General features: G+C 72.2%; 60 protein-coding genes (1 of these 60 cut by a window edge). 36 read left to right on the top strand and 24 right to left on the bottom strand.

Annotated features, from left to right (window positions below):
• Positions 1 to 676, bottom strand: partial view of a KPN_02809 family neutral zinc metallopeptidase gene (ypfJ, locus tag ABTY59_RS35875; RefSeq protein WP_352023343.1) — the 5' portion only. It extends 215 nt beyond the left edge of the window; 676 of the gene's 891 nt are visible here — the first part of the coding sequence; it begins with the start codon at positions 674 to 676; its stop codon lies off the left edge, out of view.
• Positions 677 to 945: 269 nt separating this feature from the next.
• Between ypfJ and ABTY59_RS35870 the strand changes: the two genes are divergently transcribed.
• The 3 genes from ABTY59_RS35870 (at position 946) to ABTY59_RS35860 (ending at position 4074) form a co-directional block, all read left to right on the top strand.
• Entirely contained in the window at positions 946 to 2544 is a 1599-nt protein-coding gene (locus ABTY59_RS35870; protein ID WP_352023342.1) for an ABC-F family ATP-binding cassette domain-containing protein, read from the top strand.
• 374 nt (positions 2545 to 2918) lie between these two features.
• Positions 2919 to 3140, top strand: a complete 222-nt coding sequence (locus ABTY59_RS35865; RefSeq protein ID WP_006123601.1) for a helix-turn-helix domain-containing protein — start codon at positions 2919 to 2921, stop codon at positions 3138 to 3140.
• A 133-nt stretch (positions 3141 to 3273) separates the two neighbouring features.
• Positions 3274 to 4074 carry an enoyl-CoA hydratase/isomerase family protein gene (locus ABTY59_RS35860; protein WP_352023341.1) on the top strand — a complete coding sequence of 267 codons (801 nt, stop codon included), beginning with the start codon at positions 3274 to 3276 and terminating at the stop codon, positions 4072 to 4074.
• A 219-nt stretch (positions 4075 to 4293) separates the two neighbouring features.
• On the opposite strand, the gene ABTY59_RS35855 is transcribed toward ABTY59_RS35860, so the two are convergent.
• The gene (locus tag ABTY59_RS35855) at positions 4294 to 4983 is read right to left on the bottom strand and encodes a hypothetical protein (protein ID WP_352023340.1); all 690 of its coding nucleotides are present in this window, start codon (positions 4981 to 4983) and stop codon (positions 4294 to 4296) included.
• 91 nt (positions 4984 to 5074) lie between these two features.
• On the opposite strand from ABTY59_RS35855, the gene ABTY59_RS35850 reads away from it, so the two are divergent.
• Genes ABTY59_RS35850 through amaP form a run of 5 tightly spaced genes read left to right on the top strand, consistent with a single transcriptional unit; the run spans position 5075 to position 7410 of the window.
• Positions 5075 to 5548 carry an Asp23/Gls24 family envelope stress response protein gene (locus ABTY59_RS35850; protein ID WP_352023339.1) on the top strand — a complete coding sequence of 158 codons (474 nt, stop codon included), beginning with the start codon at positions 5075 to 5077 and terminating at the stop codon, positions 5546 to 5548.
• A gap of 42 nt (positions 5549 to 5590) precedes the next feature.
• Positions 5591 to 5782, top strand: a complete 192-nt coding sequence (locus tag ABTY59_RS35845) for a hypothetical protein (RefSeq protein WP_189505666.1) — start codon at positions 5591 to 5593, stop codon at positions 5780 to 5782.
• 6 nt (positions 5783 to 5788) lie between these two features.
• A complete protein-coding gene (locus ABTY59_RS35840; protein WP_352023338.1) occupies positions 5789 to 6157 on the top strand; it encodes an Asp23/Gls24 family envelope stress response protein in 369 nt (122 codons plus the stop codon).
• Positions 6154 to 6792, top strand: coding sequence for a DUF6286 domain-containing protein (locus ABTY59_RS35835; protein WP_352023337.1), 639 nt, complete (start codon positions 6154 to 6156; stop codon positions 6790 to 6792). The genes ABTY59_RS35840 and ABTY59_RS35835 overlap by 4 nt, the downstream gene beginning before the upstream one ends.
• Positions 6793 to 6822: 30 nt before the next feature.
• Entirely contained in the window at positions 6823 to 7410 is a 588-nt protein-coding gene (gene amaP, locus ABTY59_RS35830; protein ID WP_352023336.1) for an alkaline shock response membrane anchor protein AmaP, read from the top strand.
• A gap of 112 nt (positions 7411 to 7522) precedes the next feature.
• Here the strand turns inward: amaP and ABTY59_RS35825 are convergent, their stop codons facing one another.
• From ABTY59_RS35825 to ABTY59_RS35800, 6 genes are all read right to left on the bottom strand, one after another.
• Complete coding sequence (locus ABTY59_RS35825; RefSeq protein ID WP_352023335.1) at positions 7523 to 8278, bottom strand: SDR family oxidoreductase; 756 nt, start codon at positions 8276 to 8278, stop codon at positions 7523 to 7525.
• 4 nt (positions 8279 to 8282) lie between these two features.
• Positions 8283 to 10067 carry a glycoside hydrolase family 15 protein gene (locus ABTY59_RS35820; RefSeq protein WP_352023334.1) on the bottom strand — a complete coding sequence of 595 codons (1785 nt, stop codon included), beginning with the start codon at positions 10065 to 10067 and terminating at the stop codon, positions 8283 to 8285.
• Between the two features lie 34 nt (positions 10068 to 10101).
• A complete protein-coding gene (locus ABTY59_RS35815; RefSeq protein ID WP_352023333.1) occupies positions 10102 to 10917 on the bottom strand; it encodes an SURF1 family cytochrome oxidase biogenesis protein in 816 nt (271 codons plus the stop codon).
• A 71-nt stretch (positions 10918 to 10988) separates the two neighbouring features.
• Positions 10989 to 11222 carry a metallothionein gene (locus tag ABTY59_RS35810; protein WP_041128576.1) on the bottom strand — a complete coding sequence of 78 codons (234 nt, stop codon included), beginning with the start codon at positions 11220 to 11222 and terminating at the stop codon, positions 10989 to 10991.
• Positions 11223 to 11285: 63 nt separating this feature from the next.
• The gene (locus tag ABTY59_RS35805) at positions 11286 to 12260 is read right to left on the bottom strand and encodes a DEDDh family exonuclease (RefSeq protein ID WP_352023332.1); all 975 of its coding nucleotides are present in this window, start codon (positions 12258 to 12260) and stop codon (positions 11286 to 11288) included.
• Positions 12257 to 12925 (bottom strand): TetR/AcrR family transcriptional regulator, encoded by a 669-nt coding sequence (locus ABTY59_RS35800; protein ID WP_352023331.1) that lies wholly within the window; start codon positions 12923 to 12925, stop codon positions 12257 to 12259. Before ABTY59_RS35800 ends, ABTY59_RS35805 begins: the two co-directional genes overlap by 4 nt.
• A 96-nt stretch (positions 12926 to 13021) precedes the next feature.
• Between ABTY59_RS35800 and ABTY59_RS35795 the strand changes: the two genes are divergently transcribed.
• From ABTY59_RS35795 to ABTY59_RS35760, 8 genes are all read left to right on the top strand, one after another.
• Positions 13022 to 13819, top strand: a complete 798-nt coding sequence (locus ABTY59_RS35795; protein ID WP_352023330.1) for an acetoacetate decarboxylase family protein — start codon at positions 13022 to 13024, stop codon at positions 13817 to 13819.
• On the top strand, positions 13819 to 14703 hold the full coding sequence (locus ABTY59_RS35790) for an SDR family NAD(P)-dependent oxidoreductase (RefSeq protein ID WP_352023329.1): 885 nt from the start codon (positions 13819 to 13821) through the stop codon (positions 14701 to 14703). Before ABTY59_RS35795 ends, ABTY59_RS35790 begins: the two co-directional genes overlap by 1 nt.
• A gap of 11 nt (positions 14704 to 14714) precedes the next feature.
• Complete coding sequence (locus ABTY59_RS35785; RefSeq protein WP_352023328.1) at positions 14715 to 15998, top strand: amidohydrolase family protein; 1284 nt, start codon at positions 14715 to 14717, stop codon at positions 15996 to 15998.
• Complete coding sequence (locus ABTY59_RS35780) at positions 15995 to 17221, top strand: amidohydrolase family protein (protein ID WP_352023327.1); 1227 nt, start codon at positions 15995 to 15997, stop codon at positions 17219 to 17221. The genes ABTY59_RS35785 and ABTY59_RS35780 overlap by 4 nt, the downstream gene beginning before the upstream one ends.
• A 24-nt stretch (positions 17222 to 17245) precedes the next feature.
• Positions 17246 to 17959: a VIT1/CCC1 transporter family protein gene (locus ABTY59_RS35775; protein WP_352023326.1), complete on the top strand. Its 714-nt coding sequence runs from the start codon at positions 17246 to 17248 to the stop codon at positions 17957 to 17959.
• A 163-nt stretch (positions 17960 to 18122) separates the two neighbouring features.
• Complete coding sequence (locus ABTY59_RS35770) at positions 18123 to 19103, top strand: sterol desaturase family protein (RefSeq protein ID WP_352023325.1); 981 nt, start codon at positions 18123 to 18125, stop codon at positions 19101 to 19103.
• Entirely contained in the window at positions 19100 to 19732 is a 633-nt protein-coding gene (locus ABTY59_RS35765) for a lysoplasmalogenase (RefSeq protein WP_352023324.1), read from the top strand. The genes ABTY59_RS35770 and ABTY59_RS35765 overlap by 4 nt, the downstream gene beginning before the upstream one ends.
• Positions 19733 to 19750: 18 nt before the next feature.
• Positions 19751 to 20794, top strand: coding sequence for a zinc-dependent alcohol dehydrogenase family protein (locus ABTY59_RS35760; RefSeq protein ID WP_352023323.1), 1044 nt, complete (start codon positions 19751 to 19753; stop codon positions 20792 to 20794).
• Between the two features lie 47 nt (positions 20795 to 20841).
• Here ABTY59_RS35760 and ABTY59_RS35755 read toward each other — a convergent pair whose 3' ends face one another.
• Positions 20842 to 22143: a CoA transferase gene (locus ABTY59_RS35755; RefSeq protein WP_352023322.1), complete on the bottom strand. Its 1302-nt coding sequence runs from the start codon at positions 22141 to 22143 to the stop codon at positions 20842 to 20844.
• Between the two features lie 83 nt (positions 22144 to 22226).
• Positions 22227 to 23762, bottom strand: coding sequence for a S8 family peptidase (locus tag ABTY59_RS35750; protein WP_352023321.1), 1536 nt, complete (start codon positions 23760 to 23762; stop codon positions 22227 to 22229).
• A gap of 272 nt (positions 23763 to 24034) precedes the next feature.
• Between ABTY59_RS35750 and ABTY59_RS35745 the strand changes: the two genes are divergently transcribed.
• The 3 genes from ABTY59_RS35745 (at position 24035) to moaA (ending at position 27171) form a co-directional block, all read left to right on the top strand.
• On the top strand, positions 24035 to 24409 hold the full coding sequence (locus tag ABTY59_RS35745; protein WP_352023320.1) for a DUF485 domain-containing protein: 375 nt from the start codon (positions 24035 to 24037) through the stop codon (positions 24407 to 24409).
• On the top strand, positions 24406 to 26031 hold the full coding sequence (locus tag ABTY59_RS35740) for a monocarboxylic acid transporter (protein WP_352023319.1): 1626 nt from the start codon (positions 24406 to 24408) through the stop codon (positions 26029 to 26031). Before ABTY59_RS35745 ends, ABTY59_RS35740 begins: the two co-directional genes overlap by 4 nt.
• A gap of 150 nt (positions 26032 to 26181) precedes the next feature.
• Positions 26182 to 27171 (top strand): GTP 3',8-cyclase MoaA, encoded by a 990-nt coding sequence (gene moaA / locus ABTY59_RS35735; RefSeq protein ID WP_352023318.1) that lies wholly within the window; start codon positions 26182 to 26184, stop codon positions 27169 to 27171.
• On the opposite strand, the gene ABTY59_RS35730 is transcribed toward moaA, so the two are convergent.
• Together ABTY59_RS35730 and ABTY59_RS35725 are read right to left on the bottom strand one after the other, a co-directional pair.
• The gene (locus ABTY59_RS35730) at positions 27154 to 27372 is read right to left on the bottom strand and encodes a hypothetical protein (protein ID WP_352023317.1); all 219 of its coding nucleotides are present in this window, start codon (positions 27370 to 27372) and stop codon (positions 27154 to 27156) included. The two genes, moaA and ABTY59_RS35730, sit on opposite strands and share 18 nt — an antisense overlap.
• Before the next feature lie 149 nt (positions 27373 to 27521).
• On the bottom strand, positions 27522 to 27848 hold the full coding sequence (locus ABTY59_RS35725; protein ID WP_352023316.1) for a DUF3099 domain-containing protein: 327 nt from the start codon (positions 27846 to 27848) through the stop codon (positions 27522 to 27524).
• Between the two features lie 169 nt (positions 27849 to 28017).
• On the opposite strand from ABTY59_RS35725, the gene ABTY59_RS35720 reads away from it, so the two are divergent.
• Complete coding sequence (locus tag ABTY59_RS35720) at positions 28018 to 28293, top strand: GlsB/YeaQ/YmgE family stress response membrane protein (RefSeq protein ID WP_352023315.1); 276 nt, start codon at positions 28018 to 28020, stop codon at positions 28291 to 28293.
• Between the two features lie 61 nt (positions 28294 to 28354).
• Here ABTY59_RS35720 and tyrS read toward each other — a convergent pair whose 3' ends face one another.
• From tyrS to ABTY59_RS35705, 3 genes are all read right to left on the bottom strand, one after another.
• Entirely contained in the window at positions 28355 to 29620 is a 1266-nt protein-coding gene (tyrS, locus tag ABTY59_RS35715; RefSeq protein WP_352023314.1) for a tyrosine--tRNA ligase, read from the bottom strand.
• Between the two features lie 55 nt (positions 29621 to 29675).
• On the bottom strand, positions 29676 to 31067 hold the full coding sequence (locus ABTY59_RS35710) for a metallopeptidase TldD-related protein (protein WP_352023313.1): 1392 nt from the start codon (positions 31065 to 31067) through the stop codon (positions 29676 to 29678).
• Positions 31068 to 31149: 82 nt separating this feature from the next.
• Positions 31150 to 32673, bottom strand: coding sequence for a TldD/PmbA family protein (locus ABTY59_RS35705; protein WP_352023312.1), 1524 nt, complete (start codon positions 32671 to 32673; stop codon positions 31150 to 31152).
• 264 nt (positions 32674 to 32937) lie between these two features.
• On the opposite strand from ABTY59_RS35705, the gene fabG reads away from it, so the two are divergent.
• The 3 genes from fabG to ABTY59_RS35690 all read left to right on the top strand — a co-directional run bounded on the left by fabG (position 32938) and on the right by ABTY59_RS35690 (position 35011).
• Entirely contained in the window at positions 32938 to 33654 is a 717-nt protein-coding gene (gene fabG, locus ABTY59_RS35700) for a 3-oxoacyl-[acyl-carrier-protein] reductase (protein ID WP_352023311.1), read from the top strand.
• 5 nt (positions 33655 to 33659) lie between these two features.
• Positions 33660 to 34436 (top strand): enoyl-ACP reductase FabI, encoded by a 777-nt coding sequence (gene fabI / locus ABTY59_RS35695; RefSeq protein ID WP_352023310.1) that lies wholly within the window; start codon positions 33660 to 33662, stop codon positions 34434 to 34436.
• 158 nt (positions 34437 to 34594) lie between these two features.
• A complete protein-coding gene (locus ABTY59_RS35690) occupies positions 34595 to 35011 on the top strand; it encodes a hypothetical protein (RefSeq protein WP_352023309.1) in 417 nt (138 codons plus the stop codon).
• On the opposite strand, the gene ABTY59_RS35685 is transcribed toward ABTY59_RS35690, so the two are convergent.
• Positions 34950 to 35669 (bottom strand): FadR/GntR family transcriptional regulator, encoded by a 720-nt coding sequence (locus ABTY59_RS35685; RefSeq protein WP_352023308.1) that lies wholly within the window; start codon positions 35667 to 35669, stop codon positions 34950 to 34952. The two genes, ABTY59_RS35690 and ABTY59_RS35685, sit on opposite strands and share 62 nt — an antisense overlap.
• Before the next feature lie 63 nt (positions 35670 to 35732).
• Here ABTY59_RS35685 and ABTY59_RS35680 point away from each other — a divergent pair, with 63 nt between their 5' ends.
• The 4 genes from ABTY59_RS35680 (at position 35733) to ABTY59_RS35665 (ending at position 38152) form a co-directional block, all read left to right on the top strand.
• Positions 35733 to 37067 carry a CynX/NimT family MFS transporter gene (locus ABTY59_RS35680; RefSeq protein ID WP_352023307.1) on the top strand — a complete coding sequence of 445 codons (1335 nt, stop codon included), beginning with the start codon at positions 35733 to 35735 and terminating at the stop codon, positions 37065 to 37067.
• Positions 37068 to 37084: 17 nt separating this feature from the next.
• A complete protein-coding gene (locus ABTY59_RS35675) occupies positions 37085 to 37201 on the top strand; it encodes an SGM_5486 family transporter-associated protein (protein WP_352023306.1) in 117 nt (38 codons plus the stop codon).
• A gap of 193 nt (positions 37202 to 37394) precedes the next feature.
• Positions 37395 to 37598: a hypothetical protein gene (locus ABTY59_RS35670; RefSeq protein ID WP_352023305.1), complete on the top strand. Its 204-nt coding sequence runs from the start codon at positions 37395 to 37397 to the stop codon at positions 37596 to 37598.
• 35 nt (positions 37599 to 37633) lie between these two features.
• Complete coding sequence (locus ABTY59_RS35665) at positions 37634 to 38152, top strand: SixA phosphatase family protein (RefSeq protein ID WP_352023304.1); 519 nt, start codon at positions 37634 to 37636, stop codon at positions 38150 to 38152.
• Positions 38153 to 38221: 69 nt separating this feature from the next.
• Here the strand turns inward: ABTY59_RS35665 and serB are convergent, their stop codons facing one another.
• The gene (gene serB / locus ABTY59_RS35660) at positions 38222 to 39439 is read right to left on the bottom strand and encodes a phosphoserine phosphatase SerB (protein ID WP_352023303.1); all 1218 of its coding nucleotides are present in this window, start codon (positions 39437 to 39439) and stop codon (positions 38222 to 38224) included.
• A 197-nt stretch (positions 39440 to 39636) separates the two neighbouring features.
• Between serB and ABTY59_RS35655 the strand changes: the two genes are divergently transcribed.
• The gene (locus tag ABTY59_RS35655) at positions 39637 to 42201 is read left to right on the top strand and encodes an ABC transporter ATP-binding protein/permease (RefSeq protein WP_352023302.1); all 2565 of its coding nucleotides are present in this window, start codon (positions 39637 to 39639) and stop codon (positions 42199 to 42201) included.
• Positions 42202 to 42262: 61 nt separating this feature from the next.
• Here the strand turns inward: ABTY59_RS35655 and ABTY59_RS35650 are convergent, their stop codons facing one another.
• The 3 genes from ABTY59_RS35650 to ABTY59_RS35640 all read right to left on the bottom strand — a co-directional run bounded on the left by ABTY59_RS35650 (position 42263) and on the right by ABTY59_RS35640 (position 45132).
• A complete protein-coding gene (locus ABTY59_RS35650; RefSeq protein WP_352023301.1) occupies positions 42263 to 43045 on the bottom strand; it encodes a transglycosylase SLT domain-containing protein in 783 nt (260 codons plus the stop codon).
• 288 nt (positions 43046 to 43333) lie between these two features.
• Entirely contained in the window at positions 43334 to 44431 is a 1098-nt protein-coding gene (locus ABTY59_RS35645) for an S-adenosylmethionine:tRNA ribosyltransferase-isomerase (RefSeq protein WP_403541947.1), read from the bottom strand.
• Positions 44428 to 45132, bottom strand: a complete 705-nt coding sequence (locus ABTY59_RS35640; protein ID WP_352023299.1) for an SDR family oxidoreductase — start codon at positions 45130 to 45132, stop codon at positions 44428 to 44430. Before ABTY59_RS35640 ends, ABTY59_RS35645 begins: the two co-directional genes overlap by 4 nt.
• A 172-nt stretch (positions 45133 to 45304) precedes the next feature.
• Here ABTY59_RS35640 and ABTY59_RS35635 point away from each other — a divergent pair, with 172 nt between their 5' ends.
• The 3 genes from ABTY59_RS35635 to ABTY59_RS35625 all read left to right on the top strand — a co-directional run bounded on the left by ABTY59_RS35635 (position 45305) and on the right by ABTY59_RS35625 (position 47492).
• Positions 45305 to 46450: a GAF domain-containing sensor histidine kinase gene (locus ABTY59_RS35635; RefSeq protein ID WP_352023298.1), complete on the top strand. Its 1146-nt coding sequence runs from the start codon at positions 45305 to 45307 to the stop codon at positions 46448 to 46450.
• Complete coding sequence (locus ABTY59_RS35630; RefSeq protein ID WP_352023297.1) at positions 46443 to 47087, top strand: response regulator; 645 nt, start codon at positions 46443 to 46445, stop codon at positions 47085 to 47087. The genes ABTY59_RS35635 and ABTY59_RS35630 overlap by 8 nt, the downstream gene beginning before the upstream one ends.
• A gap of 165 nt (positions 47088 to 47252) precedes the next feature.
• A complete protein-coding gene (locus tag ABTY59_RS35625) occupies positions 47253 to 47492 on the top strand; it encodes a chaplin (protein WP_352023296.1) in 240 nt (79 codons plus the stop codon).
• Positions 47493 to 47571: 79 nt separating this feature from the next.
• Here the strand turns inward: ABTY59_RS35625 and ABTY59_RS35620 are convergent, their stop codons facing one another.
• Entirely contained in the window at positions 47572 to 48363 is a 792-nt protein-coding gene (locus ABTY59_RS35620) for an Rv1486c family protein (protein WP_352023295.1), read from the bottom strand.
• Between the two features lie 135 nt (positions 48364 to 48498).
• On the opposite strand from ABTY59_RS35620, the gene ABTY59_RS35615 reads away from it, so the two are divergent.
• From ABTY59_RS35615 to ABTY59_RS35600, 4 genes are all read left to right on the top strand, one after another.
• Entirely contained in the window at positions 48499 to 49296 is a 798-nt protein-coding gene (locus ABTY59_RS35615; RefSeq protein WP_352023294.1) for an ABC transporter ATP-binding protein, read from the top strand.
• Between the two features lie 76 nt (positions 49297 to 49372).
• Complete coding sequence (locus ABTY59_RS35610; protein WP_352023293.1) at positions 49373 to 49801, top strand: NfeD family protein; 429 nt, start codon at positions 49373 to 49375, stop codon at positions 49799 to 49801.
• Between the two features lie 93 nt (positions 49802 to 49894).
• A complete protein-coding gene (locus tag ABTY59_RS35605; RefSeq protein WP_352023292.1) occupies positions 49895 to 50836 on the top strand; it encodes an SPFH domain-containing protein in 942 nt (313 codons plus the stop codon).
• Positions 50837 to 50928: 92 nt separating this feature from the next.
• The gene (locus tag ABTY59_RS35600) at positions 50929 to 51702 is read left to right on the top strand and encodes a sulfite exporter TauE/SafE family protein (protein ID WP_352023291.1); all 774 of its coding nucleotides are present in this window, start codon (positions 50929 to 50931) and stop codon (positions 51700 to 51702) included.
• A gap of 69 nt (positions 51703 to 51771) precedes the next feature.
• Here the strand turns inward: ABTY59_RS35600 and ABTY59_RS35595 are convergent, their stop codons facing one another.
• The 3 genes from ABTY59_RS35595 to ABTY59_RS35585 form a co-directional block, all read right to left on the bottom strand.
• On the bottom strand, positions 51772 to 52278 hold the full coding sequence (locus tag ABTY59_RS35595) for an HNH endonuclease (protein ID WP_352023290.1): 507 nt from the start codon (positions 52276 to 52278) through the stop codon (positions 51772 to 51774).
• Between the two features lie 164 nt (positions 52279 to 52442).
• Positions 52443 to 52979, bottom strand: coding sequence for a YbhB/YbcL family Raf kinase inhibitor-like protein (locus ABTY59_RS35590; protein ID WP_352023289.1), 537 nt, complete (start codon positions 52977 to 52979; stop codon positions 52443 to 52445).
• A gap of 44 nt (positions 52980 to 53023) precedes the next feature.
• On the bottom strand, positions 53024 to 53806 hold the full coding sequence (locus ABTY59_RS35585) for a sporulation protein (RefSeq protein ID WP_352023288.1): 783 nt from the start codon (positions 53804 to 53806) through the stop codon (positions 53024 to 53026).
• Between the two features lie 78 nt (positions 53807 to 53884).
• Between ABTY59_RS35585 and ABTY59_RS35580 the strand changes: the two genes are divergently transcribed.
• Complete coding sequence (locus tag ABTY59_RS35580; protein WP_352023287.1) at positions 53885 to 54547, top strand: DNA-3-methyladenine glycosylase; 663 nt, start codon at positions 53885 to 53887, stop codon at positions 54545 to 54547.
• The last annotated feature ends 285 nt before the right edge of the window (positions 54548 to 54832 follow it).

Below are 54832 nucleotides of genomic sequence, written 5' to 3'. Positions count from 1 at the left end.
TGTCGTCGGGGGTGGTCGTGGCGTGCCGCGCCCAGACCCCGGCGTAGCAGTCGGCCTGGAGCTCGACCCGCACGGCGTTGGAGTTCGCGCCGGTCCGTCCGTCCTGGGCGCGGCTCAGGGTCCCCATCAGGTTCTGGATGTGGTGCCCGTACTCGTGCGCCACGACGTACGCCTGGGCGAAGGGGCCGCCGCTCGACCCGAACCTGGTCCGGAGCTCGTCGTAGAAGCCCAGGTCCAGATAGACCTGCCGGTCGCCGGGGCAGTAGAAGGGCCCCACCGCGGAGGTGGCGGTGCCGCAGGCGGTGCCGACCCGCTGGGTGAACATCACGGTGGTGGCGGGCACGTAGGTGCCGCCCCGGCGCCGGTACTCGCTCCGCCAGTAGTCCTGGACGCTGTTGACGACGGCGACGATCCGGCAGTCCTGGCGCGTGTTGGCGTCCGCGCCCTTCTTGCAGCTCCGGTCGACCTGGGCGGCGCCCGAGGAGCTCGCGGCCGGCTCGTCGCCACCCGAGGAGAGCCCGAGCTGGTCGGGGCCCACCCCGAAGAGCACGCCGAGGACGAGGGCGATGAGGCCGATGATGCCGCCGCCGACGGTCGCCCTGCCGCCCGGGATGCGGCTGTTCCGGACGTCCCGTACCTCCGAGGTGTCCAGGTCGGCGTCGTCGTCGAACTGCACGGTCCACCACCCTCCGCGTCGCTGTCGCGGCAGTGGCCGCCACCCTGCGCCGAGTATCGAACGATCTCCCCTGGGTCGCCCCTTTTGGGAAGCATCGGCGGGAATGTGAGAAAGGACCGATTCCGCGTTCCGTCCCCCGCGCGGCCGAAAACCAGTTGCAGGCGCCCGTTAGACTGGCCGCATGGCCATTCTCCTTTGGGTGCATTAGCGGCGTCGAAGCCCGCCACCAGTCGTCCTTCCGCCGTTTCCCACCGCCCTGGAGTCTGTCCGTGATCACCGCTTCCGGCATCGAGCTGCGCGCCGGCGCCCGAGTCCTCATCGAATCCGCTTCCTTCCGCGTCGCCAAGGGCGACCGCATCGGCCTCGTCGGCCGCAACGGAGCGGGCAAGACCACCCTCACCAAGTGCCTCGCGGGCGAGGGCCAGCCGGCCGCCGGCTCCATCGCCCGCTCCGGCGAGGTCGGCTACCTCCCGCAGGACCCGCGCACCGGCGACCTCGACGTCCTGGCCCGTGACCGCATCCTGTCCGCCCGCGGTCTCGACGTCCTCATCAAGAAGATGCGGATGAACGAGGAGCGCATCGCCACCGGCGCCGGCGCCACCCGTGACAAGGCGCTGCGGCAGTACGAGCGCCAGGAGACCGAGTTCCTGACCAAGGGCGGGTACGCGGCCGAGGCGGAGGCCTCCACCATCGCCGCCGCCCTGGGCCTGCCCGACCGGGTCATGGGCCAGCCGCTGCACACCCTCTCCGGTGGTCAGCGCCGCCGCGTCGAGCTCGCCCGGATCCTCTTCTCGGACGCCGACACCCTGCTCCTCGACGAGCCCACGAACCACCTCGACGCGGACTCGATCATCTGGCTGCGCGACTACCTGAAGACCTACCGCGGCGGCTTCATCGTCATCTCCCACGACGTCGACCTGGTCGAGACCGTGGTGAACAAGGTCTTCTACCTGGACGCCAACCGCTCCACGATCGACGTCTACAACATGGGCTGGAAGCTCTACCAGCAGCAGCGCGAGGCCGACGAGAAGCGCCGCAAGCGCGAGCGCCAGAACGCCGAGAAGAAGGCCGCCGCGCTCAACTCGCAGGCCGACAAGATGCGCGCCAAGGCGACCAAGACCGTCGCCGCGCAGAACATGGCCAAGCGTGCCGAGCGGCTGCTCTCCGGCCTGGAGGCGGTGCGCGTCTCCGACAAGGTCGCCAAGCTCCGCTTCCCCGAGCCGGCGCCCTGCGGCAGGACCCCGCTGACGGCCGAGGGGCTCTCCAAGTCCTACGGCTCGCTGGAGATCTTCACCGATGTGAGCCTCGCGATCGACAAGGGCTCGCGCGTCGTCATCCTCGGCCTCAATGGCGCCGGCAAGACGACCCTGCTGCGGCTCCTCGGCGGGGTCGAGCAGCCCGACACCGGCGAGGTCACCCCGGGCCACGGCCTGAAGCTCGGCTACTACGCCCAGGAGCACGAGACGCTCGACCCGGAGCGGACCGTCCTGGAGAACATGCGCTCGGCCGCGCCCGACCTCGACCTCGTCGACGTGCGCAAGACGCTCGGTTCCTTCCTGTTCTCCGGTGACGACGTCGACAAGCCGGCGGGTGTGCTCTCCGGTGGTGAGAAGACCCGGCTCGCGCTCGCGACCCTCGTCGTCTCCTCCGCCAACGTGCTGCTCCTCGACGAGCCCACCAACAACCTGGACCCGGCCAGCCGCGAGGAGATCCTCGGCGCGCTGCGCACGTACAAGGGCGCCGTCGTCCTCGTCACCCACGACGAGGGTGCCGTGGAGGCGCTCGACCCGGAGCGGATCATCCTGCTTCCGGACGGCGTCGAGGACCTGTGGGGCGCGGACTACGCGGACCTGGTGGCCCTCGCCTGACCTTCCGGCCGGTTCTCCGGGGCCCGCGGTGCCCCGCGGAGCCCTGGGTGATCATCCCGGGCTGGATCATTCGGCTCATGGGTGATCCTTCATCTGAGTGAGGGTCTCTCGTACATCCCGGCGCGGTGCTCTGCCGAATCCTTCCGGCAGACCCGTGCCGTACGTGTGTTCCCACAGACGCGCTGACCTGGCACTTCCCGGATCGAACGGTCCTGAGGTGGCTTCTGTCTCGTGCGGAATACCTGCTTCCGTTCGTGATGACGGCGTACTCGTCCACAAACCCGGCGGCACGGACCTTGTCGAATGGGTGGCCAGGACGCACGGGAGGGGTGATCATGAGAAGTCCAGAGCGCACTTCCCATGAGGAGGCACGGGTGGCCGAGACTCTGAAGAAGGGCAGCCGGGTGACCGGCGCCGCGCGCGACAAGCTCGCGGCAGACCTGAAGAAGAAGTACGACTCCGGTGCGAGCATCCGGGCGCTGGCCGAGGAAACCGGCCGCTCCTACGGATTCGTCCACCGGATGCTGAGCGAGTCCGGAGTCACGCTGCGTGGACGCGGCGGAGCGACACGGGGCAAGAAGGCGGCCTCGGCCTGACATCGGGGCGGCTCGACCGGCCCGCCGGGACCTCCCGGTGGGCACCCGGTCGGTCCTGCGGTCGACCGGGTGGTTACTGTGCAGTCACTTAGCATGTCGCATGCCGTGCTGCACCGGAACCGGAGGCGCCCCCATGACTACGCTCGACGACTCTGAGCTCGTATTCGACAAGGACGGTGTACGGCTCACCGTCGAGGACGCCGTTGCCACGGTGACCCTGACCAACCCGGCGAAGCGCAACGCCCAGTCTCCCGCTCTGTGGCGGGCGTTGACGGAAGCCGGCCGGTCGTTGCCCGGCAGCGTGCGGGTCGTCGTTCTGCGCGGCGAGGGCAAGTCCTTCTCCGCCGGACTCGACCGGCAGGCGTTCACGCCCGAGGGCTTCGACGGCGAGCCGTCCTTCCTCGATCTCGCGCGCGGTTCCGACGCGGACCTCGACGCGGTCATCGCCGAGTACCAGGAGGCGTTCACCTGGTGGCGCCGCAGCGACCTCGTGTCGATCGCGGCCGTCCAGGGCCATGCCATCGGTGCGGGCTTCCAGCTCGCCCTCGCCTGCGACCTGCGGGTCGTCGCCGAGGACGTGCAGTTCGCCATGCGCGAGACCAGCCTGGGCCTCGTCCCGGACCTCACCGGGACGCACCCGCTCGTCTCGCTCGTCGGCTACGCCCGCGCGCTGGAGATCTGCGCCACCGGCCGCTTCGTGCACGCGGAGGAGGCCGAGCGCATCGGTCTCGCCAACCTGTCCGTGCCCGCCGAGGAGCTCGACGCGGCGGTACGGGACCTCAGCGCCGCCCTGCTCGCGGCGCCCCGCGACGCCGTCACCGAGACCAAGGCGCTGCTCCAGGGCGTCTCCGGCCGCTCCTACGAGGAGCAGCGCACCGCCGAGCGCGCCGCCCAGGCCCGCCGCCTGCGCGACCTGGCGGGCCTCGGCGACTGACGCCCCGGCCGCGCGCTTCCCGGGTCGCCCTCCGGTCCGGCGGGCGTCCCGGGCTTCCGTCCGGTCCGGCGCGCGTCCGGGGCCTCCCTCCGGTCCGGCGCCGTCCCGGGCCTCCCTCCGGTCCGGCGGGCGTCCCGGGCCTCCGTCCGGTCCGGCGCGCCCCCGCCTCGGCAGGTGCACGCGCGCCCACGGTCCGACGGGCGCGCCCGGCGCGTGCGTTCAGCGCAGTTCCGACACCAGCACCGTGACCGCGGTCGCCCCCTCGGCGGCCGCGGTCGCGGCGCTCCGGGCGGCGCGGGCCACGTCCAGCGGGCGGTGACCGGCCGTCACGGCGAGCTCCACCCGCACCTCGTCCCGGCCCCGGCGCACCGGCGGCCCCCAGACGTCGGTCACCCCCGCCACGCCCTCGACCCGCAGGACCGCCAGGGCCACCGGATCGTCCGTCGCCGGAGCGGGGCGCACCGGCGGGGGAGCGGCGGGTCCCGCCTCCGGCGGCTCCGCGTCGAGCAGCTCCGTCACCCGCAGGTCCACGGCCGCCACGCGCAGCCCGAGGCCCTCGCGCGCCGCCCCGAGCAGGACCGCCCGCAGCTCCTCGGCCAGCTCCGGCAGGGGCCGGCCCGCCACCGCCCCGAAGTCCGCGGTGATCCTCAGCGGCCCAGGACCGAGACCGCCCGCCGGCACCGGAAAGGGCGGCTCCCGCCCGTCCCGGTCCTCGCCGGCCAGCGGATCGGGCCCGATCCGCAGCTCGCCGGGCACCACGCCCCGCACCGCCGCGGCGGCCGGGTCGAGGACGCCCCGCGCCGCGCGCTCGGTGATCCACGCGCCGTCCCCCGCCGCCCCGAGCGGCAGCAGCCTGCCCGGCGCGAGGCGGTCCCGTACCGCCGCCGTCCAACTCTCAGCCGTCGTCATTCCCCCAGCCTGCCGCATCCCCGGGGCGGATCGGGGCAAGCGCCCTTAATGTGGGCGAAGAACCCCGAAACAGGGCAGAAGGGGCTGAACGATGACGGAAAGCATGCACTCCGGAGAAGCGCCGGACGAACCGCGCCGCACCTCGGTGACCAAGCGAGGCGGTGGCGCTCCGGCCGTGCGGGGCCGGACCACGATCGCCGACGGCGTCGTGGAGAAGATCGCCGGACTCGCCGCGCGCGACGTCGTCGGCGTCCACGCCATGGGCAGCGGCATCTCCCGCACCTTCGGAGCCGTCCGCGACCGGGTCCCCGGCGGAGGCGGCGGCAAGTCCAGCGTCACCCGGGGGGTGAAGGCCGAGGTCGGCGAGGTGCAGACCGCGCTCGACCTGGAGATCGTCGTCGACTACGGCGTCTCCATCGCCGATGTCGCCGGCGACGTCAGGGAGAACGTCATCTCCGCCGTGGAGCGGATGACGGGCCTGGAGGTCGTCGAGGTCAACATCGCGGTCAGCGACGTGAAGCTGCCCGAGGAAGAGGACGAGGAACCGGAGTCCCGGCTCCAGTAGGCGCCGGAACGCCGGAGACAGCGGCCAGGAAAGGGGCTCGGAATGAGCATGGCGGTGGTCGGCCTGGTGGCCGGCATGGCTCTCGGCTTCGCCGGATACTTCGGTGGCTTCGGGGCGTTCGTACTGGTCGCGGCGCTCGGAGCGATCGGCTTCGTGGCCGGACGCTTCCTCGACGGCGATCTCGAACCCGGAGATCTGTTCCGGGGGCGCGAGCGCGGCGACCGGCGGCGGTGACCGGGGGTGGCGACGGACCTGGCAGACGGCCCGGTACGGGACGGGACGCGTGACCGGGGGGCGACCACCATCGCCGACCGGGTCGTCGCGAAGATCGCCGCCCAGGCGGCCAGAGAGGCCCTGGACGCCGTCCCCGAGGGGGGCTCGAAGCCGCACGCCTCGGTCTCCGTCCACCGGGAGATCGCGCACGTCGCGGTGAGCCTCGACCTGGACTACCCCACCGACGTCGGCCGCCGGTGCGGCGCCGTCCGGAGCCGGGTACGCACGCGCGTGGAGGAGCTCGTCGGCCTGGAGGTCCACGAGGTGACCGTCCACGTCGAGCGCCTCCACTCGGCGCACACCCGCCACACCACGCCGAGGGGCCGCCTCGCATGACCACCACCGAGCCGAGGCCCCCGTCCGAGCCGAGGCCCCCGTCCGGCGCCGGCCACCCCGCGGAGACCCTCCCGGCGGATGCCCCGGCGCGCCGCGTCCGCCGCTTCTGGGCGGTCCGCCGGATCCCCGCCGCCCTGGTCGCCGCCGTCGTCCTCGGCGGCGCCGGACTGCTGCTCTACGACGTCGCGGCCGTACGGGCCGACCGTCCCGCGATGGACTGGCGGCGCCGGCTCGCGCACGCCCTCGCGACCCGCCCGCTGGACGACGTCGTGATCGTCGCCGGCGCGGCCGCCGCCGTCGTGCTCGGCGTCTGGCTGCTCGTCCTGGCCGCCACCCCCGGGCTGCGCGCCGTCCTGCCGATGCGCCGCGACCACACCGACGTACGGGCGGGCCTCGACCGCGAGGCCGCCGCCCTCACCCTGCGGGACCGCGTCATGGAGGTCTCCGGGGTGCAGTCCGTCCGGGTGCGCGTCCGCCGCTCCAAGGTCACCGTGCGGGCGGTCTCCCACTTCCGGGCCCTCGACGAGGTCCGGGCCGACGTGGCGTCGGTGCTCGCCCAGGGCGTCGACGAGCTCGGCCTCGCCCACCCGCCCGCGTCGACGGTACGGGTGGCCCGGCCGCCCCGGAAGGACTGAGACCGTGAACCAGCGGAGAGGGAACGCCGCATGACCGTCGTCCTCCGGCGCGTCAACCGCGTCCTGCTCGGGCTCGCCGGGCTGCTCCTCGTGCTCGGCGGCGGCGCCGTCCTCGCGGCCGCCGTCGACCTGCCCGTACCGTCCTGGTGGCCCTGGTCGGGCCCCTCCGACGTCCTGCTCTCCACGGCCCGGCGGCAGCGCTGGCGGGACGAGAGCTGGTGGTGGCCGGTGGTCATCGCCGTCCTCGGCGTCATCGTGCTGCTCGCCCTGTGGTGGCTCCTCGCCCAGTTCCGGCGCGCCCGGCTCGCCGAGGTCCTCGTCGACACCGGCGACGGCGAGGCCGCGGTGCTGCGGGGCCGGGCCCTGGAGGGCGTCCTGGAGGCGGACGCCACCGCGCAGGACGGCGTGTCCCGGGCCAAGGTCTCCCTCACCGGCCGCCGGGGCGCCCCCAGGACCCGCGTCGTGCTGTCCCTGGAGCCGTACGCCTCCCCGGGCGACGCCCTGACCGCGCTGAGCACCGAGGCCCTCGCCCACGCCCGTACGTCGGCGGGGCTGACCGCCCTGCCCACCGAGGCCCGCCTGCGCGCGGTGAAGCACCGCGCCCGCCGGGTCGCCTGACCGCCGCGACCCGGAGCGCGCCCCGCCGTCCGGCCGGGCGTCGGAACCCGGAGCGCGCCCCGCCGTCCGGCCGGGCGTCGGAACCCAGCGAGACCCGCCGTCCGGCCGGGCGTCAGAACCCGGAGCGCGCCCCGCCGTCCACCGGCAGCATCAGGCCCGTCAGGTACGAGGCTGCCGGCGAGAGCAGGAACGCCGCCGTGCGCCCGAACTCCTCCGGGGTGCCGTAGCGGCGCAGCGGGATCGTGAGCTCGTTCGCCGCGCGGGTCGCGTCCGCGTCGCCGGAGAGCGCGTCCAGGGAGCGGACCCGGTCCGTGTCGATGCGGCTCGGCAGCAGACCGATCACCCGGATCCCGCGCGGGCCCAGGTCGTCGGAGAGCGACTTGGCGAAGCCGGCGAGCCCCGGGCGCAGCCCGTTGGAGATGGTCAGGCCCGGAATCGGCTCGTGCACGGAGCCGGACAGCACGAAGCCGATGACCCCGCCCTCGCCGAGGGTCTCGGAGGCCGCGCGGGCCAGCCGTACCGCCCCCAGGAAGACCGTGTCGAAGGCGGCGGCCCACTCCTCGTCGGTGTTGTCCGCGGCGAAGCCGGGCGCCGGGCCGCCGACGCTGATGAGGATGCCGTCGAAGCCGCCGAACCGGGCCCGCGCCTCGGCGATCAGCCGGGTCGGGGTCCCCGGGTCGGTGTTGTCGGCCGCGATCCCCGCCGCGCCCTCGCCCAGCTCCGCCACCGCTTCGGCGACGGTCTTCTCCTCGCGCCCGGTGATCAGCACCTTCGCGCCCTCGGCGAGCAGCGCCTCGGCCGAGGCCCGGCCGAGCCCCCGCGTCGCACCGGTCACCACGTACACACGGTCCTTCAGTCCCAGATCCATGGGGCTATCCTGCCGTCTCCCCGCCGCCGAGCGCGATGGCGGTCCCCACGAGTCCGATGTGGCTGAACGCCTGCGGGAAGTTGCCCAGCTGACGTCGTGCCACCGGGTCGTACTCCTCCGCCAGGAGCCCCACGTCGTTGGTGAGGGCGACGAGCCGCTCGAAGAGCTCGCGGGCCTCCTCGGCGCGCCCGGTCAGCCGCAGCGCGTCCGCCAGCCAGAACGAGCAGACCAGGAAGGTCCCCTCCTCGCCCGGCAGCCCGTCCACGGCCGTCGAGTCGGCGCTGTACCGGCGCAGGTACCCGCCGTGCGTCAGCTCGTCCCGCACGGCGTCCACGGTCCCCACCACCCGGGGGTCGTCCGGCGGCAGGAAGCCGACCTGCGGGATGAGGAGGGTGGCGGCGTCCAGCTCGGACGAGCCGTACGCCTGGGTGAAGGTGTTCCGCACCGGGTCGTACGCCCGCGCGCACACCTGGGCGTGGATCTCGTCCCGCATCGCCCGCCAGCGCGCCGCGTCCCCGGGCAGCGAGGGGTCGGACTCCAGGGTGCGGACGGCGCGGTCGGCGGCGACCCAGGCCATCACCTTGGAGTGGGTGAAGTGGCGGCGGGGCCCGCGCACCTCCCAGAGGCCCTCGTCGGGCTCCCGCCAGGTGGACTCCAGGAAGCCGAGCAGGCTCAGCTGGAGGTTCCAGGCGTGCCGCTCCGCCGGGATCCCGGCCACGCGCGCGCGATGCAGGGAGTCCATGACCTCGCCGTACACGTCGAGCTGGAACTGGTCCACCGCCGCGTTCCCGGTGCGGACCGGCGCCGAGCCGGCGTAGCCGCGCAGCCAGGGCAGGCTCGTCTCCGGCAGCCGGCGCTCCCCGGCGGGGCCGTACATGATCTGCAGGTCGGCGGGGTCGCCGGCGACCGCACGCAGCAGCCAGTCCCGCCAGGCGGCGGCCTCCTCGTCGTATCCGGCCGCGAGCAGCGCCCCGAGGGTGAGCGAGGAGTCGCGCAGCCAGCAGGCGCGGTAGTCCCAGTTCCGTACGCCGCCGACCTCCTCCGGCAGGGAGGTGGTGGGGGCGGCCATGATCCCGCCGGTGGGGGCGTACGTGAGCGCCTTGAGGGTGATCAGGGAGCGCAGCACCGTCTCCCGGTAGGGGCCCCGGTACGTACAGCGGGCCGTCCACGCGCGCCAGTCCTCGAGGCACTGCTCCAGGGCCTCGAAGGGGTCGACGAGGTCGGGGCGCGGCTCGTGGGAGGCGTGCCAGGTCAGGACGAAGGCGACCTTCTCGCCGGGGCCGACGGTGAAGGCGGACTGGGTGGAGAACTGCTGCCCCCAGGTCTTCACCTCCGGCTCGCTGCGCAGCCAGACCGAGTCCGGCCCGGCGATCGCGACCCGGTGGCCGTCGGCCCTGCGCACCCAGGGCACGATGGAGCCGTAGTCGAAGCGGAGCCGCAGCACGGAGGTCATCTCGACGCTGCCGCTGATCCCCTCCACGATCCGCATCAGGTCGGGGCTCGTGTCCCGCTGGGGCATGAAGTCGGTGACCTTGACGGTGCCGGTCCTGGTCTCCCAGTAGGTCTCCAGGGCCAGGGAGTCCTCGGCGTAGCGGCGGGAGGCGCAGCTCGTGGCGCCCTTGGGCGCGAGCGTCCAGTGGCCGTTGTCCTCGTCGCCGAGGATGGCGGCGAAGCAGGCGGCGGAGTCGAAGCGGGGCAGACACAGCCAGTCGACCGATCCGTCGCGGCCGATGAGCGCGGCGGTCTGGAGATCGCCGATGAGGGCGTAGTCGTCGATACGTTGCGTCACGCTTTGGGCTGTTCCCGGAAGCGACGACGGTCAATCAGAGGGACGGAGTGGTCTGCGCCTCGGCGGGCTCGCGTTCGGGGGATCCGGGGACGTCGGAGGCGGTCCCGGCCTCCTGGTCGCGCTTCTCCCGGCGCACCAGGATCACCCAGCCGACGGGTACCCCGCCGGCGAAGAGCCACCACTGCACGGCGTACGCCATGTGGGCGCCGATCGAGTCGTGGTCCGGCTCGGGGATCTGCTCGGGCGTGCCGCCGGCCGGTTCGGGAGCGGACTGCTCCAGGTAGCCGCCGAGCACCTCGCGGCCGATGAGCTCGGCCTGCTGCCGGCTGCTGATGAGCATGACCTGGCGGTCCGGCAGACCCTTCAGGTCCTTGATGCCGCTGGCGCCGGTCGTCTCGTCCGCCTTGAGCCGGCCGGTGACGGTGACCTCGCCCTTGGGGGCGGGCGGCACCTGCGGGAAGGAGTGCTGGTCGGCGGCGGCCGGGATCCAGCCGCGGTTGACCAGGACGACCTTGCCGTCGCGCAGCACGAGCGGGGTCAGGACGTGCACGCCGACCCGGTCGTCGGAGGAGGTGCGACGGCGGACGACCACCTCGTGGGCGGTGTCGAAGGTTCCGGTGGCGGAGACCCGCCGCCAGTAGTCGGCGCGCGGGACGGTGTGTCCGGGGGAGGTGAGCTGCTCGACGGGGAGCGGCTTCGCCTTGAGGTTGTCCGCGATCAGGGTGTTCTGGGCGACCCGGTGTTCGTGCCGGTGGAACTGCCAGAAGCCCAGCTCGATCATCGTGGGGACGAGCGCGAGGGCGATGAGGGTGAGGATCACCCACTGCCGGGACAACAGGAAGCGGTACACGCCGTCGACGGTACATTGCGGTGAAAGGCCCCCTCGCGGCGGGTGCCGCGGGGGGCCCGAGCGGTCCGGCGTCACACCCTGTCGACGATGCCCACCTTTCCCTCCGCGCGGGCGCAGTGACCGCCGCAGTACCAGCTGCCCTCGACCTCGACGCCCTGTCCGATGATCTGGACCCGGCAGTGCTCGCAGATGGGCGCCATGCGGTGGATGGCGCAGGCGAAGCAGTCGAAGACGTGAATCGCGCCCTGTGCATGAACCTCGAAGGACATGCCGTAATCGTTTCCGCAGACCTCACAACGTGCCATGCGCCACAGGGTGGAGCGCCCGGCGGACCCGCGCAGCGCGGCGCGCCCGCCGGGGCGGGGGTGTCACCCGTCTGCCGGGGTCACGTCCCGCAGCAGCTGCGTGTAGGCGGCCTCGTCGACGACCGGGGTGCCGAAGGACCTGGCCTTGAGCGTCTTGGAGGTGGCGGAGTCCGGGTCGTTGGTGACGAGCAGGCTGGTCAGCCGCGAGACGCTGCCGGCGACGTGCAGGCCGGCCTCGACGGTGCGGTCCTCCAGGAGCTCGCGGTCGACGGAGGTGTCGCCGGAGAAGGCCACCCGCATGCCCTGCTTGAGCGGTTTGTCCGACTCGTACCGCCCGGGGTTGGGGTACGGGCACGGCGGGCGCTTCCGCGAGGGCCGCCAGCTGCCCGCCCGGTACGAGGACTGCTGCCCGATCCGCGGCTGCGCCGGCGTCGAGGCCCACTCCGTCAGCGGCCGGCACTCCAGGAGCGGCAGGCGCACGTTCCGCTCGGCCGCCGCGTGCAGGCTCGGCCGGAAGGCCTCGGCGAGCACCCGGGCGTCGTCGAGCGCGTTGTGCGCGCGCTGCTGCACGACACCGAAGTGCGCGGCGAGCGACTCCAGCTTGTGGTTGGGCAGCGGCAGCGACAGCTCCTTGGCGAGCGCGATCGTGCACAGCCGCTGGCGCACCGGCGCCGCGGACTCGGCGCGCGCGTACTCCCGGGCGATCATCTGCCAGTCGAACATGGCGTTGTGCGCGACGAGCACCCGTCCGTCGAGGCGCGCCGCGAACTCCGCGGCGATCTCCGGGAAGAGCGGCGCGCCCTCCAGGACGTCACTGGTCAGCCCGTGGATCCAGACCGGACCCGGATCGCGCTCGGGGTTGACGAGGGTGTACCAGTGGTCCTCGACGTTCCCCCGGGCGTCCAGCCGGTAGACGGCAGCCGACACTATCCGGTCGTCTCGGGCGAGTCCGGTGGTCTCCACGTCGACGACCGCGTACCCCTGCGGGTAGGCGGCCGGCCACATCGCTGCTGTCGTACGGTCGTCAAACACGGTCACTGAGAATACGGCCCGCAGCCGACACCTCCGTCCCCGGTGCCCCCGGACACGTCCGCGAGCAGGCCGTCCACCAGTGCCCGTACGGACTCGGCGAAGAGCCGTTCGGTGTCGATCGGCGCGGCCAGCGCGCGCGCGAGGGGCCCGTCCGCCTCGGCGTCCTCCCCGCGCCACAGCTCCTCCTCGGCGGGGGACTGGGCGGGGGCCCGCTCCCGGTTGCGCTCCACCAGGACGTAGCCCACCACCTGGAACTGCACGGCGCGGACCGCCCGGGCCGCGTGCGCCCCGCGCAGTCCCGCCGCGTGCGCCTCGTGGACCAGGGCGCGCTGGGCCGGCAGGAACATGCGCTCCGTCAGCCCCCGTTCGTGGACCATCGCCACCAGGTGGGGGCGCTCGCGCAGCGCGCGCCGCAGCGCGCGGGCGACCGACACCATCCGCTCCGCCGGCGTCGCGCCCCGCGGCCGGATCGCGCCCAGGTCGGCGACCGTGCGGGCCACGAGGGCGTCGAGGAGCGACTCGCGGTTTCCGACGTGCCAGTAGATCGAGGTGACCGCCGTGCCGAGCTCGGCGGCGAGCCGGCGCATCGTGAGCGCGTCCGGGCCGTGCTCCCTCACCAGGGCGGCCGCGGTGTCCAGGACCTCGTCGCGGGTCAGCGCGGAGCGTGCCATCCGTTCCCCCAACTCCTCTGCGTGCAGACCTCTTTACCCTTCGGCGGCAGCGGTGTAACTGTGTTACAGGCCGACGATCCCGAAGGGTGGTACGTCATGGCACGAGTACGGTACGGGGCGCGCAGCGACGCGGAGGCGGCGGCGGCCCGCGAGCGGTCCGCCAAGCTCCCCGACATCTGGTCCACCGGTGTGGTCGCCGTCTGGGAGACCGATCCGGACGTCGTGGCGGCGGTCCTGCCGCCCCCGCTGAAGCCCACCGCGCGCCCCCTCGTGCGCGCCAACATCAGCAAGGTCGACCTGCCCGGCTATCCGCTCGGCGCCGGCTCGGTGGCCGTGGCCGCCGCCCACGGCGACCGCGAGGGCTGGTACCCGCTGGTCATGCCGATGACCCACGAGCGGGCCCTGATCGGCGGGCGCGAGGTCTTCGGCGAGCCGAAGAAGCTCGGCGAGGTCACGGTCGAGCGCGACGGGCTCGTCGTGCACGCCTCCCTCGCCCGCCACGGCATCGCCTTCGTGGAGGTGCGCGGCGCGGTCTCCGGGCCGCTGCCGCTGCCCGAGCCCGTCGAGAAGACCGACTTCTACTTCAAGTTCCTCCCGGGCGTCGACGGCACCGGCTTCGACGCCGACCCCGTCCTCGTCCACTGCGTCCGCAACGAGAAGGTGCGCAAGCTGGAGCGGATCACCGGGGACGTGGTCCTGCGCGAGTCCATGTACGACCCGATCGCCGACCTGCCCGTGCGCCGGCTCGTCGAGATCACCGTCGGCGAGAAGACCACCGACCAGAAGGGCACGGTCGCCGAACGCGTCTCCGCCCGTGACCTGCTGCCCTTCATCCACCAGCGGTACGACGACCCGCTCCAGATCCTCGACGGACCCCCGGAAGGAAGTGCCTGATGGAGCTGCGCGAGGGACAGGTCGCCGTCGTCACGGGCGCGGCGAGCGGCATCGGGCTCGCGATGGCCCGCCGCTTCGCCGCGGAGGGACTCGCCGTCGTCCTCGGGGACGTCGAGCGGCCCGCCCTGGACGCGGCCGCCGAGGAGCTGGCGGCGGGCGGGGCGCAGGTCCTCGCCCGGACGGTCGACGTCTCCGACCCCGAGGACGTACGGGCGTTCGCCGACGCCGCGTACGAGGCCTTCGGCGCCGTCCACGTCCTCTGCAACAACGCGGGCGTCGGCTCCGGCGCCGAGGGCCGCATGTGGGAGCACGAGCCCAACGACTGGAAATGGGCCTTCTCCGTCAACGTCTGGGGCGTCTTCCACGGCATCCAGGCCTTCGTCCCCCGCATGCTCGCGGGCGGCGAACCCGGCCACGTCGTGAACACCTCCTCCGGCGACGGCGGCATCGCGCCGCTGCCCACCGCCTCCGTGTACGCGGTCACCAAGGCGGCCGTCGTCACCATGACCGAGTCGCTGTACGCGCACCTGAGGGCCGAGCACGCGCGCGTGGGCGCCTCCGTCCTCTTCCCGGGCCCGCACATGCTCCGCACCGGCCTGTGGGAGTCGCACCGCAACCGGCCCGAGCGGTACGCCAAGCAGAAGCCGCGCCGGTCTCCGTACCGCAGCCTCGACCAGTACGAGGCCGCGATGAAGGAAGCCGGCCACGAGGTGACCTTCACACCGGTGGAGGACGTCGCCGAGCACGTCGTCGACGGCATCCGCGCCGACCGCTTCTGGATGCTGCCGGAGAGCGAGCACAGCGACCGCCAGATCCGGGCGCGCTCGCGGTCCATGCTCGACCGCGCCAACCCGTCGTACCTGGAGAGCTTCATCCTCGACTGAGGGGCTTAGCCATGAGCTTTGAGGACCCGTATCTGATCATCTCCTCCGACTGCCACGCCGGTCTGCCGACCGAGGAGTACCGGCCCTATCTCGACCCCCGCTTCCACCGGGACTTCGACGACTTCCTCGCCGGACGCGAGGCCCGCCGGGAGGCCATGACCCGGCTCGGCGTGCGCAACGAGGCCTTCGCGAACAAGTGGTTCAGCGACAACGAGGAAGGCCTGCGCGGCGGCTGGGACCCCGCGCAGCGCATCAAGGAGCTCGACGGCGACGGCGTGGCCGGCGAGGTCGTCTTCCCCGACGCGGACGCCGTCGACAGCCAGACCGCCGCACCCTTCGGCGTCGGCCTCGGGCTCTCCGGCGACCAGGACCCGGAGCTCGGCATGGCGGGCGCGAAGGCGCACAACCGCTGGCTCGCCGAGTTCGTCTCCGCGAACCCGCACCGGCACCGCGGGGTCGCGCTCCTGCCCGTCACCGCCGACGTCCACGAGGTCGTCGCCGAGATCCACCGCGCCAAGGACTCCGGGCTCGGCGCGCTCATGATCCCCTCCATGTGGGTCGACAAGGCGCCCTACCACGACCGGCGCTACGACCCGGTGTGGGCCGCCGCCGCCGAGACCGGCATGCCCGTCGTCACCCACTCCGGGGCGGCACCGCGCGAGGAGTACGGCGACCACCTCGGGATCTACGTCTCCGAGGTCACCTGGTGGCCGGCCAGGCCGCTGTGGTTCCTCCTCTGGTCGGGCGTCTTCGAGCGCCACCCCGGCCTGCGGTTCGGGGTCGCCGAGTCCGGCTGCTGGTGGCTGCCGAACCTGCTCTGGTTCATGGACCGGCTCTACCTGGGCGCGCACGGCGGCAAGAAGCTGTCCCCGTTCGCGGAGCTGAAGCGCCCGCCCAGCGAGTACCTGGACCGCCAGGTCTTCGTCTGCGCCACCAACACCAAGCGGCGGGAACTCGCGCAGCGGTACGAGATCGGCGTCGACAACATCCTGTGGGGCTCGGACTTCCCGCATCCGGAGGGCACCTGGCCCGACACGCGCGCGTGGCTGCGGAAGACCTTCCACGACATCCCCGTCGAGGAGACCCGGCGGATGCTGGGCCTCGCCGCCGCCGAGGTCTTCGGATTCGACGTCGGCGCGCTGGACCCGGTCGCCCGCCGGATCGGCCCCACCCCCGCCGACCTCGGCCAGCCCGCCGACCAGGCGGCCGTCGAGGCCTCCTGGGCCCGCTCCCGCGAGGTCGGCCGGCACTGGCTCACCGAGCACGACTTCCCCGTCCTGGGGGTGAACCCGTGACGGACCGCTACACCGTCGTCTCCGCCGACTGCCACGCCGGCGCCGACCTCCTCGACTACAAGCCGTACCTGGAGAAGAGGCACCACGACGACTTCGACGCCTGGGCGGCGACCTACGTCAACCCCTACGAGGACCTCCTCGCCGACACCGCGGACCGCAACTGGAACTCGCAGCGCCGGCTGCGCGAACTGGAGGCGGACGGCATCGTCGCCGAGGTCGTCTTCCCCAACACCATCCCGCCGTTCTTCCCCAAGGCCTCCCTGATGGCCCAGCCGCCCACCCGCGCCGAGTACGAGCAGCGCTGGGCCGGGCTCCAGGCGCACAACCGCTGGCTGGCCGACTTCTGCGCCGACGCCCCGGGACGCAGGGCCGGCGTGGCGCAGATCCTGCTCAACGACGTGGACGCGGCGGTCGCGGAGATCCGCCGCGCCCGCGAGGCCGGTCTCACCGGCGGCATCCTGCTGCCCGGTGTCCCGCCGGGCTCGCCCGTCCCCGAGCTGTACTCCGAGGCGTACGACCCGATCTGGGCGGTCTGCGCCGAGCTCGACGTCCCGGTCAACCACCACGGCGGCTCCGCCTCGCCACCGCTCGGCGACGAACCGGCCGCCCGGGCCGTGTTCATGGTGGAGACCACCTGGTTCTCCCACCGCGCCCTGTGGCACCTGATCTTCGGCGGCGCGTTCCGGCGCCATCCGGGGCTCAAGCTGGTCCTGACCGAACAGGGCTCCGGCTGGATCCCGGGCGTCCTCGACATGCTGGAGTACTACCACCGGCGGCTGGTGTCGGCCGCGACACGGGCCGCCACCGCCGAGTCCAAGTTCGGGGCCGGCCTCGCCGAGTCCATGGGCAAGGGCCCCAAGGAGGTCTGGCGGGACAACTGCTTCGTCGGCGCGAGCTTCATGCGCCCCCACGAGGTGCCGCTGCGCGACCGGATCGGCCTCGACAAGATCATGTGGGGCAGCGACTACCCGCACGACGAGGGCACCACCCCGTACTCCCGCGAAGGCCTCCGCATCGCCTACGCGGGCCTGCCCCGGGAGGAGGTCGCCGCCATGGCCGGCGGGAACGCGGCCCGCGTCTACGGCTTCGACCTCGCCCTCCTCGACCGGCTCGCCGCCGTCCACGGCCCGACCGTCGAGGAGATCGCCGCGCCCCTGGAGAAGGTCCCCGAGGGCGCCACCAGCCCGGCCTTCGCCCCGGGCGGGTCGGTCCGCGTCTGGTGACGCGACGGGTGCGACCCTCCTGGGGTGACTGAAGCCCCCGCACACGACGAGGCCCACGGCGGCGGCCTCGGCTCCCGTCTCAACTGGCTCCGGGCGGCCGTGCTCGGAGCCAACGACGGCGTCGTCTCCACCGCCGGCCTCGTCGTCGGCGTCGCCGGGGCCACCGAGGACCGGGCGGCCCTGCTCACGGCCGGCCTCTCGGGGCTGCTCGCCGGCTCGATGTCGATGGCGGCGGGGGAGTACGTCTCCGTCTCCAGCCAGCGCGACTCCGAGAAGGCCGCGCTGGCCCAGGAGAAGCGGGAACTGCGGGAACGGCCCGAGGCCGAGCTCGCCGAGCTGGCCGGCCTGCTCGCCTCCCGCGGCCTCTCCCCGGACGTGGCCCGCGAGGCCGCCGAACAGCTCACCGCCCGCGACGCGCTCCGCGCCCACGCGCGCGTGGAGCTGGGAATCGACCCCGACGCCCTCACCGACCCCTGGCACGCGGCCGGCGCCAGCTTCCTCGCGTTCACCGTCGGCGCCCTGCTCCCGCTGCTCGCGATCGTCCTTCCGCCGCCCTCCGCCCGCCTCTGGGTCACGGTCCTCTCCGTCCTCGCCGCCCTCGCCTTCACCGGCTGGTGGAGCGCCCGCCTCGGCGCCGCCCCCGCGGGCCCGGCGATCCTCCGCAACGCGGCGGGCGGAGCACTCGCGATGGGCGTGACCTACGCGGCCGGCTCGCTGCTGGGGGCGGCGGGGGTCTAGGGGGTGTTTCGGAAGTCCCGCACAGCACCAGGACTTTCGAAACGCCCCCTAGGAGCCGCTCCCTCGTTGTCGGAAGGTGCCAAAGCTTGCTGACAAGTCGTCTCACTTACTTGTAAGTAATCACGTCTAGTCGCGTCCGCCCGCCGCCTCTACCGTCGTCGTCATGCCGCACCTGCCCGATGTCGTGCTCTGGTCCATACCGGCGTTCGTCCTGCTCACCGTCGTCGAGATGGTCAGCCACCGGATCCACCCCGACGAGGACGCCGCCGGGTACGAGGCCAAGGACGCCGCCACCAGCATCGGCATGGGCCTGGGCAGCCTCTTCTTCGACGCACTGTGGAAGATCCCCGTGGTCGCGCTCTACACCGCCGTCTACGAGCTGACCCCGCTCCGCGTCCCCGTCCTCTGGTGGACGATCCCGCTCATGCTGCTCGCGCAGGACTTCCTCTACTACTGGCAGCACCGCGGCCACCACGTCGTCCGCATCCTGTGGGCCTGCCACGTCGTCCACCACAGCAGCCGGAAGTTCAACCTCAGCACCGCCCTGCGCCAGCCGTGGACCGGCGTCACGGGCTGGCCGTTCTACCTGCCGATGATCGCCCTCGGCGTCCACCCGGCCGCCCTCGCCTTCTGCTACTCGGTCAACCTCGTCTACCAGTTCTGGATCCACACCGAGCGCGTCGACAAGCTGCCCCGGCCGTTCGAGTACGTCCTCAACACCCCCTCGCACCACCGCGTCCACCACGCCTCCCAGGGCGGCTACCTGGACCGGAACTTCGGCGGCATCCTCATCCTCTGGGACCGGCTGTTCGGCTCCTGGACCGGCGAGACCGAGCGGCCCGTCTACGGGCTCACCAAGAACATCGAGACCTACAACCCGCTGCGCGTCGCCACTCACGAGTACGTCGCCATCGCCCGCGACCTGCGCGCCGCCCACGGCTGGCGCGAGCGGGCCGGGCGGGTCTTCCGCGGGCCCGGCTGGCAGCCGGCGCCCCAGGCCGCACCGGGGACCGCCGCACCGGGGACCGCCGCACCGGGGAACGCCGCACCGGGGAACGCCGCACCGGGGACCGCCGCATCGGGGACCGCCGCACCGGGGACCGCCGCTCCCGGGACCGCCGCCGCTCCGGAGGCCGCCGCGTGAAGACCTCCTCCCGCGTCCTGCTCGCCGCCTTCGCGCTCGCGGCCGCCGTCGACCTGGGCTCCCTGCTCGCCGGTGCCGAGCCCGGCCACCAGATCGCCAAACCGCTCCTGATGCCCCTGCTCGCCGCGTACGCCGTGACCCGCGGGGCCCCGGGGCCGCTCACCGCGGCGCTCCTGTTCGGCTGGGGCGGCGACGTCCTGCTGCTCTCCGACGCCGACGGGGCCTTCCTCCTCGGCATGGCCTCCTTCGCCGCCGGACACGTCTGCTACCTGGTCCTCTTCGGCCGCAGGCGTACGTCCCCGGCGCTCGGCGCCCTGTACGCGGCCGTGCTCGCCGGCACCGTCGTGCTCCTCTGGCCCGACCTGCCCGCCGAGCTGCGGATCCCCGTCGCCGGGTACTCCCTGCTGCTCACGGCGATGGCCTACCGCTCCAGCGCCCTCGGGCTCACGGCCGGTCTGGGCGGGGCCCTGTTCCTGCTCTCGGACACCCTCATCGCCACCGGGGTCGCCGACTGGCCCCAGCTGCCCGCGCCCGACTTCTGGGTCATGCTGACCTACATCGCGGCGCAGTACCTGCTGACGGCGGGAACGCTCCGCGCGATGTACGGTGAACGTCGTACAACCGTCTGACAGCGAGGACCGCCCCCCATGCGCGCCACCACCATCCACGCCCCGTTCGACATGCGCGTGGAGGACGTGCCCGACCCCGTGATCCAGGAGCCCACCGACGTCGTCCTGCGGGTCCTGCGCGCCTGCATCTGCGGCAGCGACCTGTGGGCCTACCGCGGCGAGTCCGCCCGGCAGCCCGGCCAGCGCATCGGTCACGAGTTCCTCGGCATCGTCGAGGCGGCCGGCTCCGACGTCACCGGCTTCGCCGCGGGCGACCTCGTCGTCGCCCCCTTCGTCTGGTCCGACGGCACCTGCGAGTACTGCGCCGAGGGCCTCCAGACCTCCTGCCCGCGCGGCGGCTTCTGGGGCTCGGTCGGCTCCGACGGCGGCCAGGGCGAGGCCGTCCGCGTGCCCTTCGCCGACGGCACCCTGGTGAAGCTCCCGGCCGAAGCGGCCGGCGACGACCGGCTCCTCACCGCGCTGCTCGTCCTCTCGGACGTCCTGGGCACCGGCCACCACGCGGCCCTCGGCGCGGGTGTCACCAAGGGCTCCACGGTCGCCGTCGTCGGCGACGGGGCCGTCGGCCTCTGCGGCGTCCTCGCCGCGAAGCGGCTCGGCGCCGAGCGGATCATCGCGCTGGGCCGCCACACCGCCCGCACGGACATCGCGCGCGCCTTCGGCGCCACCGACGTCGTCGCCGAGCGCGGCGAGGCCGCCGAGGCCGCGGTGCGCGAGCTGACCGGCGGCCAGGGCGCCCACGGCGTCATCGAGGCCGTCGGCACCGAGCAGTCCATGCGCACGGCCGTCGCGATCGCCCGCGACGGCGGTTCGATCGGCTACGTCGGCGTCCCGCACGGCAGCGGCACCGGCCTGGACCTGTCCGTCATGTTCGACCGCAACATCGCGCTGCGCGGCGGCGTCGCCCCCGTCCGCGCGTACATCCCGGAGCTCCTCCCGGACGTCCTGGCCGGCACGATCGACCCGTCCCCGGTCTTCGACCTGACGGTCGGCCTGGACGGAGTCCCCTCCGGCTACCAGGCGATGGACGACCGCACGGCCCTGAAGGTCCTGGTCAAGCCGTAGGCCGTGTCCGGCCGGACCCCTTCCCGAGGGGTCCGGCCGGCCCCGCCTCAGCCCTCGGCCCACTCCGGCGCGTCCGCCCCCGCGAGGCCCGGCGGCCGCGACCAGCCCGTCGGCCCGCCCTCGTACGACACCGGCGACAGCGCGTGCCGCAGGTGGCCCAGCGGGCCCCGCGACTCGGTGACGTACCGCTCCGGCTCGTACCGCGGCAGCGTCCGCGTCAGCCAGTGGCCCGTCTGGGCGAGGGCCAGGCGGACGAGCCGGCTGCCGCCCTCCGCGCGCTGCTCCGTGAGCGACCGCAGCACCGCCGCCGCGAGCAGATACCCCGTCCCGTGGTCCAGCGCCTGCGCCGGCAGCGCGCCGGGCTCCGCGGGCGTGCCCTCCGTCGCCGCGATCCCCGTCGCCACCTGCACCAGGGAGTCGAAGCCGCGCCGCCCGCCCCACGGCCCGTAGTCGCCCCAGGCGGAGAGCCGGGCGGTCACCAGGCCGGGGCGTTCGAGGTCGAACCGGTCGAGCGCGCCGGGACGGTAGCCGGTGACCAGCACGTCGGCGGAGTCGAGGAGTTCGTCGAAGGTGCGCCGGTCCGAGGGGCGCTCCAGGTCCAGCGCCGCCGTCCGCTTGCCGACGTCCGTGTCCGCGTGCTGGTCGGGGAGTTCGGGGTTGCCCGGCGGGTCGATCCGCAGCACGTCCGCGCCGAGCAGCGCGAGGGTCCGGGTCGCGACCGGCCCGGCGATCACCCGGGTCAGGTCCAGCACCCGCAGCGGCCGCCCGTCCGTGGCCCGCGGCGCCGCCCCGTCCAGCCGCTCCCGGGTCAGCAGCGGTCGCGCCGCCACCTCCCGGCCCTGTTCGCCCGCCGCCCACTCCTCGGGCGTGCGCAGGGCGACGGCCAGGCCCCCGGCCGCGTACACCGCCGTCTCGACGTCGACGGCCTTCCGCTCGCCGATCGCCCCGGCGACGGCCTCCACGGAGTCGGCGGCGTCCAGGGCCGCGAGCAACGCGGCCTTGTGGTGCGGGTAGTTGGCGTGCGTGCGGACCCAGCCGTCGGCCGCCCGCCAGAACCGGGAGAGGGGCGCGAAGCTCACCGGCGCCCGCCCGTCGACCCGCAGATGGCGCTCGCTCACGAAGGCGGTGGCGACGGCCCCGTCGTCCACCCGCACCGGCCCCGTGAGCCCGGCGTGCTCCACCGCCGCGAGCGAGCAGACCGCGACGGCGGCCCTGGCCAGGTCCATCACGGGCAGCCGCGCGGGCAGCAGCCCGGAGACCCCGCCGTACGCGACCCGGTCGACGAGGGCGGGATCGCCGCCCAGGGCCGACCACAGCAACTCCGTACCTGTACGCACTGTGTTGTCCATGACCGCAGTCTGGCACTCAGTGCCACGCGAAGGGCCCCGGTGTGGCACACCACACCGGGGCCCTCCCTCACCGGGCCGCGCGATCAGCGGCGCACGGCGTCGAGCGCGTCGATCAGACCGGCCCCGTAGAAGCCGTTCTTGTTCTTGCCACCCTCGCAGACGGCGTCGACCTTGCCGTCACCGTTGATGTCGTACGGGTTCGTGCAGGCGCGGTCGTCGGCCTGCGCGTACAGCAGCGCCTTCAGCGCCGCCGGGCTCGCGTGGGGGTGCGTCGACTTGAGGAGCGCCAGGACGCCCGCCGCGTGCGGCGAGGCCATCGACGTACCGGCCTTGTAGTTGTAGCCGCCGTTGACCGTGGTCGACAGGATGCGGCCGTTGACCGCCGGGGCGTCCGGCGTCTGGTACTCGGTGCGGTCACCGCCGGGGGCGGCGATGTCGATGACACCGAGACCGTAGTTGGAGTAGGACGCCTTGAGGTCCTTGGCACCGGTCGCGGAGACCGTCACGACGCCCGGCAGCTGGGCCGGGTAGTCGAAGCACTCCTTCGGGTCGATGACCCGGTCGCCCGGAGTGGTGTCGTTCGGGCTGCTGTTGTCGACGATCGAGTCGGCGGCGAGGTCGAAGGACGAGTTGCCGGCCGCGGCGACGTTGACCGTGCCCTTGCGCTCCGCGTAGCGGGTCGCGCGGGTGACCGCCTCGATGAGGGCCTTCTGGTCCTCGTCGTTCTTGCAGGCGAACATCCACGGGTCGGTGTAGTAGCTGTTGTTCGTGATGTCGACGCCGTGCTCGGCCGCCCACACGAAGCCGCAGACCACGGCCTCGGTGTAGAAGAAGCCGTCCGGGGTGGACACCTTGATGCCCGCGAGCTTCACGCCCGGCGCGACACCGGTGACGCCGACGCCGTTCTTCGCCGCGCCGATGGTGCCCGCGACGTGCGTGCCGTGGTCGCTCTCGCCTGGGTTCGGACGCCACGAGCCGGCGGTCGTGTCCGGCTTGCCGGAGACGCAGTTGGCGGACGCGGCGGCGTTGAAGTTCGGCGCCAGGTCCGGGTGGGTGTCGTCCACGCCGGTGTCGATGATGCCGACGGTGACGCGCTTGCTGCCGAGCGTCTTCTGGTGGGCCTTGTCGGCCTTGATCGCCGGGAGGTCCCACTGCAGGGGCTCCAGCGGGTCCTGCTCGTCCGTCGCGCGGGCCGCGGCGGCCTTCGCCTCGGCGGCGGACAGCGACTGCGCGCCCTCGTCGACGGAGTCGTCGGACTGGACGGAGAGCGGGGCGGTCCGGGTCGAACCGGCCGACACCACACCACGCGCCTGACGGATCGTCTTCGCGAACTCGGGGTTCTGCGAGTGGACGACTATCACGCCTATCTGGTCGTACGAGATGACCACCTCGCCGCCGGCGGCGGCGATCGCCTTCTTCACCGAGGCGGCGGTCCAGCGGCCGCCCGCGACGTTGACGACGTACGAGAGCTTCGGGCCGTTCGTGGCCACGGTGGCCGGAGCGTCGCTCAGTTCCGCGGCGGAGGCGGCGCCGGGGGCGAGGAAGCCGAGCGAGGCCGTGAGCGCGAGACCAACCGGCAGAGCGAGAGCTCGGCCGCGCCTCGATCCCAGATGAGCCATGGGTTCTCCACATCATCCGTATGTACTGTCCAGCGCGGGTTTGCGCACGAACAGGTGCATGACGAGTGAAGCTATCGCTGATCTTCCCGAACCTTCAATGAGTTGAGAAGACTTCATGAAGATATGTTCAAGGAAATCCCTCGCATGAACCGCGTCGCTTCCGGCCCCGTGCCGTTGGACAGGGGAGGGGCTCCGCTCGGCGCCCCGCTTCCCGCACCCCTGGTGAGGCCCCCTTGTCCATGCCGTCCGCCCCCGCGTCACGAGGAGATTCCGTGGCTACCGAAGCACCGCCGCCGCCCAGAAACGGCACGGAGACCGACCAGGGTCCCGCGTCGCCCACCACGGAGCAGTTCATCGAGGTGCAGGAGGGCGCGGAGTTCGGTGAACTCCGCCGCACGTACCGCTCCTTCGCCTTCCCCCTCACCCTGGCCTTCATCGCCTGGTACCTGCTGTACGTGCTGCTCTCCAACTACGCGGGCGACTTCATGGGCACCAAGGTGTTCGGCAACATCAACGTGGCCCTCGTCCTCGGCCTCGGCCAGTTCCTCACCACGTTCCTCATCGCCTGGCTCTACTCGCGGCACGCGGCGAACCGCCTCGACCCCAAGGCCGAGGCCATCAGACACCGTATGGAGGGCGACGCATGAGCACCCCCGTCCTGCTCGCGGCCGGCAACGCCACCACCGAGCACCGGCCCCTGATCATCGCCCTCTTCGGCGCCTTCGTCCTCGCCACCCTCGCCATCACGGTCTGGGCCGGCCGCCAGACCCGCAGCGCCGCCGACTTCTACGCCGGCGGACGGCAGTTCACCGGCTTCCAGAACGGCCTCGCGATCTCCGGCGACTACATGTCCGCGGCGTCCTTCCTCGGCATCGCCGGAGCCATCGCCCTCTTCGGCTACGACGGCTTCCTCTACTCCATCGGCTTCCTCGTCGCCTGGCTCGTCGCCCTGCTCCTGGTCGCCGAACCGCTGCGCAACTCGGGCCGGTTCACCATGGGCGACGTCCTCGCCTACCGGATGCGCCAGCGTCCCGTCCGCACCGCCGCCGGCACCTCCACGATCGTCGTCTCGATCTTCTACCTGCTCGCCCAGATGGCGGGCGCCGGCGTCCTCGTCTCGCTGCTCCTCGGCATCACCAGCGACGGCGGCAAGGTCGCGATCGTCGCCCTGGTCGGCCTGCTGATGATCGTGTACGTGACGATCGGCGGCATGAAGGGCACCACCTGGGTGCAGATGGTCAAGGCGGTCCTGCTCATCGCGGGCACCCTCCTCATCACCTTCCTCATCCTCCTGAAGTTCCACTTCAACGTCTCGGAGCTGCTCGGCGCAGCGGCCACCAACAGCGGCAAGGGCGCGGCCTTCCTGGAGCCCGGCCTCAAGTACGGCGCCACCGCCACCTCCAAGCTGGACTTCCTCTCGCTCGGCATCGCGCTCGTCCTCGGCACCGCCGGCCTGCCGCACATCCTGATCCGCTTCTACACGGTGCCGACCGCCAAGGCCGCCCGTAAGTCCGTGAACTGGGCCATCGGCATCATCGGCGCCTTCTACCTGATGACGATCGTCCTCGGCTTCGGCGCCGCCGCGCTCCTCAAGAACAGCGACATCGTCGCCTCCAACAAGGCCGGCAACACCGCAGCCCCGCTCGCGGCCCTGGAGATCGGCGGCGGACCCGGCTCCACCGGCGGCGCGATCCTCCTCGCCGTCATCTCCGCCGTCGCCTTCGCGACCATCCTCGCCGTCGTCGCAGGACTGACCCTGGCCTCCTCCTCGTCCTTCGCCCACGACATCTACGCCAACGTCATCCGGCGCGGGGAGGCCACGGAGAAGGAGGAGGTACGGGCCGCCCGCTGGGCCACCGTCCTCATCGGCATCGTCTCCATCGCCCTCGGCGCCCTCGCCCGCGACCTCAACGTCGCCGGCCTGGTCGCCCTCGCCTTCGCGGTCGCCGCCTCGGCGAACCTGCCGACGATCCTCTACTCGCTCTTCTGGAAGCGCTTCACCACCCGGGGCGCGCTGTGGTCGATCTACGGCGGTCTGGTCTCCGCCGTCGTCCTCGTGCTCTTCTCGCCGGTCGTCTCCGGCAAGCCCACGTCGATGTTCAAGACGGTGGACTTCTACTGGTTCCCGCTGGAGAACCCCGGAATCGTCTCCATCCCGCTCGGCTTCCTGCTCGGCTGGCTCGGCTCGGTCCTCTCCAAGGAGGAGCCGGACAAGGGCAAGTACGCGGAGCTGGAGGTCAAGTCCCTCACCGGGGTCGGAGCGCACTGACCGTATACGTTCCACCACCCTCCGGCGGCCGCGTCGTAGAGTTCTACGACGCGGCCTCGCCGGTCCTCGTGACAATCTGCCCTGCTCGTTGTCCGTGCCCTCACGTAGGCTCGGAACACACGCATCCGGAATCCGGGGAGGGGGCCCACAGTGCTCATCGACACATACGGCCGAGTGGCCACTGACCTGCGCGTCTCGCTCACGGACCGCTGCAATCTGCGCTGCACGTACTGCATGCCGGAGGAGGGCCTCCAGTGGCTCGCCAAGCCGGACCTCCTCACCGACGACGAGATCGTCCGCCTGATCCGCATCGCGGTCACCGACCTCGGCGTCACCGAGGTCCGCTTCACCGGCGGCGAGCCGCTGCTCCGCCCCGGCCTCGTCGGGATCGTCGAGCGCTGCGCCGCCCTGGAGCCCCGCCCCCGGATGTCCCTCACGACCAACGGCATCGGGCTCAAGCGCACCGCCGCCGCCCTCAAGGCGGCCGGCCTCGACCGGGTCAACGTCTCCCTGGACACCCTGCGCCCCGAGGTCTTCAAGACCCTCACCCGGCGCGACCGTCACCAGGACGTCCTCGACGGCATGGCCGCAGCCCGCGAGGCCGGCCTCACCCCCGTCAAGGTCAACGCCGTCCTGATGCCCGGGCTCAACGCCGACGAGGCCCCCGACCTGCTCGCCTGGGCGATCGAGGAGGGGTACGAGCTGCGCTTCATCGAGCAGATGCCCCTCGACGCCCAGCACGGCTGGAAGCGCGACGGCATGATCACCGCCGGGGACATCCTGGAGTCCCTGCGCACCCGCTTCACCCTGACGCCGGAGGGCTCGGAGGAGCGCGGCTCCGCCCCCGCCGAGCGCTGGACCGTCGACGGCGGGGCGCACACGGTCGGCGTCATCGCCTCCGTCACCCGCCCGTTCTGCCGGGCCTGCGACCGCACCCGTCTCACCGCGGACGGTCAGGTCCGCACCTGCCTGTTCGCCACCGAGGAGACGGACCTGCGGGCGGCGCTGCGCTCGGACGCCCCGGACACGGCGGTCGCGGAGCTCTGGAAGAAGGCGATGTGGGGGAAGAAGGCCGGGTCCGGCCTCGACGACCCGAGCTTCCTCCAGCCCGAGCGCCCGATGTCAGCCATCGGCGGCTGAGTCCCAGTCGCCGAAGGGCACGACGTCCTTCAGGAAGCCCCGTACCCCCAGGAACTGGGAGAGGTGCTCGCGGTGCTCCTCGCACGCGAGCCAGGTCTTGCGCCGCTCGGGCGTGTGGACCTTGGGGTTGTTCCACGCGAGGACCCAGACGGCGTCGGCGCGGCACCCCTTGGCGGAACAGATCGGCTTGTCTTCGCTCACGGGACCATTGATCACACGATCATTGTCCAGCAACAGCGATGCCGGGCAGCCACGGGGGGAGCTGCCCGGCATCGGTCCGTCGCTCCGACGGGGGATGCGGAGCGCGTAGGCAGTATGTCACGGCACATGGGGTGCGGTGCACCGGATCGTCATGATTGATCTGAGCTTCTCTTGAGGTTCGGGGCGTCGAGCTCCAGACGCACCGGAGCCGGGACGAAGGTGGAGGGAAGGGACGGAGACGTCTCGCGTCCCGCGTTGGCGATCACCACCGCGACGTACGGCAGCAGGATGCCCAGGCCCAGGGCCACGAAGGCGACGTGCCGCTCGATGTTCCACAGGACCGCCGCGGCGATCACGGAGAGCGTCCGCACCGTCATCGAGATGACGTAGCGCCGCTGCCGTCCCCGGACGTCGTCGGCGAGTCCCTGCCGGGCCCCCGTGATCCGGAAGACCTCGGTCCCGCCACGCTTCGGCATCACCGTCCACCACCCACCGCTCGTGCCGGAGCCTCCCCGGTCCGGACCTCGCTCCACCGTACGCCCGCCCCTCCGGGACGACGAGACCGGGGCACGTACGGCGCTGTCCGACATGCGCCGTATGGCGCATGGGCCGAGACTGGGCCCACATGCGCACTAGGAGGCGACGATGAGTTGGTTGTGGGCGATCATCGTGGGATTCGTCCTCGGTCTGATCGCGAAGGCGATCCTGCCCGGGAAGCAGCAGATCCCGCTGTGGCTGACGACCGTGTTCGGCATTCTCGGCAGCGTGCTCGGCAACGCGGTCGCGACCTGGATCGGAGTCAACGACACCAAGGGCATCGACTGGACCCGGCACCTGCTCCAGCTGATCGGGGCCGTCGCCGTCGTCGGCGTGGGAGACATGCTGTGGGCCTCGGTCAAGGGCAACAAACAGCGCGTCTGAGGAACGAGGAGAGGCCCGGTGGGCGCGCAGCGCACCCACCGGGCCTCCCGTCATGGCTCCCCTAGCCGGCGAACTCGATCGCCGCCAGGTTCTTCTTGCCGCGCCGCAGCACCAGCCAGCGGCCGTGCAGCAGGTCCTCCGCCGACACCTCGGCGTCCTCGGCGGTCACCTTCACGTTGTTCACGTAGGCCCCGCCCTCCTTCACCGTGCGGCGCGCCGCCGACTTGCTCGCCACCAGGCCGACCTCGGCGAACAGGTCCACGACCTGGCCCAGCTCGGTCACGCGCGCGTGCGGCAGCTCGGACAGCGCGGCGGCCAGCGTCGGCTCGTCCAGCTCGGCCAGGTCGCCCTGCCCGAACAGCGCCTTGGAGGCGCCGATGACGGCCGCGCACTGCTCCGCGCCGTGCACCAGGGTGGTGAGCTCCTCGGCGAGCGCCCGCTGCGCGGCACGCGCCTGCGGCCGCTCGGCGGTCTGCGCCTCCAGCGCCTCCAGCTCCTCGCGGGACAGGAAGGACAGGATCCGCATGTACGTCGAGATGTCCCGGTCGTCCACGTTCAGCCAGAACTGGTAGAACGCGTACGGCGTGGTCATCTCCGGGTCCAGCCAGACGGCCCCGCCCTCGGTCTTGCCGAACTTGGTGCCGTCCGCCTTCACCATCAGCGGGGTCGCCAGCGCGTGCGCCTCCGCGCCCGGCTCCAGGCGGTGGATCAGGTCGAGGCCGGCCACCAGGTTGCCCCACTGGTCCGAGCCGCCCTGCTGGAGCGTGCAGCCGTAACGGCGGTACAGCTCGAGGAAGTCCATGCCCTGGAGCAGCTGGTAGCTGAACTCGGTGTAGCTGATGCCCTGCTCGGACTCCAGGCGCCGGGCGACGGAGTCCTTGGTCAGCATCTTGTTGACCCGGAAGTGCTTGCCGATGTCCCGCAGGAACTCGATCGCCGACATGCCGGCGGTCCAGTCCAGGTTGTTCACCATGACCGCCGCGTTCTCCCCCTCGAAGGAGAGGAAGGGCTCGATCTGCGAGCGCAGCCGGTTCACCCAGTTCGCGACCGTCTCCGGGTCGTTCAGGGTGCGCTCGGCCGTCGGGCGCGGGTCCCCGATCTGCCCGGTGGCCCCGCCGACCAGCGCCAGCGGCCGGTGTCCGGCCTGCTGGAGCCGGCGGACGGTGAGGACCTGGACCAGGTGGCCGACGTGGAGACTGGCCGCGGTCGGGTCGAAACCGCAATAGAACGTGACGGGACCGTCCGCGAGAGCCTTGCGCAGTGCGTCCTCATCGGTGGACTGGGCGAACAGCCCGCGCCACTTCAGCTCGTCGACGATGTCCGTCACGATCGTCCGTCTCCTCAGAAAGTCGTCAGTTCCGTGCCGGCCCAGTCTAGGCGGGTCAGACCCCCTTGCTGACCGAGCTCATGTTGAAGTCCGGCACCCGCAGGGCGGGCATCGCGGCCCGGGTGAACCAGTCGCTCCACTCGCGCGGCAGCGTCTTCTCCGTCCGGCCCGCCTCCGAGGCCCGCGACAGCAGGTCCACCGGCGACTCGTTGAACCGGAAGTTGTTCACCTCGCCGACCACCTCGCCGTTCTCGACGAGGTAGACGCCGTCCCGGGTCAGCCCGGTCAGCAGCAGCGTCGCCGGGTCGACCTCGCGGATGTACCAGAGGCAGGTCAGCAGCAGACCGCGCTCCGTCGAGGCGACCATCTCCTCCAGGGAGCGCTCGCCGCCGCCGTCCAGGATCAGGTTCCCCGCTCCCGGCGCCACGGGCAAGCGAGTAAGCCCCGCGGTGTGCCGGGTGGTGATCAGGTGCGCCAGGGCGCCGGCCTTCACCCAGTCGACCGGCCCGACCGGCAGTCCGTTGTCGAAGACGGAGGAGTCGTCGCCGGAGGAGTGCGCGATCACGAACGGCGCGGACTCCAGGCCCGGCTCGTTCGGGTCGCTGCGCAGCGTGAGCGGCAGCGGCGAGAGCGTCTCGCCGAGCCGGGTGCCGCCGCCGGGCTTGGAGAAGACCGTACGGCCCTCCACCGCGTCCCGGGCCGTCGAGGACCACAGCTGGTAGATCAGCAGGTCGGCCACGGCGGTCGGCGGCAGGATCGTCTCGTACCGGCCGGCGGGCAGCTCGATCCTCCGCTCGGCCCAGCCGAGCCGGGTCGCCAGCTCGGCGTCGAGCGCGGCCGGGTCGACGTCCTTGAAGTCCCGGGTCGAGCGCCCGGCCCAGGCCGAGCGCGAGCGGTCGGGGGACTTGGCGTTGAGCTCCAGGGTGCCGTTCGGCTGGTCGTGGCGGAGCCGCAGCCCCGTCGACGTGCCCAGGTAGGTCGAGGTCAGCTCGTGGTTCGCGAAGCCGTACAGCTCACGGCCGCCGGCACGCGCGCGTGCGAAGGCCTCGCCGAGCGCCGGCGCGAAGTCGGTGAAGACGGCGGAGGAGGTCTCCGCCGGGGCGTCCGTGAAGTCGGGCGAGGCGGGCACGCCCTCCACCAGGGGCTGGGCGTCCTCGGCGGGCCCTGCGGCGCGGGCCGCGGCCTCGGCGGCCCGGACCAGGGGCTCCAGGTCGTCCACGGTCACGGCGGACCGCGAGACGACACCGGAGGCGGTGCCCTGGGCGCCGTCGACGGTCGCGACGACGGTGAGCGTCCGGCCCCGGGTCACGCCGTTCGTGGTGAGCGCGTTCCCCGCCCAGCGCAGATTGGCCGAGGACTCCTCGTCGGCGATGACGACACACCCGTCGGCGCGGGACAGCTCAAGGGCCCGCTCGACGATCTCGTACGGCTTGCTGACGCGGCTCATCGACCGGCCTCCTGCGTCGTGTTCAGACGGTGCTTGCCCGGGGGACGACCCCCGGACCCCCAGCAGATTGCGTGGCGGGCGCTCATCGACCGGCCTCCTGCGTCGTGTTCAGGATGTTGACGCCCCGGAAGAGGGCGGAGGGGCAGCCGTGCGAGACGGCGGCGACCTGGCCCGGCTGGGCCTTGCCGCAGTTGAAGGCGCCACCCAGCACGTACGTCTGCGGGCCGCCCACCTGCTCCATCGAGCCCCAGAAGTCCGTGGTCGTCGCCTGGTACGCCACGTCCCGCAGCTGCCCGGCGAGCCGCCCGTTCTCGATGCGGAAGAACCGCTGGCCGGTGAACTGGAAGTTGTATCGCTGCATGTCGATCGACCAGGACCGGTCGCCGACCACGTAGATGCCGCGCTCCACCCCGCCGATCAGGTCCTCCGTCGACAGACCGCCCGGGTCCGGCTGGAGCGAGATGTTCGCCATCCGCTGCACCGGCACGTGCGCGGGGGAGTCGGCGAAGGCGCAGCCGTTCGACCGGCCGAGGCCCGTGAGCTTCGCGATCCGCCGGTCCAGCTGGTAGCCGACGAGCGTGCCGTCCTTCACCAGGTCCCAGCTCTGCGCCTCGACGCCCTCGTCGTCGAAGCCGACGGTGGCCAGACCGTGTTCGGCGGTCCTGTCACCCGTCACGTTCATGATCGAGGAGCCGTACGCCAGCTTGCCCAGCTGGTCGAAGGTGGCGAACGAGGTGCCCGCGTACGCGGCCTCGTAGCCGAGCGCCCGGTCCAGCTCGGTGGCGTGCCCGATGGACTCGTGGATCGTCAGCCACAGGTTCGACGGGTCGACGACCAGGTCGTACCGGCCGGCCTCCACGCTCGGCGCCCGCATCTTCTCGGCGAGGAGCCCGGGGATCTCGTCGAGCTCCTTGTCCCAGTCCCAGCCGGTGCCCGTCAGGTACTCCCAGCCCCGACCGGCCGGCGGCGCGATCGTCCGCATCGAGTCGAACTCGCCGGTCGTCTCGTCCACGGCGACCGCCGTGAGCTGCGGGTGCAGCCGGACGCGCTGCTGGGTGGTCACGGTGCCGGCCGTGTCCGCGTAGAACTTGTTCTCGTGGACGGTGAGCAGCGAGGCGTCCACGTGGGCCACGCCCTCCGCCCCGAGCAGCCGCGCGCTCCAGTCGGCGAGCAGCGCGCTCTTCTCCTCCGCGGGCACCGAGAACGGGTCGATCTCGTACGAGGAGACCCAGGTGCGGTCCGCGTGCACCGGCTCCTCGGCCAGCTCCACGCGCTCGGCGGAGCCCGCCGCGGCGATCACCTTCGCCGACAGCTTGGCCATGGCGACCGCCTGCGAGGCGACCCGCGCGGCCCCGTCCATCGTCAGGTCGACGCCCGACGCGAAGCCCCAGGCCCCGCCGTGCACGACCCGCACCGCGTACCCGAGGTCCGTGGTGTCCGAGGAGCCGGACGGTTTGGCGTCGCGCAGCCGCCACGAGGCGCTGCGCACCCGCTCCAGGCGGAAGTCCGCGTGCTCGGCACCGAGCGCGCGCGCTCGGGCGAGCGCCGCGTCGGCGAGCGCCCGCAACGGCAGCGCGACGAACGAAGGGTCGATCTGATGGACCACGAGCGGCCTCGCTCTCGGCGATCGGAAGACGGCGGTCGAACTGTCCGGGAAGTCAATCACGGGACGGGCGGCCCAGTCCGCGCATTGCGGACCGCCCCCGGCGGAACCCGTCCCTCCGTGGCGCGGCGAGCCGACCCGTACCGTCTCCGAGCTGTAGGGATCCGACAGCGACGCCCGTACGCCACTGTCGGAGGTCGATTGCTCATGTCGGGAGTGATACCGATAGGTTTTCGGCTACCAGACCGCTATCGAAAGGGTGATCCGTTGAGCCGCTCGGTTCTCGTCACCGGAGGAAACCGGGGCATCGGCCTCGCCATCGCCCGCGCGTTCGCCGAGGCCGGCGACAAGGTTGCGATCACGTACCGCTCGGGCGACCCGGCAGAGCTCGAGAAGCTCGGTCTCCTCGCCGTCAAGTGCGACATCACCGACTCCGAGCAGGTGGAGACGGCCTACAAGGAGATCGAGGAGAAGCACGGTCCGGTCGAGGTCCTCGTGGCCAACGCCGGCGTGACCAAGGACCAGCTCCTCATGCGCATGTCCGAGGAGGACTTCACGTCCGTCCTCGACACCAACCTCACGGGCACGTTCCGGGTCGTCAAGCGTGCCAACCGCGGGATGCTGCGCGCGAAGAAGGGCCGCGTCGTCCTGATCTCCTCGGTCGTTGGTCTGCTGGGCTCCGCGGGCCAGGCCAACTACGCCGCCTCCAAGGCCGGCCTGGTCGGTTTCGCCCGCTCCCTCGCGCGTGAGCTGGGCTCCCGCAACATCACCTTCAACGTCGTCGCCCCCGGCTTCGTCGACACCGACATGACCGCGGTGCTCACCGACGACCAGCGCGCGGGCATCGTGTCCCAGGTGCCGCTGGGCCGCTACGCGCAGCCGCAGGAGATCGCCGCGGCGGTGAGGTTCCTCGCCTCCGACGACGCCTCGTACATCACTGGAGCCGTCATCCCGGTTGACGGCGGATTGGGCATGGGTCACTGATCACCATGAGCGGAATTCTCGAGGGCAAGCGCATCCTCATCACCGGTGTGCTGATGGAGTCCTCCATCGCCTTCCACACCGCGAAGCTGGCCCAGGAGCAGGGCGCGGAGATCATCCTCACCGCCTGGCCCCGGCCGACGCTGACCGAGCGCATCGCCAAGAAGCTCCCCAAGCCCGAGAACGTCAAGGTCCTGGAGCTCGACGTCTCGAACGACGAGCACCTCGCCCGCCTGGAGGGCCAGGTCCGTGAGCACCTGGGCGACCGGCTCGACGGCGTCGTCCACTCCATCGGCTTCGCGCCGCAGGACGCGCTCGGCGGCAACTTCCTGAACACGCCGTTCGAGTCCGTGGCCACCGCGATGCACGTCTCGGCCTTCTCGCTGAAGTCGCTGACGATGGCGCTGCTGCCGCTGATGTCCGAGGGCGGTTCGGTCGTCGGCCTCACCTTCGACGCGAAGTTCGCCTGGCCGCAGTACGACTGGATGGGCCCGGCCAAGGCCGCCCTGGAGGCCACCAGCCGCTACATGGCGCGCGACCTCGGCAAGCAGAACATCCGCTGCAACCTGATCTCGGCGGGCCCGCTCGGCTCCATGGCCGCGAAGTCCATCCCGGGCTTCGGCGAGCTGGCCTCGGTCTGGGACAGCCGTTCCCCGCTGGCGTGGGAGCTCTCCGACCCGGAGCCGGCCGGCCGCGGTGTCGTCGCGCTGCTCTCCGACTGGTTCCCGAAGACCACGGGCGAGATCATCCACGTCGACGGTGGTCTGCACGCGATCGGCGCGTGACCGCTCGGTACCGAGACGAAGGGCCGTGTGTCCGCCCAGGTGGCGGACACACGGCCCTCGCCGTTCCGCAACTCCTGCACGGGTCGAAAAGTAGCCCGAATGACCCCAGACTGGGGCAGAGCGTGATGTTCTGCTGCTGACGGGGAGGAGGTACGGGCATGCGCGCGATACGTCGGGGCTTCGGGGCGTTCGCCACCGTGGCCCTTCTGATCACCGGGACGGCCGCGGCCGCCGAGCTGCGGACCGCTCCCGCCCCGGCCGAGGACCTCCCCGTCGCCACCCCCGCGGCCGGGGATCCGGAGAACTTCGGAGCCTCCTGCCGCACCGTCGTCGAGGGCTCCCGCGTCACCGCGCACTGCAGCAACCCGTATCCCCGCACCGACCGGATCCGGCTCCACGTCGAGTGCGAGCGCTGGTGGGACGTCGACGGCGACAGCGCCCCGGTGGAGGTCGGACCCGCCGACTACGCCCGGGTCACCGGCCGCTGCTGGAAGGAGGTCCGGTCCGCCTGGGTCACGCACCAGCCCGCGGATCCGGCTCCCGCTCCGGGGTCTCCTCCGGTACGGGGCTCCTGAGGCACATGAAGGGGTAGCCGGCCGCCTCCGTGGCCGCCCGCTCGGCGTCGCCCTCGCGGATCGCGTCGACCAGGCGCGCGTGGTCCATGTGGTTCTCCGGCCGCAGCACCTGCCCCACGTCGTCGCGCAGCCAGTCCCGCAGCAGATCGCCCAGGTCCGCGTAGAGCTCCGTCAGCACCTCGTTGCCCGAGGCGGCGACCACCGCGTGGTGGAAGGCCGCGTCGACCGTCACGAACCGCTCCGCGTCCCCGGACTCCCATGCCTCCTCGCGCCGGAGCAGCAGGGCGTCCAGCTGCTTCAGGTCCCGCTCCGAGCGGCGCCCGGCGGCGAACCGGGCGGCGGCGGACTCCAGGGTGGAGCGCAGCTCGGCGACGTGCCGGGGGTCGGAGCCGGCGAAGCGCCGGTGCATCACCCCCGCGAGCTCGCTGGTGGCGACGACGTACGTCCCCGAGCCCTGGCGGATGTCGAGCAGTCCGTTGTGCGCGAGCGCGCGGACCGCCTCGCGCACCGTGTTGCGGGCGACGCCCAGCTGCTCGACCAGCTCGGGTTCGGTCGGGATGCGTGATCCCACCGGCCATTCGCCGGAGGTGATCTGGTTCCGCAGCTCGGCGATCACCTGATCGGAGAGACCGGTGCGCCGGGGGTGACCGAGGGCCATGGAGCGCCTTCCCATTCGTTCGAGATTGGACAACCAATCATCCCATGATTCTATGATGGCCTCATGCCTGACGAGCCGAAGACCCTCGACCCCGCCGCGACCCCGGCGGACACCACCGCACGACCGGCCGGGCCCACCGCACGCCCGGCCGCGACCGCCACCACAGCCGGGGATTCTCCCGCACCCGACCGGGCCGCGGCGCCGCGCACCTGGCCCCTCGGCCTCGTCGCCGTCGGACTCGTCCTGGCCGCCCTCAACCTGCGGCCCGCCATCACCAGCCTCGGCGCCCTCCTCGAAGAGGTCAGCCACGACCTCCACATGAGCGGCAGCGTGGCCGGCGTCCTCACCTCCGTCCCCCCGCTCTGCTTCGCGGTCTTCGGCATCACCGCCCCCCGCCTCGCCCGCCGCTTCGGCCCCGCCGCCGTCGTCTGCGCGGGCATGGCCGCGATCTTCGCCGGCCTCGTCCTCAGGCCCTTCGCGACCGGCACCGCCGCCTTCCTCGCCGCCAGCGCCCTCGCCCTCATGGGCATCGCCGTCAGCAACGTCCTGATGCCCGTCATCGTCAAGCGGTACTTCCCCGACCGCGTCGGCAGCATGACCGGCCTCTACTCCATGGCGCTCGCCCTCGGCACCTCCGTCGCCGCGGCCGCCACCGTCCCCATGACCGACGCCCTCGGCGGCGGCTGGCGCCTCGGCCTCGGCGTCTGGGCCGTCCTCGCCGCGCTCGCCGTGCTGCCCTGGCTCCCGCTCCTGCGCGACCGGGGCGGCGACACCACGCCTCCGGCCGCCGCCCCCGAGACGGCGCCCGCGGCGCCCGCGCCGCGCATCACCCGCAGCCGCACCGCCTGGGCGCTCGGCGTCTTCTTCGGCCTCCAGGCCACGGGCGCCTACATCACCATGGGCTGGATGCCGCAGATCTTCCGCGACTCCGGCGTCCCCGCCACCACCGCGGGCGTGCTCCTCGCCGTCACCATGGTCATGGGCGTCCCGCTCGCCTTCGTCATCCCCCGCCTCGCGACCCGGATGAAGAACCAGGGCCCGATCGTCATCGCGCTCGGCCTGTGCGGACTCACCGGCTACACCGGGCTCTTCCTCGCCCCCGCCGCCGGAGCCTGGGTCTGGGCGGTGCTCCTCGGCATCTCCAACTGCTCCTTCCCGCTCGCCCTCACGATGATCGGCATGCGCTCGCGCACCGGCGCCGGCGTCGTCCGGCTCTCCGCCTTCGCGCAGAGCGTCGGCTACCTCATCTCGATCCCCGGCCCCCTCCTCGTCGGCGTGCTCTACCAGCACAGCGGCGGCTGGGGACTGCCGATCGCCCTCATGGGCGGACTGATGGTGCCGCAGATGATCGTCGGAACCCTCGCGGGAAGGGACCGGACGGTCGAGGACGAATGCTGAGATGCGAGACTGTTCCCATGCCCTTCCTCGAACCCAACCCCCAGAACGGCCAGAAGAAGCTGCTCGCCGTGCTCGGCGCGATGCTCGGCATCACGATCGTCATCGCCGTCATCGCCTCCTTCGCCTCCCCGTGAGATGACCTCCGCGGGCAGGGGGTGACCCCCGGGCCCGGAGGCGATCTCCCCCCAGGGGGTGGGGATACCCCCCGCATCCCCTAGGGGGCGGGTCTCAGGGTGAAGTGGGTGGATCACCGGATGGGCCGGAGGACGCGCGATCCGTACGTTGGTGACAACGGCGAAAGCGCGGAACTCACTCCTGGAGGCGGTCATGTCGGCCCCCACGCACCCCGGCATCCGGACCACGACCACCGGCGTCGACACCCGGCTGCCCTGGTGGGCCCTCGTCCTCCCCGCAGCCGCCTTCCTCGCCCTCCTGATGCTCATGGCCGGACCGGGCGAGGCCCAGGCGGCGACGGGTGACGCGGCGGTCGGCAGGGTCCTGGAGCACCTCTGGCAAACGCTCCCTCTCTGAGTCGCGGTGGCCTGTTTCGTGCGAAGCTGTGGACCATGAGCGTCGACACACCCCGCAGGATCGTGCTGCTCCGGCACGCGAAGGCCGACTGGAACGACGAGTCCGACCACGAGCGACCCCTCGCCGACCGGGGCCGCACGGACGCCCCGGTGGCCGGCCGCAAGCTCGCCGACAGCGGCATCGCCTTCGACCTGGCCCTCTGCTCGACAGCCGCCCGCACCCGCGAGACGTGGAAGCTGGCCGTCCACGAACTCCCGCACCGCCCGAAGACCGTGTACGAGGAGCGGCTGTACGAGGCCTCGCTCGGCGAGCTCATCGCCGTGGTCAACGAGACCCCGGACACCGTGAACGACCTGCTGCTCATCGGCCACAACCCCGGCATGCACGCCCTCGCGGACGCCCTGGCGGGCGAGTCCGAGGGCGACCTCCTGCCCCGGATGAACCGCAGCGGCTTCCCCACCTCCGCCTTCGCCGTCATCGCCTTCGACGGCTCCTGGAAGTCCGTGGAGCACGGCGTCGGCCGCCTCGTCGACTTCTGGACCCCGCACGCCTGATCCCTCAGCCGTACGCGGAAGGGCCCGGGCGTCGACCGACACCCGGGCCCTTCTCCGTACCCCCACCGCTCAGTGCGGCAGGTCCTCCTCGCCGAAGTCCGCGGCCTCGACCTCTTCGCGCGTGATGCCCAGCAGATACAGCACGGTGTCGAGGAACGGCACGTTCACCGCCGTGTGGGCCGCCCGCCGCACCACCGGCTTCGCGTTGAAGGCCACCCCGAGCCCGGCCGCGTTCAGCATGTCCAGGTCGTTGGCGCCGTCGCCGATCGCCACGGTCTGCGCCAGCGGCACCCCCGCCTCCGCGGCGAACCGGCGCAGCAGTCGCGCCTTGCCCGCCCGGTCGACGATCTCGCCGGTCACCCGGCCGGTGAGCTTCCCGTCCACGATCTCCAGCGTGTTGGCGGACGCGAAATCGAGGCCGAGGCGCTCCTTCAGGTCGTCGGTGACCTGAGTGAACCCGCCGGAGACGACGCCCACCTGGTAGCCGAGCCGCTTGAGCGTACGGATCAGGGTGCGGGCGCCGGGCGTCAGCCGCACCTCGGCGCGGACCTTGTCGACCACCGAGGCGTCGAGGCCGGCCAGCAGCTCCACGCGCGCGTGGAGCGACTGCTCGAAGTCCAGCTCGCCGCGCATCGCCGCGGCCGTCACCTCGGCGACCTTGTCCTCGCAGCCCGCGTGCGCGGCGAAGAGCTCGATCACCTCGTCCTGGATCAGGGTCGAGTCGACGTCCATGACCACCAGCCGCTGGGCCCGCCGGTGCAGCCCGGCGGAGACCACGGCCACGTCCACCCCGACGCTGTGCGCCTCGGTGGCGAGGGCGGTCCGCAGCGGCTCGGTCCCGCAGCCCGAGACGGCGAACTCCACCGCCGTCACCGGGTACTTCGCGAGGCGGAAGATGCGGTCGATGTTGCCGCCGGTCTCCGCGATCCTGGCCGCTATGGCCGCCGTCTGCTCGGCGGTCAGCGGGTTGCCGAGCACGGTGACGTGCGAGCGCCCCTCACCACGGGGACGGTTGTCGCCCGTGCCGGAGATGATCTCGGCCTGGAGCTTCAGGGACTCGGCCCAGCTGTGGATGGTGGCCCGCAGTTCGCCCTGCGAGGCGACGGTGGGCTCGGTGACGAGCGCGCACAGGACGAGGCGGCCGCGGGAGACCACCTGCTCGATGTCCACGACGTCGACGGAGTAGGCGGCGAGGGTGTCGAAGAGTCCCGCGGTGATCCCGGGACGGTCCTTCCCGAAGATCTTGACGAGAAGGGTGGGAACGTCTGAGGTCTGCGATGCGCTCATGGTGGTTCCACCGTATCGGGCACCGTACGCGCCCCGACCGCCCGTCCCGCCCTGCGGACACCCGAGTGGTCCAGGAGTTGCCCCAAAGGTCTTCACGTGGCCCGACTTTCCGATACGGGACCGGGCCTGAAATAGTTCCCCAGGATGATTCGCCATCCCTGGACTCCCGACGACGGGGGTGCATCGGGGGACAAGTAGTGGGGCATGGAGTGCCAGAACTCGTACTGGAATTGAACGGCAGGACCTGGACGCTGGATCCGTCCCGGTCGTACACCCTGGGCAGGGACCCTCAGGGCGACCTGGTCATCGACGACGCCAGGGTCTCGTGGCGGCACGCCACCATCAGCTGGGGCGGGCGGAGCTGGGTCATCGAGGACCACGGCTCCACGAACGGCACCTTCGTCCAGGGCCAGCGGATCCACCAGGTGGAGATCGGTCCCGGCTCGGCCGTCCACCTGGGCAACGCCACCGACGGCCCGCGGCTGAATCTCGCCTCCTCCGGCGCGGCCGCCGTGCCGCAGCAGCAGGCCCCGGCCCATCAGGCGCCCGCCCACCAGCCCGCCGCCGCGGCCGCCGCGGCCCAGGCCGACTGGGCCACGCACCAGGCGCCGCCGCAGCACCAGGCGCCCCCGCAGCAGCAGGGCTGGCAGCAGCAGGCCCAGCAGCCGCCCGCCCCGCACCAGGTCCCGCATCAGCAGGGACCCGGACCGGGGCACCCCGGTGGCGCGGCGGGCGCGTCGTCGGCCTACGCCGACCGCAGCCCCACCACGTTCCACCAGCTGGCCCTCGGTCACGTCATGCGGATCGGCCGTGCCCTCGAGAACGAACTGGTCGTCTCCGACCTCCAGGTCTCGCGGAACCACGCCGAGTTCCACGCGACGCCCGACGGCCGCTTCGAGATCCGCGACCTCGGCTCGCACAACGGCACCTACGTCAACGGCCAGCCGATCCCCAAGGGCGGCAGCGCCCTCCTCGGCCCGCAGGACATCGTCGGCGTCGGCCACTCGACCTTCCGCATCGTCGGCGGCCAGCTGGAAGAGTTCGTCGACACCGGTTCGGTCTCCTTCTCGGCCCGCCACCTCACGGTCACGGTCGACGGCGGCAAGCAGATCCTCAAGGACGTCACCTTCGGCGTCCCGGAGAAGTCGCTGATCGGCGTCATCGGCCCGTCCGGCTCCGGCAAGTCCACCCTCCTCAAGGCGCTGACGGGCTACCGCCCGGCCAACGAGGGTGACGTCCTCTACGACAACCGAAGCCTCTACAAGCAGTTCGCCGAGCTGCGCCAGCGCATCGGTCTGGTCCCGCAGGACGACATCCTGCACAAGGAACTGACCGTCGTGAAGGCGCTGCGCTACGCGGCCAAGCTCCGCTTCCCCGGCGACACCGCCACGGCCGAGCGCGAGGCCCGCATCGACGAGGTGCTGCGCGAGCTCAAGCTCGACATCCACAAGGAGAAGAAGGTCACCTCCCTCTCCGGTGGCCAGCGCAAGCGCGTCTCCGTCGCCCTTGAGCTCCTCACCAAGCCCTCGCTGATCTTCCTGGACGAGCCGACCTCCGGCCTCGACCCGGGCATGGACCGCGACGTCATGCAGCTGCTGCGCGGCCTCGCGGACGACGGCCGCACGGTCCTCGTCGTCACCCACTCGGTGGCCGAGCTGGGCCTCTGCGACAAGCTGCTGGTGATGGCGCCCGGCGGTTCCGTCGCGTACTTCGGCCCGCCGGAGGAGGCGCTGAACTTCTTCGGCTACTCCACCTGGGCCGACGTCTTCTCCGCCTTCGAGAACTACCGCGACTACGACTGGGCGGGCCGCTGGAAGGGCTCGCAGCACTACCAGATGTACGCCGCGGACATCGACGCCGTCGCCGCGCAGCCCGTCCAGATGCCGCAGCAGGCGATGGCCAGGCCGCCGAAGCCGCAGGGCTGGGGCTCGCAGCTGTGGACCCTGATCCGCCGCTACGTCTCCGTCATCGCCTCCGACAAGGGCTTCATGGCCCTGATGGTGATCCTGCCGGCCGTCCTCGGAGCGGTGTCCGTCGTCATCCCGGCCGACTTCGGCCTCGGCAGGCCCACGCCGCCGTCCCGGTTCAACGGCGACGCCGGCACGATCATGCTGATCCTCGCGGTCGGCATGTGCTTCTCCGGCGCGGCCAACTCCGTCCGAGAGCTGATCAAGGAACGGGTCATCTACGAGCGGGAGCGTGCCGTCGGCCTGTCCCGGTCCGCGTACCTGATGTCCAAGGTCATCGTCCTCGGCGTGATCACGGCCTTCCAGGGCGTCATCATCTGCGGCATCGGCTTCTCCACCCGCGCGCTGCCCGAAGAGGGCCTGTTCATGCCGCCGGCCGTCGAGCTCTGCGTCCAGGTCATCGCGCTCGGCCTGACCTCGATGATGGTCGGCCTGGTCATCTCCGCCCTGGTGAAGACCGCCGAGAAGACGATGCCGCTGCTCGTCATGTTCGCGATCATCCAGGTCGTGTTCACCGGCATCCTCTTCCAGGTCTACGGCTCGCCCGGCCTGGAGCAGTTCGCCTGGCTCATGCCCTCCCGCTGGGGCATCGCCGGCGCCGGCACCACCCTGGACCTGGCGCACCTCATGCCCCCGTGGGACCACAAGGACCCCACGAACACCGACCCGCTGTGGGAGCACACGGTCGGCCAGTGGAGCCTCGACCTCGGCATCCAGCTGCTCATGGCCACGCTCTGCTGCGTCCTCGTGGCGCGGCTGCTGCGCCGCCACGAGCCCGAGGTCATGCGCAAGTAACGGCAGCCCCGAAGGGCGGCACCCCGTGCGGGGTGCCGCCCTTCGGCGTGTCCGAGGAGACTCAGTACGCGCTGTTGACGTTGTCGATCGAGCCGTAGCGGTCGGCCGCGTAGTTGGCGGCGGCGACGATGTTGGCGACCGGGTCGTACTGGTCGAACTTGGTGCCGGGGATGTGGTACGCCTTGAACGTCGGGTAGATCACCTGGAGCAGGCCCTTGGACGGGACGCCGTTGATGGCGTTGATGTCCCAGTTGTTGATGGCGTACGGGTTGCCGCTGGACTCGCGCATGATGTTCTTGTGCAGGCCGTTGTACGTGCCCGGGATGTTGTGCTTGTCCATGATGTAGAGCGCCTCGCGGATCCAGCCGTCGAGGTTGTTCGCGAAGACCGGGGTGCGGGCGACGGAGCGGCTCGCGGCCGTCTTCTCCGCGGCGCGCTTCTTCGCGGCGGCCTTGGCCTTCGCCTTGGCGTCGGCCTTCGCCTTCGCGGCGGCCTTGGCCTTGGCGTCCGCCTTCGCCTTCGCGGCGGCCTTGGCCTTGGCGTCCGCCTTCGCCTTCGCGGCGGCCTTGGCCTTCGCCTCGGCCTCCTGCTTGGCCTTCAGGCCGATCGTGGACTGCTGCTGGTCGATGCTGGCGGCCAGCGCCTTGGCCTGCGGGCTGTTCGCGTTGTACGACCAGGCGACCTGCTGGGTGCCGGCGAGAGCCTGCGGCTCCGTCTCGGTGCTGCCGTTGCCCGGCACGAGGGAGAGGGTGAGGGCTGCGGCGCCCAGGGCGGCGACGCCGGCGATCGTGGCCTTGTGGGTCTTCTTCAGACCACGACTGTGGCCAGGGGTGTTCGCAGACATGCAGGACTACCTCTTCGAATCGCTGGGGGTCGCTCGGCCGGGGCGGCGCTGCGCCTGCTCGGCGGCGACGGGGGCAATTCTTAGCGGCAGCAAAATCCCGTGGCAAAGGAGTGACGTACGATCCCGGGTAGTGGATCAGGGTCCCGTGCACCCGCCACACAGAGCCCCCTGTGGCCCGTTTTCTCCGTCCAAATCCGGCATACGGGGTCCACTAGGGGGCTTCGTAAGTGATGTGCGTCCTATGCGCGGCCTCACATCGGCCACGTAACGAACTCACCAGACGTTGCGTCAGCAATGCACACGGTGAGCATCCTCCTCCGGAAGGAGGAGATGGACGTCGCCGAACTCGTGCCAGAGGTAGCGCCCCTTCACCGCGGCGGCGTACGCGCTCCGCAGCGCCGGGCGCCCGGCGACCGCCTCCAGCATCAGCAGGTGCGAGGCCTCCGGCTCGTGCAGCCCCGTCAGCAGCCCGTCCACCACCCGCACCCCGCGCGCCGGCGTCACGACGAGACCGGTCCAGCCGGCCCGGGCCCGCACCGTCCCGTCCAGCCCCGCCGCCGACTCCAGCGCCCGCACCACCGTCGTCCCCACCGCGATCACCCGCCCGCCCCCGGCGCGGGCCGCGTTCACCAGGGCCGCCGTCCCCGCCGGGACCTCGAAGCGCTCCGGGTACGGCGGCTCGTGCGCCTCCGCCGACGCCACCCCCGTATGCAGGGACAGCGGAGCGAGCCGTACGCCCCGGTCGACCAGCTCCGCCACCAGCCGGGCCGTGAAGGGCCGCCCCGCGCTCGGCATCTCCGCCGAGCCCGACCCGTCGGGGGAGGGCCGCGCGAAGACCGTCCGGTACGCCGACAGGGGCTGGTCCCGCTCCGTGTACCCGTACCGGATCGCCCGCCCGTACCGCGCCATCAGCCCCGGCACGTCCCCGTCCGCCCGCGCCCACCACAGTCGCCCGCTCCCCGGCACCAGCGGCTCCGCGCACACCAGCCGCGCCCCGCCCGGCAGCCGTACGACCGCCCCCGCCGGACCGCCCCCACGCGGGCGCGTACTGCCCGACCCGTTCGGCGTCCGCAGCTCCACGGCCCACCGACCGTCGTCCCCGCGGGTCGAGAAGTGCACCACCACCGCCTCCCCGCCCGGCTCGGGACCCATCCGGCCGTCCACCGCCGCCGCCAGCGTCGTCGACGTGTTGACGACGAGCACGTCCCCGGCGCGCAGCAGCCCGGGCAGCTCCCCGAAGGAGTGGTGCGACACCGCCCCGCCCCGCGACACGAGCAGCCGCACGTCGTCCCGGCCCCGCCCCGGCCCCCGCTGCTCGGCGGGCACCCGGGCCGACAGCTCCTCCGGGACCCGCAGCCCTTCGAGCCCGTCGGACAGCACGCTCACCGGACCGCCTCCGCCCACTCCTGCGCCGCGTACCGCCCGCTCGCCGGCCGCTCGTCGAGCAGCCGCAGGAACACGGGCGCGATCTCCGCCGGAGTCGGCGTCCCCGACAGGTCCTCACCGGGCTCCGCGGCGGCCAGCATCTCCGTACGCATCGAGCCCGGGTCCACCCACCAGACCCGCAGCCCCGGCTCCTCCACCGCCAGGACCGCCGACAACAGGTCGAGCGCCGCCTTCGTCGCCCCGTAACCGCCCCACGTCCGGTAGGCCGTCACGGCCGCGTCCGAGCTGAGCCCGATCACCGCACCCGCGGGCGCCGCCCGCAGCAGCGGCAGCGCCTCCTGGAGCAGCCCCAGCGGAGCCACCACGTTCACCTCCAGAGCGGCCCGGAAACCGTCCAGCGGGTGCTCGCCGAGCGGCACCAGCGGCTCCGCGCCCAGCACGGCCGCGTTGTTCACCAGCAGATCGAGCCCACCGAGCTCCCGCGCCGCGGCCACCAGCTCCCGCCGGTGCGCCGCGTCCGTCACGTCCCCGGCCCGCGCCACCACCCGGGCCGCGCCCCGCGCGCGTGCCTCCTCCGCACTCTCCTCCAACGCCTCCGACGAGCGCGCGTCGAGCACCAGGTCCCAGCCCCGGCCGGCGAGCGCGTGCGCCAGCGCCCGTCCCAGACCCCTCGACGCCCCCGTGACGATCGCTACAGCCATGACGTCCATCCCCTCTCCTCGTGGATGGCTCAAGCCTCCGGCGCCGCCCCCGCCCACCGCCTCGTCCCGGGGCCCGGACCACCGAGGGCACTTCGACCTAGGTCCCGGGACCCGCCCCACCCTCGTCCCCGGTCGGATACGGACCGTCACACCCCGCCGGTACCGTGAACACATGAGCCATCGACCGAGCTCCGGCCTGGCCGCCGTGAGCACCGCGCTCCTGGCGATGAGCCGCCACCTGGAGGTCCGCGACGTCCTCAAGACGATCGTGGCCTCCGCCCGCGAGCTGCTCGACGCCGAGTACGCGGCCCTGGGCGTCCCCGACGACCACGGCGGCTTCGCCCAGTTCGTGGTCGACGGCGTCAGCGAGGAGCAGTGGAAGGCGATCGGCCCGCTGCCCCGGCAGCACGGCATCCTCGCCTCGATGCTCCACAAGGCCGAGCCCGAGCGGCTCGCCGACGTCCGCCAGGACCCCCGCTTCGAGGGCTGGCCCGACGCCCACCCCGAGATGTCCGACTTCCTCGGCCTGCCCGTCAGGGACGGCGACGAGATCCTCGGCGCCCTCTTCCTCGCCAACAAGCGCTGCCCGAAACCCGGCGGCGGCTGCGGCTTCACCGCCGAGGACGAGGAGCTCCTCTCGATCCTGGCCCAGCACGCGGCCATCGCCCTCACCAACGCCCGTCTGTACGAGCGCAGCCGCGAGCTGACCATCGCCGAGGAGCGCTCCCGCCTCGCCCACGAGCTGCACGACGCCGTCAGCCAGAAGCTGTTCTCGCTGCGGCTGACCGCCCAGGCCGCCGCCGCCCTCGTCGACCGCGACCCGGCCCGCGCCAAGGGCGAACTCCAGCAGGTCGCCGCGCTCGCCGCCGAGGCCGCCGACGAGCTGCGCGCCGCCGTCGTCGAGCTCCGGCCCGCCGCCCTCGACGAGGACGGCCTCGTGCACACGCTCCGCACCCAGATCCAGGTCCTCGACCGCGCCCACTCGGCCCGCGTCACCTTCGAGAGCCCGGGGACCCGCGCCCTGCCCGCCGCCCAGGAGGAGGCCGTCCTGCGGGTCGCCCAGGAGGCCCTGCACAACGCGCTGCGGCACGCGGACGCGGAGCTCGTCGCGGTCTCCCTCACCCGCAGCGGCCAGGGCGCGCTGCTCACCGTCACCGACGACGGCAAGGGATTCGACCCGCGGACGGTCCGCCGGGCCGGCCGCCACCTCGGCCTGGTCTCCATGCGGGACCGGGCGGGCGGCGTCGGAGGGCGGCTCACCGTGACCTCGGCCCCCGGCGAGGGCACCACGATCGAGATGGAGGTTCCCGGTGGCTGACAAGCCGATCCGTGTCCTGCTGGTCGACGACCACCAGGTCGTCCGCCGAGGCCTGCGCACCTTCCTGGAGGTGCAGGACGACATAGAGGTCGTGGGGGAGGCGGCGGACGGCGCCGAGGGCGTCGCCCGCGCCGAGGAGCTCCGCCCCGACGTGGTCCTCATGGACGTGAAGATGCCGGGCACCGACGGCATCGAGGCGCTCAAACGGCTCCGCGAGCTCGCCAACCCCGCCAGGGTCCTGATCGTCACCAGCTTCACCGAGCAGCGGACGGTCGTCCCCGCGCTCCGGGCCGGCGCCTGCGGATACGTCTACAAGGACGTCGACCCGGACGCCCTGGCCGGCGCGATCCGCTCCGTCCACGCGGGGCACGTCCTGCTCCAGCCCGAGGTCGCGGGCGCGCTGCTCGCCCAGGAGGACTCCCACGGGGGCACGGGGCGGGGCCCGTCCCTCACGGAGCGGGAGCGGGAGGTCCTCGGCCTGATCGCGGACGGCCGGTCCAACCGGGAGATCGCCCGCGCCCTCGTCCTCTCCGAGAAGACGGTCAAGACGCACGTCTCGAACATCCTGATGAAGCTCGACCTCGCGGACCGGACCCAGGCGGCGCTCTGGGCGGTGCGGCACGGCCTCACGCCCTGACGCGCGGCGGACACGCGCCCTTCACGCGCCGGGGCGCACGACCGTTCAGTCCTTCATACCGTCGTGTGTATGTCCCCCGTTCGGCGCAACCCGACGGGGGGTGCGGCGTTCTCCATGGCGTGCTGCGGCGGACCGCCGCAGCGATTGACCAGGAGGAAGTACCAAGTGAAGAACCTCAAGAAGGCCGCTGTCCTCACCATGGTCGCCGGTGGCATCGTCGCCGCCGGCGCGGGTGTCGCCTCCGCGAACGCGGACGCCAACGGGCAGGCCCTCCACTCGCCGGGCGTCGGCTCCGGCAACCTGGTGCAGGTCCCGGTCCACGTCCCCGTGAACGTCTCCGGCAACACGGTCAACGTGATCGGCCTGCTCAACCCGGCCTTCGGCAACGGCGCCGTCAACGGCTGACCCCCCTCACGAACCCCCGCCGCCCGGACGATCCCCCCGGGCGGCGGGGGTTTTCCGTTCCCGCGTTGCGGGCCGAGGATCAGAAGCCGCGATCGCGTTCGCGTTCCTCCACGTACGCGTTGTACGCGGCGACCTGTGCCCGACGCGCCACCCGTTCCACCGGCCGCAGCGCCGCCCCCCGCGCCGCCATCTCCGAGGCGCTCACCGCGCCCCCGTGACCGTGGTCGTACGCCAGGTTCACGAGCAGGCCGATCCGCTGCGCCAGCTCCAGGACCCGTACCGCCCGCGGCGGATAGCCAGGGGCCAGCACCTCGCGGCCCACCTCCGCCCGCGCCCGGTACGCCTCCCGTGCCGCGTCCGCCGCCGGGCCCGAGGCCGCCACGTCCAGCCGGGTCAGCACCGCCGTCGCGTCCCGCAGCGCCTCCGCCAGCTCCCGCTCCGCCTCGCCCAGCGACGGCACGTCCGCCGGCGGCGCCTCCCGCACCGCGAGGCAGTGCCAGACCACCGAGACGTGCACGTCACCCGCCGGCCCCGCCTCCGTGACCTCGGGCACGAGACCGTACGGCGCGCCGAAGCCCACCACGGCCTCCTCCGCCTCCAACGCGCGCGCGTTGAAGTCCGGCGGCCCGCTCAGCCCCAGCGGATGCCCCGGCGCCGGCAGCGCGACCCGCCACCCGGTCACCCCCAGCCGCCGCAGCCGGCCCAGCGCGAGCGTCAGCCCCACCGGGCCCGCCTCACCCGGCAGCCCCTCCACGCGGTGCACCGCGTCCTCCCCGACAATCGCCGTCGCCGCCTCGTCGGGCGACACCGCCCCGGCCAGCAGGGCATTGCCCCAGGCGGCCAGACGTCCTGAGCGTGGTTCCGAAAGCATCCCCCCAGACTAAGGACTGAAAGGAAGCCCTACGGACCGGTCCGCTCCGTCGATAACGTAGGTTTTCCCCTGGACGCCGCGCCCACCGGCGCATGGCGACGACAAGACTCGACCGCAAGGGGAGACAACGCGCTCATGAGCGATGTACTGGAGCTGGTGGACGTATCCGTGGTCCGCGACGGACGGGCTCTGGTGGACGAAGTCTCCTGGTCGGTCAAGGAGGGCGAGCGCTGGGTGATCCTCGGACCCAACGGCGCCGGCAAGACCACCCTTCTGAACATCGCCTCCAGCTACCTCTTCCCCACCAAGGGCACCGCGCAGATCCTCGGCGAGCGGCTCGGCGGAGTCGGCACCGACGTCTTCGAGCTCCGTCCCCGCATCGGCATGGCCGGCATCGCCATGGCGGAGAAGCTCCCCAAGCGCCAGACCGTCCTCCAGACCGTCCTCACCGCCGCGTACGGCATGACCGCCACGTGGAACGAGGACTACGACCCGGTCGACGAGCAGCGCGCCAAGGCCTTCCTCGACCGCCTCGGGATGAACGACTACCTGGACCGGAAGTTCGGCACCCTCTCCGAGGGCGAGCGCAAGCGCACCCTGATCGCCCGCGCGATGATGACCGACCCGGAGCTCCTCCTCCTCGACGAGCCCGCCGCCGGACTCGACCTGGGCGGCCGCGAGGACCTGGTCCGCCGCCTCGGCCGGCTCGCCCGCGACCCGTACGCCCCCTCCATGATCATGGTCACCCACCACGTGGAGGAGATCGCCCCCGGCTTCACCCACGTCCTGATGATCCGTCAGGGCAAGGTCCTCGCCGCGGGACCCGTCGAGATGGAGCTGACCTCCCGCAACCTCTCGCACTGCTTCGGCCTCCCGCTCGTCGTCGAGCGCGTCGGCGACCGCTGGACCGCCCACGGCCTGCCCCTGAAGTGAACCGCCAGGGCACCGGCGTCCCGCACAGCCGCCCGCGCCCTGTCCCGGAGGTGCCCCACCGCCCTACCATGACCACGTGGACATCGACGCGTGGGTCTGGTGGCTGATCGGCGCGGTGGGGCTCGGCATTCCGCTGGTCCTGACCGCGATGCCCGAGTTCGGCATGTTCTCCGTCGGAGCGGTCGCCGGGGCGGTGACCGCGGCCCTCGGCTTCGGCGTCGTCGCCCAGGTGCTCGTCTTCGTCGTCGTCTCCGTGGCGCTCGTCGCCGTGGTGCGCCCGATCGCGGCCCGGCACCGCGCCGGCGGACCCGGACTCGCCACCGGCGTCGACGCCCTGAAGGGCCGTCAGGCCGTCGTCCTCGAAAGGGTCGACGGCGGCGGGGGACGCATCAAACTCGCCGGCGAGGTCTGGTCCGCCCGGACGCTCGACACCGGCCAGACCTTCGAACCGGGCGAACAGGTCGACGTCGTGGACATCGACGGGGCGACCGCCGTGGTCATGTGACCGAACCTCGCCCATGACGCTCCGCCGTCTGGGAAACTCGATCATCGGAAGAAACCCGGCAGACAACCGGCAGCGAAGGGCACGGGGAACACGATGTCAGCAGTCATCATCGTCCTGATCATTCTGGTGGTGCTCGTCTTCATCGCCCTGATCAAGACGATCCAGGTCATCCCGCAGGCGAGTGCGGCGATCGTGGAGCGCTTCGGCCGCTACACCCGCACGCTCAACGCCGGACTGAACATCGTCGTCCCGTTCATCGACTCGATCCGCAACCGGATCGACCTCCGCGAACAGGTCGTCCCGTTCCCGCCGCAGCCGGTGATCACCCAGGACAACCTGGTCGTCAACATCGACACCGTCATCTACTACCAGGTGACCGACGCCCGCGCCGCGACCTACGAGGTCGCCAGCTACATCCAGGCGATCGAGCAGCTCACCGTCACCACCCTGCGCAACATCATCGGCGGCATGGACCTGGAGCGGACCCTCACCTCCCGCGAGGAGATCAACGCGGCCCTGCGCGGCGTCCTCGACGAGGCCACCGGCAAGTGGGGCATCCGCGTCAACCGCGTCGAGCTCAAGGCCATCGAGCCGCCGACCTCCATCCAGGACTCGATGGAGAAGCAGATGCGCGCCGAGCGCGACAAGCGCGCCGCGATCCTCACCGCGGAGGGCACCCGCCAGTCCGCCATCCTCACCGCGGAGGGCGAGAAGCAGTCCGCGATCCTCCGTGCCGAGGGCGAGTCCAAGGCCGCCGCCCTGCGCGCCGAGGGCGAGGCGCAGGCCGTCCGCACGGTCTTCGAGGCCATCCACGCGGGCGACCCGGACCAGAAGCTCCTCTCCTACCAGTACCTCCAGATGCTCCCGAAGATCGCCGAGGGCGACGCCAACAAGCTCTGGATCGTGCCCAGCGAGATCGGCGACGCCCTCAAGGGCCTCTCCGGAGCCCTCGGCAACGCGGGCGGCGGCGTTCCCGGCTTCAACGTCAAGGGCGACGTACCGTCCGCGCGGCGAGACGAACCCTCAGTCGACTGACACGTACACGTAATCCTCGTGCATGATCGGTGCGAGCCCCTCGACCCCGGCGCCGCCAGGGCGGGGAGGCGAGCCACTGACCATGTAAGGAGATGGCGTTGTCCATCTGGGAAGCCCTGGCAGTCTTCGCCGCCGGCATCGGCGCCGGCACCATCAACACGATCGTCGGATCGGGCACGCTGATCACGTTCCCGGTCCTCCTCGCGACCGGACTCCCGCCGATCACCGCGAACGTCTCCAACGCCCTCGGCCTCGTCCCCGGATCCATCAGCGGAGCCATCGGCTACCGCCGCGAACTCAAGGGCCAGAAGAGCCGCGTCCTGCGGCTCGGCACCGCCGCCCTCCTCGGCGGCCTCATCGGCGCGATCCTGCTCCTGGCCCTGCCCTCCCAGGCCTTCGACGCGATCGTCCCCGTCCTCATCGGACTCGCCCTCGTCCTGGTCCTGCTCCAGCCCCGCATCGCCGCCGCCGTGAAGCGCCGCCGCGAACAGACCGGCACCGAGGCCCACCCCGACGGCGGCCCCGCCCTCCTCGTCGGCCTCTTCCTCGCCAGCATGTACGGCGGATACTTCGGCGCCGCCCAGGGAGTCCTCTACCTCTCCCTCATGGGCCTGCTCCTCAACGACGACCTCCAGCGCATCAACGCCGTCAAGAACATCCTCGGCGCCCTGGTCAACGGAGTCGCGGCCGTCTTCTTCCTCTTCGTCGCCGACTTCGACTGGACCGCCGTCCTGCTCATCGCCGTCGGCTCCACCCTCGGCGGCCAGCTCGGCGCCAAGGTCGGACGCAGACTGCCCCCGACCGTCCTGCGCGGCGTGATCATCGCCGTCGGCATCGTGGCCATCCTGCAACTGACCCTCGGCTGACCGGGAAACGGAAGGGCCCGCCTCCCACCGGGGGAGACGGGCCCTTCCGTACGACCGCGGATCAGGCGCCTAGGCGGCCGAGTCGAGCAGCCAGTCCGGCAGCTCCGACCGCGAGCTCGCCCGCATCGCGAGCAGCATCGCGTCCGCCGGAGTCGGCTCGAACGGCTGGTGCAGCAGCGGCATCCCGGCCTGCTCCGGCGTCCGGTCGGCCTTGCGGTGGTTGTCCTCGGCGCAGGAAGCGACCGTATTCAGCCAGCTGTCCCCGCCGCCCTGCGCCCGCGGCACGACGTGGTCCACCGTCGTCGCCCGCCGCCCGCAGTACGCGCACCGGTGCTGGTCCCGGACCAGCACCCCCCTCCGCGACCACGGTGCCTGTCTTCGGAACGGCACCCGTACGTACCGGCAGAGCCTGATCACCCGCGGCACCGGCAGATCGAGCGCGGCGCCCCGCACCCTCAGCTCGGGATGGGCCTGCTCGACGACGGCCTTGTCCTGCAGGACAAGCACCACCGCACGGTTGAGTGTGACCGTCGACAGCGGCTCGAAGCTCGCGTTCAGTACCAGCGTGTCCCGCATGTTGCCCACCTCCCGTGTGCCGGCCCCAGCCCCGGGAGGGGTCTTCGGGCTTGGATCAACGATGGCCGGGCCGGCCGGGTCGGACAACGCAATTTCTCGCGAAACAAAAGATGCCTGCTTCTGATCTCTCCAAGACCAGAAGCAGGCAAACAACAAACGAACGATCAGCCCGCCGCGGGAGCCGTGTAGGAACCGACCAACTGGGCACGGCCGAGCGTGTGGAACCGCAGGTTGAACCCCACCGCGGCAGGCGACGTGTCGGCGTCGGGGCCGAGCTTCTCCTGATCCACCGCGTACACCGAGAACACGTACCGGTGCGACTCACCCGCAGGCGGAGCGGCACCGCCGAAGTCCTTCGAGCCGTAGTCGTTCCGCGCGTGCACGGCACCCGCCGGCAGTCCCTCGAACGACCCGGACCCGGCACCCGCCGGCAGCTCCGTCACCGACACCGGGATGTCGAACAGCACCCAGTGCCAGAACCCGCTGCCCGTCGGGGCGTCCGGGTCGAAGCACGTGACGGCGAAGCTCTTCGTCCCCGCCGGGAACCCCTCCCAGCTCAGCTGCGGAGAGACGTTCCCCCGCGCGTACACCTGAGCGTCCTTCAGGACCTCACCCGGCGCCACGTCGTCGCTCACCACGGTGAACGCCTCGACCGGCGGATGGAAGTCGTGGGGAAGCGGCGCCCTCTTGCCCTCGGACACGTCGAGTACCTCCGAATCGTCCGTCAACGCTGACGCAGCCGAGCCTAGAGCCAGTTGCGACGGCCGCCGACCTCGGCGAGCCACTGGTTCAGGTAGGCCGCCCAGTCGGTCGTGTGGAAGTCGTGCAGGCTCACCGTGAACGCGCGGAACGAGTCGCTGCCCTCGGTGAACAGACCCGGCTTCTTGTCCATCTCCAGGACGACGTCCATCTCACGGTCGTCCGCGACGAAGCTGACCTCGACCTGGTTCAGCCCCCGGTACTGCTGCGGCGCGAAGAACTCGATCTCCTGGTAGAAGGGAAGCCGCTGACGCGTCCCCCGGATGTGCCCGCGCTCCATGTCCGCGCTCTTGAAGCGGAAGCCCAGCTGGATGAAGGCGTCCAGGATGGCCTGCTGCGCCGGCAGCGGGTGCACGTTGATCGGGTCCAGGTCACCGGAGTCCACCGCACGGGCGATCTCCAGCTCGGTCGTCACACCGATGTTCATCCCCCGCAGCTGCTGCCCGGCGACCGAGGTGACCGGCGTCTCCCACGGGATCTCCAGACCGAACGGCACCACGTGCACGGCGCCGGCCTTGACCTCGAAGGCCCCGCCCAGACGCACCTTCACGAACTCGATGTCCTGCTTGTGCTCCTGGTCACCGCCCTCGACCTCGACCCGCGCCTGCAGCCCGACGGAGAGCCCCTCGATCTGCTGGTCGACGCTGCCGCCCTGGATCCGCACCTCGCCCTGGACGACCCCACCAGGGACGACGTTCTCCTCGGTGAGCACCGTCTCCACGGTGGCCCCACCGGCACCCAGGCTCGCGAGCAGCTTCTTGAATCCCATGACTTCCACTCCTTCTAGGGTCCTGACCCCTACATACGCGCGACGACCGTAGCCGGTTCCCCACTACTCTCGGGCGCCATGAGCGAGAGCCCCGACCGTACGCCGCTCCCACGGGCCTTCTTCGACCGCCCCGTCCTGGAGGTGGCCCCCGATCTCCTCGGCCGCACCCTCGTCCGCACCACCGACGAGGGCCGCATGGAGCTGCGCCTCACGGAGGTGGAGGCGTACGCCGGCGCGATCGACCCCGGCTCGCACGCCTTCCGGGGCCGCACCGCCCGCAACGCCGTCATGTTCGGACCCCCCGGACACGCGTACGTCTACTTCACCTACGGCATGTGGCACTGCCTGAACCTGGTGTGCGGCCCCGAGGGCCACGCCGGCGGAGTCCTGCTCCGCGCGGGTGAACTCGTCGAGGGCGCGGACCAGGCCCGCCCCCGCCGCCGCTCGGCCCGCTCCGACCACGAGCTGGCGAAGGGCCCGGCCCGTCTCGCCACCGCCCTCGACGTCGCCCTCTCCCTCAACGGCACCGACGTCTGCGCGGGCCGGGACGCACCGCTCGCCCTCCTGACGGGCACGCCCCCCGCCCCGGACCGGATCAGCAGCGGCCCCCGCACCGGCGTCGGCGGCGAGGGAGCTCCGCACCCCTGGCGCTTCTGGATCACCGAGGACCCGACGGTGAGCCCGTACCGCGCGCACACCCCCAGGAAGAGCCGCCTTGACTCGGGCCGCCGAACCTCGTAACGTAGCCCGAGCCGCTGGAAACGGTCTGCTTGTTCAAGCACCCCGCAGCGGCCACCCACTACTCGATATGACTTCCCCAGCAGGGGCTTATTTCGGCATGCCGGAATTCGAATTCGACGGGCTCGATTATGAGTCGCCGAAGAAATCAGCTAAAGTAGTGGACACGCCGGAAGGGCCCGGAGCGAAAGCAAAAGGGACCGGAAAGCACCGAGGAAATCGGATCGGAAAGATCTGATAGAGTCGGAAACGAAGGAAGCGCCCGGAGGGCCTGGAAACAGGAACGAA

Origin of the sequence: Streptomyces sp. NPDC096079, from assembly GCF_040303145.1 — a bacterium.
Taxonomy (GTDB): domain Bacteria; phylum Actinomycetota; class Actinomycetes; order Streptomycetales; family Streptomycetaceae; genus Streptomyces.
This window is presented reverse-complemented; position numbering and strand designations above follow the sequence as displayed.

Coding starts and splice junctions, on each gene's coding strand:
- ABTY59_RS35860 (WP_352023341.1), top strand. CDS start 3,274: ATGACTACGCTCGACGACTCTGAGCTCGTATTCGACAAGGACGGTGTA.
- ABTY59_RS35855 (WP_352023340.1), bottom strand. CDS start 4,983: ATGACGACGGCTGAGAGTTGGACGGCGGCGGTACGGGACCGCCTCGCG.
- ABTY59_RS35850 (WP_352023339.1), top strand. CDS start 5,075: ATGACGGAAAGCATGCACTCCGGAGAAGCGCCGGACGAACCGCGCCGC.
- ABTY59_RS35845 (WP_189505666.1), top strand. CDS start 5,591: ATGAGCATGGCGGTGGTCGGCCTGGTGGCCGGCATGGCTCTCGGCTTC.
- ABTY59_RS35835 (WP_352023337.1), top strand. CDS start 6,154: ATGACCACCACCGAGCCGAGGCCCCCGTCCGAGCCGAGGCCCCCGTCC.
- amaP (WP_352023336.1), top strand. CDS start 6,823: ATGACCGTCGTCCTCCGGCGCGTCAACCGCGTCCTGCTCGGGCTCGCC.
- ABTY59_RS35825 (WP_352023335.1), bottom strand. CDS start 8,278: ATGGATCTGGGACTGAAGGACCGTGTGTACGTGGTGACCGGTGCGACG.
- ABTY59_RS35810 (WP_041128576.1), bottom strand. CDS start 11,222: ATGGCACGTTGTGAGGTCTGCGGAAACGATTACGGCATGTCCTTCGAG.
- ABTY59_RS35800 (WP_352023331.1), bottom strand. CDS start 12,925: ATGGCACGCTCCGCGCTGACCCGCGACGAGGTCCTGGACACCGCGGCC.
- ABTY59_RS35795 (WP_352023330.1), top strand. CDS start 13,022: ATGGCACGAGTACGGTACGGGGCGCGCAGCGACGCGGAGGCGGCGGCG.
- ABTY59_RS35790 (WP_352023329.1), top strand. CDS start 13,819: ATGGAGCTGCGCGAGGGACAGGTCGCCGTCGTCACGGGCGCGGCGAGC.
- ABTY59_RS35785 (WP_352023328.1), top strand. CDS start 14,715: ATGAGCTTTGAGGACCCGTATCTGATCATCTCCTCCGACTGCCACGCC.
- ABTY59_RS35770 (WP_352023325.1), top strand. CDS start 18,123: ATGCCGCACCTGCCCGATGTCGTGCTCTGGTCCATACCGGCGTTCGTC.
- ABTY59_RS35760 (WP_352023323.1), top strand. CDS start 19,751: ATGCGCGCCACCACCATCCACGCCCCGTTCGACATGCGCGTGGAGGAC.
- ABTY59_RS35755 (WP_352023322.1), bottom strand. CDS start 22,143: ATGGACAACACAGTGCGTACAGGTACGGAGTTGCTGTGGTCGGCCCTG.
- ABTY59_RS35750 (WP_352023321.1), bottom strand. CDS start 23,762: ATGGCTCATCTGGGATCGAGGCGCGGCCGAGCTCTCGCTCTGCCGGTT.
- ABTY59_RS35740 (WP_352023319.1), top strand. CDS start 24,406: ATGAGCACCCCCGTCCTGCTCGCGGCCGGCAACGCCACCACCGAGCAC.
- ABTY59_RS35725 (WP_352023316.1), bottom strand. CDS start 27,848: ATGCCGAAGCGTGGCGGGACCGAGGTCTTCCGGATCACGGGGGCCCGG.
- ABTY59_RS35720 (WP_352023315.1), top strand. CDS start 28,018: ATGAGTTGGTTGTGGGCGATCATCGTGGGATTCGTCCTCGGTCTGATC.
- ABTY59_RS35710 (WP_352023313.1), bottom strand. CDS start 31,067: ATGAGCCGCGTCAGCAAGCCGTACGAGATCGTCGAGCGGGCCCTTGAG.
- fabI (WP_352023310.1), top strand. CDS start 33,660: ATGAGCGGAATTCTCGAGGGCAAGCGCATCCTCATCACCGGTGTGCTG.
- ABTY59_RS35690 (WP_352023309.1), top strand. CDS start 34,595: ATGCGCGCGATACGTCGGGGCTTCGGGGCGTTCGCCACCGTGGCCCTT.
- ABTY59_RS35685 (WP_352023308.1), bottom strand. CDS start 35,669: ATGGCCCTCGGTCACCCCCGGCGCACCGGTCTCTCCGATCAGGTGATC.
- ABTY59_RS35680 (WP_352023307.1), top strand. CDS start 35,733: ATGCCTGACGAGCCGAAGACCCTCGACCCCGCCGCGACCCCGGCGGAC.
- ABTY59_RS35675 (WP_352023306.1), top strand. CDS start 37,085: ATGCCCTTCCTCGAACCCAACCCCCAGAACGGCCAGAAGAAGCTGCTC.
- ABTY59_RS35670 (WP_352023305.1), top strand. CDS start 37,395: ATGTCGGCCCCCACGCACCCCGGCATCCGGACCACGACCACCGGCGTC.
- ABTY59_RS35665 (WP_352023304.1), top strand. CDS start 37,634: ATGAGCGTCGACACACCCCGCAGGATCGTGCTGCTCCGGCACGCGAAG.
- serB (WP_352023303.1), bottom strand. CDS start 39,439: ATGAGCGCATCGCAGACCTCAGACGTTCCCACCCTTCTCGTCAAGATC.
- ABTY59_RS35650 (WP_352023301.1), bottom strand. CDS start 43,045: ATGTCTGCGAACACCCCTGGCCACAGTCGTGGTCTGAAGAAGACCCAC.
- ABTY59_RS35640 (WP_352023299.1), bottom strand. CDS start 45,132: ATGGCTGTAGCGATCGTCACGGGGGCGTCGAGGGGTCTGGGACGGGCG.
- ABTY59_RS35635 (WP_352023298.1), top strand. CDS start 45,305: ATGAGCCATCGACCGAGCTCCGGCCTGGCCGCCGTGAGCACCGCGCTC.
- ABTY59_RS35620 (WP_352023295.1), bottom strand. CDS start 48,363: ATGCTTTCGGAACCACGCTCAGGACGTCTGGCCGCCTGGGGCAATGCC.
- ABTY59_RS35615 (WP_352023294.1), top strand. CDS start 48,499: ATGAGCGATGTACTGGAGCTGGTGGACGTATCCGTGGTCCGCGACGGA.
- ABTY59_RS35605 (WP_352023292.1), top strand. CDS start 49,895: ATGTCAGCAGTCATCATCGTCCTGATCATTCTGGTGGTGCTCGTCTTC.
- ABTY59_RS35600 (WP_352023291.1), top strand. CDS start 50,929: ATGGCGTTGTCCATCTGGGAAGCCCTGGCAGTCTTCGCCGCCGGCATC.
- ABTY59_RS35595 (WP_352023290.1), bottom strand. CDS start 52,278: ATGCGGGACACGCTGGTACTGAACGCGAGCTTCGAGCCGCTGTCGACG.
- ABTY59_RS35585 (WP_352023288.1), bottom strand. CDS start 53,806: ATGGGATTCAAGAAGCTGCTCGCGAGCCTGGGTGCCGGTGGGGCCACC.
- ABTY59_RS35580 (WP_352023287.1), top strand. CDS start 53,885: ATGAGCGAGAGCCCCGACCGTACGCCGCTCCCACGGGCCTTCTTCGAC.